The sequence below is a fragment of the Methylobacterium sp. GXS13 genome (assembly GCF_001455965.1).
Taxonomy (GTDB): Bacteria; Pseudomonadota; Alphaproteobacteria; order Rhizobiales; family Beijerinckiaceae; genus Methylobacterium.
This window is the reverse complement of the sequence record NZ_LKKO01000013.1, coordinates 55,686-112,110: the sequence shown is the minus strand read 5'-3', so window position 1 is coordinate 112,110 and position 56,425 is coordinate 55,686. Positions and strand designations below refer to the sequence as shown.

Below are 56,425 nucleotides of genomic sequence, written 5' to 3'. Positions count from 1 at the left end.
TTCGACCGGCCCGGCTACGGCTACAGCGATCGGCCCCGGGGCCTCTGGACGCCCCGCGCCCACGCCACCCTGTTCGCGAAGGCGCTGGAGCGGCTCGACGTGTCGCGGGCCGTCGTGCTCGGGCATTCCTGGGGCGCGCTGGTCGCGGTCGCCCTGGCGCTGCAGGCCCCGCAGCTGGTGCGCAGCCTCGTCCTGGCCTCGGGCTACTACTATCCCACGCTGCGCGCCGACGTGATCCTCACGTCCCCGGTGGCGATCCCCGGCCTGGGCGACCTGATGCGCTACACCGTGTCGCCGCTGGCCGGCCGCCTGATGCTGCCCGCCCTGATCAAGGGCATGTTCGCGCCGGCCGCCGTTCCGGAGCGCTTCGATCGCGCCTTCCCGAAGGCCATGATGCTGCGCCCGCTGCAGCTGCGCGCCTCGGCGGAGGATGCCGCCACGATGACGCCGGCGGCCGCGGAGCTCCAGCACCACTACCGGGACCTGACGCTCCCCGTCGTGATCATCACGGGCGGGGACGATCAGATCGCCGATGTCGGCCGGCAATCGCAGCGGCTCCACCGGGAACTCCCCGGCAGCACGTTCCTGGTCATTCCCGGCATGGGCCACATGATCCACCACCTCGCGCCCGATCAGGTCGTCGCCGCCGTGGCGCGCGCGTCGGAGCCGGCCATTCGGGCGGCCGCCTGACCGAGCCTGCCGTGCCGGGACGCATCCTGACGCGGATCGACGGCCTCACCCTGCGCTTGTCGAAGGGATAGCCGGGCCCGCCTCGCGCCGAAGGTGGCGCGGCGCATCGACCGCCTCGGCGTGATCGAGGCCCCGGCGGAGGCGATGGGCCTGCACGGCCTTCCGGAGACCGTCCGCTGCTCGGCGTGTCCCGATCAGTCATCGGCGAGAGGGTTTGTCCGGCCGGTCGGCCCCTGGGAGCGCAAGACCGCCAGGGCGTCCGACAAGGTTTGACGCCACCAGCCGTGTCCGGGATCGTGCTGGAAGCGCGGATGCCACCAGAGATAGGCGTCGCTCGGGGGCAGCAGGATCGGCGGCTCTCTGACTTCGACATCGTGACGCGACGCGCGATCGGTGATCGCCTTCGGCAGCGTCGCGATGAGGTCGGAAGCCGCGACCATCCAGATCGCGGCCGGGAAGCTCGGGACGGTCATGGCGACGCGTCGGCGCCGCCCGACGGCAGCCAGAGCGGTATCGACGATACCCGTGCGGTCTCCGCCGGTGCTGACGAGCACGTGCGGCAGGGTGGTGTAGACGTCGAGGTCGAGGGGCGATGCCAAGGCCGGGTGCCCCCGCCTCACCACACAGCGGAACGGCTCGGAGATGACGCGCACGCGCATCAACGCGCGGTCGAGCGCGAGCTGCTGCTCGACTTCGGCGCCCGCCAGGACGAGATCCAGGCTCCCGCTCGCAAGGTCTTCAGCGAGGCCCTGGCCGATCGGTCTCACCTGGAAATCGAGGCCGGGGGCTTCGCGCCTCATCCGGCCGAAGAGCTCGGGCAGAACCGTGAACTGGGGATAGTCGGGTGTCGCGAGGGTGAAGCACCGCGTCGAGTGCGCCGGATCGAACGTTGGCTCACGGCCCAGCACGCGTTCGAGTTCCGAGAGCCCGAGTGACAGGCTCGGGCGCAGGGCCAGTGCGCGCGGTGTCGGGCAGAGCGTATGGCCGACCCGGACCAGCAGCGGATCGCCGAACCGCATCCGCAGGGCCCGCAGGGAATGGCTGACGGCCGACTGGGTGAGGCCCAGGGCGGTCGCCGCCTGCGTCACGCTTCGATGATCGAGAAGCGCATCGAGCACCAGGAAGAGGCGGAGGTCGCGCTCGGATACATGACGTGAGCTCATACACCCATGAGAACGCTTAAGCTCGTCTCATGTCCAGCGCCGGCGTACATCCAGCATTCCGTTGGCCAGGAGCACGCCGATGCACCGGAACGAAACCATCACCTTTGCGGGAACGCGCGTCGACATCCTGGTGACGGGCGACGAGACCGGCCAGCAGTTCTCGCTGCTGCGCATCACCAATCCGCCCGGCGTGTGGACGCCGCTGCACCGGCACCTGCACGAGGAGGAAACCATCTACGTGCTGTCCGGACAGGTTCAGGTCGAGACCGGCGGCGAGATCCGCGCGTTGTCCAGGGGGGACGTCGTGATCCTCCCGCGAGGCCAGGCGCACCGGCTGGGGAACGTCGGTCCCGAGGCAGCCGAAGCCCTGGTGTTCTGCACGCCATCCGGCTTCGAGCAGTTCGTCCGAGAGGCGGGGCAGACCGGCACGACCGCGGCGCCCGCGCAGGCGCCTGACGCCGAGGCCCTGGCACGTCTCGGCAGCCTGTCGACGCGCTTCGGCATCGAGCTGCTGCCGCCGACCTAGAGGCAAGGTCCGCTTCCATGCCTCGTCGCCCGAAGGCGGGCCGGCCTAGATCCGCGCCTCTCGGACGGTTGGGGGGATCATCCGTTGGGGTGGCCACCCCGCGGTTGCTTCGCGGCGCGCGCGATGACGGGTGTGCCCTGCCACGTCCCCTCCGGTCGCCTCAATGCAGCGTGTCGTCCGTGCAAGCCTCGCCCCGCACGTCGCGGGCGAGTCGCAGCGCCGAATGCCCCTTGGCGCCGTTGGCGAAGATGGCGATGGCAAGAAGGTGATCTCGGATCGGGAGCTTGCGCGAAGCGAAGATGGTCCCGCTGGTGACGCTGTACTGGTGCCGGCAGCCGGCGCACTTGAACAGCTTGCGGGTGGCGATGAACGAGTGCTTGAGGCAGCCGCAACGCGGGCAGAACGGCTGACCTTCGGTCGCCTCCCAGCGGATTGCCTTGAACGTCTCCCACGCTGCGTCGTCGGATAGGCGGGCGACCTTGGCGGGGGAGAGAGTACGGGCCGCTTTGGCGAGGAGGAAGTGTTGAGCCATCGCGGCCACCCGAACGTTTTGCGTTGAGGTGGACGATATGGGTCGACCTAGATCAGGTCAGCGCTTTTCGGTGCCTTGCCGCAAAAAAGGGCGCGCTAGATCTAACGCACGATGACGCCAGAGCACTGCCGAGCCGCGAGAGGATGGTTGGACTGGTCGCAAACCGACCTGTCCAAGCGGGCCAACATCGGCCTCAGCACCATTCGCCAGTTTGAGAACGGCATCCGCACGCCGATCCCCAACAACATGCTGGCGATGCGGCGTGCGTTTGAGGAGGCCGGCATCACCCTTACGGATGAGCCGGCCGGGATCGCTTACGCTGGCACGGGCGCGTCACCGGATAAGAACGGGACCGGGGCCGCTCCGTGATGAGAGCGGCCGCGCACGATCTTGGAGACCGTGCCGCCGTTCACGCAGAAGTAGTGAGAAGTCCTGCCCTGACTCCAGCCGAGCATGAGAACGGCGTGGAGTATGTGGCAGGCAGTAAGGTGATCGCAGGGGAACTCAGCAGCCATAAAGCATCCTCCGCAGAAGCGGTTGTGAGGGATGCTACCGGCTTGAAAATCAGCCCCTAAAGTGCGACGTTAAGCGTGTGAGCTGCGCACAGGCGCTGCGCCTCCAAGCCGGAAGCGTTCGCGGTGGGTGGTCCTGGCCGGGCCGGCACTTCCTCTGCGAAAGGGAGTGACCGGCCCGACTGCTATCTGCCTTGCCGAAGTGAACCTCGTCGGAAGGCTCAATCACCTGTCAAAACGGAATATCATCGTCCAAGTCATACCCGCCCCGTTTAGGGACTGGTGGGTCAAAAGGAATATCGTCGTCTAGATCATACCCGGCTGGCTCTGGTTGCTTCGGAGCAGCGTCTTCCTTTTTTGCTGCAGTAGAAGCTGCCTCATCTTCGTCTGGCATATCATCGCCAGTATCACGCAAAGCAGCTCTGAATTTTTGTACAGTTGCTTCGGGTACGGTATAGAAGTCTTCGCGCTCTTCAACGTGCCCTTGCTCAACGTACTTTTCAAATATTCTCTTCACCTCGCTCGGTCGCATCAAGCGGCTCTCGCGTTCTGCGACAAGCTCTATCACGTCATCAAGGCTAAAGAGGGCCTTTGCTTCATCCAATGCAAGTAGATGGCGCTTCCATTTGTTGGAAATTGCGCCAGGCTGCCTTCCGCCGTTGGATCGAGCAACCGGCACCACACCTTGGGGATCGGCCGGAGCGGAAGATTTGGATGTGGACGCAAGCGGCGTCTGCGGAATGAGGGCCAAAATGGCCTCCATTCCGTTCAGCTCAGCCTCAAGTAGCTCGACGGCTCGCTTTTGAGCAGCGAGAACCGTTCGCTTCTCGGAGATCATTTTCATGATCGCGGGGGTTGACATGACTCAGACGTATCACGCGCCGTGGGGCGTGAAAAGGGAGTCGTTGTCGATATGCGCGACGGATAGGCCGCGCGCTTGACGGATAGCCCGCCCGCTGTCAGTCTCTCAGGTGACGCTTGTCGTCCTCACGTCCACTCGTGCGCGCACCGACGCGCGGGGTGCGCGCGAAGGCGCCCCCGGAGGCCAGGCTTAACCCTGGCACCCCGGAGGACGAATCACATGGCTGTGGTTTGTACGTATCCGAAGCCGGTGTCCGTTACGGACTACTACCGGTTCCGGTTTGGGCGGTGGGAGCACGTGTGCTCTCATTGCCGCTCGTATCCGTCGCGTTAGGTTAGCCGCCGCGCGATGATACGGGTAGGACGACAAGCGTCACCACTTACCTATTGAATCATGCCAGAGGCGCTCGTGGCAAGAGGCGTCTAGTCGCTTTACCGCTATGGACTGCCGACAGCGTAACCAAATCACCTCAACGCTTTTAGGTGAGGTAGCTGCATAATACCGCGAAGCCGCCGCCGCCCGGCCCCGTCAGGTGGTGGATCGGGATGCAGAACCCCTGCGACAGGCCGAATTCCGTGGCCTCGCCCATCACCCGGGCTGCCCCGGCCTCGTCGGAGCGATAGGGCGCCTCGCGCCACAGGAACGGCTCGGTGGTGCGCCTCACATGGTTCGCCACCGGATCGATCCGCAGATAATCCCGCGCGAAATAGCGTGTCCGCCAGCCTTCCGGCCAGGACGGCACCAATGCGCAGTTCTGCGTGGAGACTTCGTGCTCCGCCGGCAGGTTGGTGATGATGAAGACATCGTAGCCGAAAGACGCGCCGGCCGCCCGCATCTCGCGGAGGATGTCGGAGATCTTCGCCGCCTCCTTGAGGCGGCCGACGATCTCGAAAGCCGTCTGGCTGTCCTGAGTCACGGCAGGTCCGAAGGCTTATCGTTAAAAATTTTCACCTGTGGTTGCAGAAATTGCGGCATCCCACAGAGATATCTACATGAGGTTGTCGGTTCGGCCAAGCACCGGCGGATCGGTCCGGCCGTCCGTACGCTTGCGATGCGCGCTGCGATCGAACCGCGCAGGGTCGGCGTTCAGGACGCGACCCGCCGCACCGGTCGGCTGACGAACCGGGAGCCGGCGAGCAGGAAGCGCCAGGGCGTCTCGGCGCCGCGGGTGATCCCGATGCGCCGGTCCGCCGCCACCGGGACGGGCTGGCCCCGGGGGGCGAACCGGAACGGCGGTTCCGCTACCGGCAGGCCGTCCATCGCCCCGGTGACCCCGAGGGCCTGGCACAGGCGGCCCGGGCCGGCGCAGAGCCGCCGCGGATCGTCCAGGCTCCGGCGTGCCGCCCTGGCGGCCAGCCCCTCGGTCGGCTCGATCGCCCGGATCAGCACCGCACTGCCGGGCTCGCAGACCAGGTTCAGGCACCAGTGCAGCCCGTAGGACCTGTAGACGTAGACGTGCCCCGGCGGCCCGAACATGCTGGCGTTGCGCTGCGTCGGGCCGGCGAAACTGTGGGAGGCCGGGTCGGTCCGGTCGTAGGCCTCCGTCTCGACGATGATCCCGCCGGCCTCCCCGACCCGGAGACCGGCCCCAATGAGGTCCGCGGCCACCGCGGCGGCGCTGCGGGCGAAGAACGGGTCGGCCATCGGGCGTTTCCAGGTGTCATCCGGGAGGGGGCATCGGGGATGTGTCATCCCGCCCGGGCAACGCCCGGCGCGCAAGTCGGTCGACGGCGCTTGCCCGTCCGGGCACGGCGCCGAATTGGCGGACACGCCAGGCAATTCTTCGCCGGAAGCCGGCCGACGGCAACGCCGTTTCCGGCCGCTTCGAAGAGCGCGCGAAGGTTGTCCCGGCCGCCTTCGAATTAGTCCTGACCTGAAACTCGCCGGCAAGTAGAAATACAACGGAGGCCGAGGCCGCCATTTGCTGATACGAGGGGCCGGACAAACGGGCCCGCTGCCGATCTCGTCGGACCTCCCAGCATGATGCGCACCCCGTCGCTTGCGACGCTCCGATCCGCCGCCGGGAGTCCGCCCGCCGCCCCGATCCCGCTGCGCGCCCGGATCCGCCCCGTCCTCAGCCTGCGCCGCCTGCGCCTGGGCAGCGGTCTGGTGCTGTTCGCCTACATCCTCACCCACCTGACCAACCACGCGCTGGGCAACGTCTCCCTCGACGCCATGGAGGATGGCCTCAGCGTCGCCTCCGCCCTGTGGCTCAACCCGCCGGGCCTGGCGCTGCTCTACGGCGCGCTGCTGATCCACCTGCTGCTCGGCCTCCAGGCGCTCTATGCGGCGCGCTACTTCCGCTGGCGGCCCGGCGAGGCGGTGCAGATGGTCTCCGGGCTGCTGATCCCGCCGCTGCTCATCAGCCACGTCACCGCCACCCGGATCGCCTTCGCCACCGAGGGGCTCGACAAGGGCTACGCGCAGGAACTCTACGCCTTCTGGGTCGCCGCACCGCATCAGGGCGCGCTGCAGGCGGCGATGCTCGTCCTCGCCTGGATCCACGGCTGCTCCGGCCTGTATTTCTGGCTGCGGCTGAAGCCCGCCTTCGGGCGCGCCGCCCCCTGGCTCCTGGCGGTGGCGGTGCTGGTGCCGGTCCTGGCGCTGCTCGGCTTCGTCCCGGGCGGCCGGGCGTTCCTGGCCCTGGCGCAGGACCCGGCCTGGCGGGCCGTGGCGCTCCGGCCGGTCCATGTCGGGCTACCCGATCAGGTGGCCCGGCTCGCCGCCATCCGGGACGGGATGCTGACGACCTATGCCGGCCTCGTCGCCGCGGTGATCGCCGCCCGCGGGGTCCGGACCCTGGCGGAGATCCAGCGCGGCACGATCCGGCTCAGCTATCCCGACGGGCGGGTGGTCCGGGTGCCGCGCGGCACCAGCGTGCTGGAGGCGAGCCGGCGCAACCGGATCCCCCATGCCAGCGTCTGCGGCGGCCGCGGGCGGTGCTCGACCTGCCGGATCCGCGTGCTCGACGGCAGCGACCGGACGCCCCCCGCCGGCCGGGCCGAGCGCGCCGTTTTGGAGCGGATCGCCGCCGGGCCGGGGGTCCGCCTCGCCTGCCAGTTCCGGCCCGAATCCGACCTCGCCGTGGTGCCGATGTTCCCCCTGCCCCCGCGGGTGCGGCAGGCGGACCTGCTCGACCGGGCGCAGTCCGGCGAGGAGCGGTTCATCGTAGCGATGTTCGTGGATCTGCGCGGCTCGACCCGGCTCGCCGAGGAGCGCCTGCCCTACGACACGGTGTTCATCATCAACCGCTTCCTCGGGGCGGTCGGCGACGCGGTGCGGGAGGCCGGCGGCTCGACGAACCAGTTTTTGGGCGACGGCCTGCTGGCCCTGTTCGGCCTCGAGTCCGACCCCGAGCCGGCGGCCCGCGACGCGCTCCGGGCGGTGGATCTGATCGCCGAACACGTCGCCACCCTCAACGCGCTGCTGGCGACCGATCTGGAGCACACCCTCCGGTACGGGATCGGCGTTCATGCCGGCCTGGCGATCGTCGGCGAGATGGGCGACGCCACCGATGCCCGGTTCACGGCGCTCGGCGACACCGTGAACGTCGCCTCGCGCCTGCAGGGCCTGACCAAGGTTCTGGGCTGCATCGCGGTGGTCTCTGAGGCGGTCTTCCGCGCAGCCAAGACCGCGCCGACGGCGATCCGGGAGATCCCGGTCGAGGGCCGGTCCGAGCCGGTCCGGGTGAGCACGATGGGGGTGCTCTGACCCGCCGTATGGGTCACGGATCGGTCCCCTGTCAGGCGCGACCCGCCGCCCTCCCCCCGGCGAGATGCCGGGACAGGGCCAGCATGAGCGGCACCACGGCCAGCGCCGTGGCAGCAGCCGCCACCACCGCCCAGCGGGGGCCGGCCGCGTCCCCAAGCCGGCCGTAGAGCAGCGGCGCAGCCAGGGCGCTGCCCCCCAGGGTGCAGGTGTAGAACACCGCGAACGCTTGCTCGACCCGGCCGCCGGGAGCCAGCTCCGGCACCGTGCCGTAGAGGACCGACGAGGTGCCGTTCAGCATCACGCCGAGCAGCGGCAGCAGGATCAGCGTGGCGGCGAGCGGCAGGGCGATCACCGCCAGGATCGCCGCCGCGGTCCCGGTCTCGGTGAGCAGCACGGTCCGGGTCACGCCGAGGCGCTCTCCGAGCCGGCCGCAGACGGCCTTGCCGAGCGCGCCGCCGATGAACACCAGCGAGAGCGCCAGCCCCACGGTGGTCAGGGCCGCGCCCTTCTCCTGCAGCAGGAACGGCAGGTAGAGCAGGAAGGCCGGGCGGGCAGCGTTGTCCAGGGTGCCGATCGCGACGAGCAGGCCGAAGCCGGGCCGCGCGCCCGCGCCGTCGCCGGCCTGCGCGGCCCGCGCCGCGCCCTTGCGTTCCTCGCTCTGTGAGCTGGGATCACGCGGCAGCCATCGGCCGACGCCGAGGGCGACGGCGACGCCCAAACCGGCGATCACCCAGAGCGCCGTGCGCCAGCCCGACAGGGTCAGCAGGAAGCCGACCAGCGGCGGCACGGCCGCCTTCCCGAGATCGCCGGCGAAGTTGTAGGTACCGAGCGGGCCGCGGGCCGCAGCCCCGTAGGCCCGGGCGATCTCTGTCGAAGCCAATGGATGCTGGGTGCTGCCGCCGGCGCCCCCGAGCAGCAGGCCGGCGCAGAGGCCGATCAGCCCGCCCGACGCCCCGGCCAGCGCGTAGCCGCCGGCGCTGAGCAGCGTGCCGAGGACCAGGACGGTACGGGCGCCGAGCGACTGGGCGAGCTGGCTCGCCGGCATCTGCAGGGCGGCCAGAGCGCCGTTGTAGAGCGAGCGCAGCAGCGCCAGCGCGACGTAGTCCAGGCCGAACTCCGCCTGCCAGACCGGCAGCAGCACGTAGATCAGGTCGGTGTAGCCGTCGTGCAGGGCGTGGTTGACCCCGGCGACCACGAGGGTGCGCTTGTCCTCCATGCGCTTGGCCGCCCGGTCCGGGACGTCGTCGAGCGGGGCGGTGAACTCCGAGGCGCGGGCCATCCTGCTGTCCTTGATGATTCCACCACAGGATGCGGGTCTCGCGCCTGGCTGACAAACGTCTTATGCTGACGCTCGCGTGAGGAAACCTGACACCATGCATCGCCGCCTGCCGCCGCTCAACGCGCTCAAAGCCTTCGAGGCGGCGGCCCGGCACGCCAGCTTCACCCGGGCCGCGGAGGAGCTGCGCGTCACCCACGGGGCGGTGAGCCGGCACGTGCAGATGCTCGAAGGCTGGCTCGGCGTGCCGCTGTTCGAGCGCCACAACCGGCGGGTGGTGCTCACCGAGGCCGGGCGCAGCTACGCCGCCGAGATCGGCGCCGCCCTCGACCGGATCGCCCTGGCCACCGCCCGCCAGGTGGAGCGCGGCCGGCCGCGCCTGCTGCACGTCAACGCGCTCGCCACCTTCACCCTGCGCTGGCTGATCCCGCGCCTGTCGGGTTTCCAAGTCGCCCATCCGGCCATCGAAGTCCGGCTGACCACCTCGAACGTGCCGCTGGCGAGCCTTGCCGAGCCGTTCGACGTGGCGATCCGCGGCGGGCCGGATACGCGCCCCGGCCATGTCGCGCAGCCGTTCCTCACCGAGCGGCGCAGGCCGGTCTGCAGCCCGGCCCTGCTGCAGCGCCTGCCCCTGCAGGAGCCCGAGCAGCTGCGGCACCACACCCTGCTGCACGCGGCGACGCTCCCGCAGGTCTGGCCGCATTGGCTGCACGCCGCCGGGGTGCCGGATCTGGTCCCGCAGGCCTCCGTGACCCTGGAGCATTTCTACCTCACCCTTCAGGCCGCCCTCGACGGCCTCGGCGTGGCGATGGGCCCGGAGCGCCTGATCGCCGACGACCTGGCCGCAGGCCGCCTGACCTGCCCGTTCCCGGGCCCGTCCCTGCCGGCGCGGAGCTACTACACCTACGTGCCGGAGGCCCGGGCCGACGACCCGACGGTCCGTGCCTTCTGCACTTGGCTTACCGCGGCGGCGGGGGACTCCTGAAGCCCGGGGATGGTGTCCGGGATCGGACTGGCGCAAGGATGGTTCTCAGGAACGCGTTCGGCGGCGGCGTCAGCGCCGGCGGGCGGATGCTGCGGCCGAAGGTGAGTCCATGGCGCGCAAGCGTCTCCGCCCCACGATCGTCTACCTGTCCGAGGCCGTGGCGCGGCTCGGGCTCTCTCCCGATTCCCTCGACCTGGAAACCCTGCGCGCCGATCTCGAACTGCCCGAATTCGGCGCCGAGGTCGACGACGAGCGGATCGCCGAAGTCTTGCGCGCCCGGCAGAGGGCTCGGGCCTTTGCCGAGACCGGCGTCCCGGCGGTCCGGAAGGTCATCCCCGCCCTCAAGGCCGCCATCCTGCGGGACCGCCGGGTGCTCTGGAGCATCCGGACCGAGATCCCGCTCCTCGACAATGGCCGCCTGGACCTGCGGATCGACAGCGCTCCGGACCCGGTGGCGGCCGAGATCCTGGCCCGCATGGCGGCCCGGAACGACCCGGCGCATCGCGTCGAGGCGGGGCGGGCGGCCGTGGCGGAGCGCGCCGCCGAGGTCACCCGGACCCTGGCAAAGCCGGTCGAGCGCCTGCGGGCGCAAATCCTCCAGGACCTGCGCGAGGTCGGGGCCGACGCCCCCGCCTACATCGCCCATCTCGACCGCTCGCTGCGCTCCCGGGTGTTCACCTTCGGGCCGAAGCTGGCGCGCGCGCTCAACGACACGCTCACCCCCGTGCGCCGCCACGCCAAGGCGGTGGCGAGCGAGGGCTCGCGCCTGCGCCGCCTGCGCGATCAGGTCGGCTTCGGCGCCTATATCGAGCGCTTCAGTGCCGCCCGCCGGCTGAACCGGCGGATCCTGTTCCACATGGGGCCGACCAATTCCGGCAAGACCTATGCGGCCCTGCAGATGCTGACGGCGGCCCCCACCGGCACCTATCTGGCGCCCCTGCGGCTGCTGGCCCTGGAGAATTACGAGGCCCTGCGCGAGCGCGGCCTCCGGGCCGGCATGGTCACCGGCGAGGAGGTCCTGGGTGAGCCGCAGCCGACCCACACCGCTCGCACCATCGAGACCGCCGACCTGACCCGTCCGATCGACGTGGCGGTGATCGACGAGATCCAGATGCTGTCGGATCCCGATCGCGGCTGGGCCTGGACCAACGCCCTGTTCGGCGTAGCCGCCCGGACCGTCATCGTGTGCGGCTCCGACGACGCCCTGTCCTACGTCCGCCGCGCCGCCGAGGCCGCCGGTGAGTCGCTGGAGGTCATCCCGTTCACCCGCAAGTCGCCGCTGCTGCTGCTCGACGCGCCGGTCCCCCTGGAGAAGGTCGAGCCCGGGGACGCGGTCGTGGCGTTCTCGCGCCGGGCCGTGCACGAGAACCGCGAGATCCTGGTCGCCCGCGGGCACCGGGTGGCGACGATCTACGGCGCCCTGTCGCCCGAAGTGCGGCGGGCCGAGGCCACGCGCTTCCGCACCGGCGAGGCCAACGTGCTGGTCACCACGGACGCGATCGGCATGGGGCTCAATCTCGGGCCGCTCCGGCGGATCGTGTTCTCGACCGTGCGCAAGTGGGACGGCACGAAGGAGCGCGGCCTGACCAATTCCGAGATCCGCCAGATCGCCGGCCGGGCGGGTCGCTATGGCCACCAGGATGTCGGCTACGTGGCGGCGACGGAGGCGGTCGCCGTCGAGCCGATCCGGATCGCCCTCTCGGGGGCCCCCACGGCGCCGGCAGCGGATTCGCGCTTCTTCGTCCGGCCCGACCTCGGCGCGATCCGCTCCGTCGCCGAGGAGATGCAGACCCAGAGCCTCCACGAGGTGCTGACGCATTTCGCCCGGGCCACCTTCTACGCCGGCTCGCCGTTCCAGCCCTCGGCCCTGGAGGAGATCCTGGAGGTCGCGCGGGTCGTCGATCGGGCGCGGCTGCCGATCGAGGAAAAGTTCGCCTTCTCGGTCTGCCCCGTCAACCGCCGCGACGAGATCGCCATGGGCATGCTCGAGCGCTGGAGCCAGGCCCGGGCGGCCGGCACCACGGTCCCGGCCCTGCGGGCGAACCTGGCCGGGGAACTCGACTACCAGGAGCGGACGGTGCGCCTGGCCAGCGCCTATCTGTGGCTGTCGCGCCGCTTCCCCGACACGTTCGACGATGTCGAGGCGATCCGGCACATGCGCGGCCGCGCCAACGACGCCATCGAGCAACACCTGCGTGAGACCGCGACCCGCAAGGCGGAGCGCCGCACCCGGCGGGCGGGCAGCGCGGGGGGCCGATAGCGACTCACCAGCGGTAGCCGAGGCTGGCGATGACGGTCCGGCCGTTTCCGTAGAAGCAACCGCCCGCCGCGAAGCAGGAGGCGACGTAGGTCCGGTCGAGCAGGTTCGCGGCGTTGACCGAGACCTGCCAGCCCGCCAGTCCGGGATCGGCAGCGCCAAGATCGTAGCGGATCGCGGCGTCGATCAGGGTCACGGGCGGTACCGAGAAATTGTTGGCGGGATCGCCGGCGCTCCGGCCGATGGCGCGGATCCCGCCGGCGAGGCTGAGGCCCGCGAGCGGGCCGGCCGGGAACCGATAATTCGCCCAGAGCGACACCAACTGGTCAGGCACGGACACGAAGCGCTTGCCGACGAGCGCCGGGTTGCCGTCCCGGCGCACGGTGGTGTCGAGGTAGGTATAGGCGCCGATCAGATCGAGGCTGTCGGACAGGGTCGCGCGGGCCTCGATCTCGATGCCGCGCGAGCGCACCGCGCCGGTTTGGACTTTATAGAAGAGGTGCGCCGGGTCGGCGGTGGCGACGTTGTCCTGGGTGATGTCGAAGCCCGAGACGGCGACGAAGCTGTCCAGGCCGGCGGGCTGATACTTCACCCCGGCCTCGGTCTGCCGCGCATGGGTCGGCTTGAACGGGGTGCCCGAGAAGCCGGTGCCCAGCGTCGGCTCGAACGACGTCGCGTAGCTCGCATACGGTGCCAGACCGCCGTCGAACAGGTAGACGGCGCCGACCCGGCCAGTGAAGGCCTGGTCGTCCTGGCTGGAGGTAAGGGCCGTCAGGCGGTTGGCGGTATCGAGCAGGGACCAATCCTGCCTGCCCCCGACCGTGACGGCCCAGTGGTCCAGACGCATCTGGTCCTGGGCGTAGAGGCCGACGCGGTTCCAGTCCTGACGCGTGCTCGGCGCGGCGGGTGGACGCGCGAAGGGCCGGCCGTAGACCGGCGCCGCAAAGTCGATCGCCGGCACCGGGCCGAAGCCCGAGGCGTTCACATCCGCCTGGGAGCCCTGATAGCCGAGCCCGAGCAGGATCGTATGGCCGATCGGTCCGGTGGCGAAGTCGGCCTGCACCTGGTTGTCCAGGGACACGCCGTCGACCGCCTCCCGAGACCAGGAGGCCGAGCGCTCGAGCAGGCTCGCGGTCGCGCCGAACGGGGCGAAGAAGTTGATCGCCACGCCCTCAAAGCGTGTGTCGATATGGGCGTAGCGCAGGTTCTGGCGGACGCTCCAGGTCTCGTCGAAGCGGTGCTCGAAGGCGTAGCCGATCATCGCCTGCTGGCGGTCGTAAGCATCGAAGCCGGGCTCGCCCGGAAAGAAGCTGCGCCGGATCCGGCCGGCCGGGCTGGGGAACAGGGTTCCCTCGGCCGGAAACCAGCCTGCGAAATTGTTGTGCGGATCGTTCTGGTAGAAGCCGAGCCAGGTGAGGCGCGTGTCGTCGTCCGGCCGCCAGGCCAGCGCCGGCGCCAGCACGAGCCGCTGCTCCCGGGAGAAATCGGCCTGGGTATCGACTCGGCGGCCGAGGCCGTTGAGGCGATAGGCCCAGCTGCCGTCGGCGGCGACCGGACCGCCGAGATCGAAGACCGCCTCGGCGCGGTTGCGGTTTCCCGTGGTGAGCGTCACGGCGTGGAGCGGCTGCTCGGTCGGCTGCTTGCTGACCATGGCAACGATGCCGCCCGGGCTCGCCTGCCCGTAGAGCACCGAGGCCGGCCCGCGCAGCACCTCGACGCGCTCCAGCACCGAGGGGTCGATGACCTGGGCCGCCCAGTTGCCGCCCTTGACCAGCGGCAGGCCGTCGAGAACCTGCGGGTTGGTCGCGCCCGCCGCGAGGCCGCCGAAGCCGCGCAGGAACACGCTTTCCAGCACGCCGCCGATCCGCGTGTCGGCGAACACGCCCGGCGTGTAGCGCAAGCTGTCGCCGACGCTCCGGGCCGCCTGCTGGTCGATCTGTTCTCGGGGAATCACCGACACCGCCTGCGGCACTGCGATGACCGGCGTGTCGGTCTTCGTAGCCGTGGCCGAGACGCGCGCCACGAGACCGGGGACCGGATCGGTCCCGGTCATCCCGCGGCCGCTGACCGTGAGAGCCGGCAGCGCGATCTCGGTCGCGTTGCTGCCGCGCTGGCCGAGGGCGGCGCCCACGAATTCGGCTGGCATCCGGGCCGTCGCCGCGTGATGCCGAGGCGTCGAGGGCGGGCGTGGTTCGTCGCTCGCTGACCCGGCCCTGGCCGGCCGTGGTTCGGCGCGAAGGGCCGCCGGGGAGAGACACAGGATCACCGTCAGCAAGCCGCCGGCCGTCCGCAGGCGCAGGCCCGAAGGCCGCGGCCGATCGAACGTACCATTGGCAAGGCGAGATGGCGGGCGTGGCGGCATCGGCGGGCTCCGATCGAGGAAGCCCAGCGCTACGGCGATTGCCCGAGTCGGTCAATAAAGGTAGGATGATTGGATCAAACGATCTTTTAGCACGATTCCAGGGAGGTCTGTCGATGGATCGCGAGCCGTTCACCCTCCACGATGTCTCGACGTTTCCCATCGTGCGGCTGCGCGCTGAGGAAGCGCCCCCGCCGGGGGACGCCACCGCCTGGTGCCAGGAGATGGACCGGCTTCTGGCCAGCGAAAAACCTTTCGTGCTCGTCTATCCGGGCCGCCGCGATGACGAGTTGCATGACGACCGCGTCGCCCGGGGTCTCTGGCTGAAGCGGAACAAGGAGGTCCTGGCGGGGCGCTGCCGGGCCTTGATCATCGTGGAGCCCGATTCGGATCGGCGCCGCGCGTTGGAGGCGGCCTTTCCCGGCCTCGTCCGTGCGTTCGGCACGCCTCAGGTCGCCTGCGCCACCGATCAGGACGCCGTCTCGCTCGCCAGGCAAGCTCTGGGGGCGGAGGGCTGAACGGAGCCGGGGGGCCGATCAGACGCTGGAGGTAGCAGGCGTCTCGACATTCGCGAGCGCGTCGAGGATCGGGCCGACGATCGCCCGGGCGGCCTCTGCCGCGCCTGATTCGTCTCGGTCCCGGATCGCGTCGAACACCCGGCGATGGGCGGCGAGATCGGGCTCGGGCAGGGTGATGTCCGCGAGCGCCGTGCTCGTGCTGCCGTGCAACGACAGAGCGAAGTAGCGGTAGAGTTCCGCGAGGGCGGCGTTGTCGCCGCATTGTGCGACCGCGACATGGAACGCGATGTCGCGCGCGATGAAGTCGGCGAGATCGCCGCCCGGGGGGCGTTCCCCCCGCTCGTTCAGCAGGGCTTCGAGCCGCCGCACGTCATGCTCGTTCCGCCGGGCCGCAGCCTGGCGCGCGGCCTCGGTTTCGAGGAGCGCGCGCAGCTCGAAATGGTCTCGCAGGCTCGCATGCGTCACTCGGCGCATGACCTCAGCCGGGTCGATGTTCAGGCGCACATAGGTTCCGTCGCCCTGCCGGACCTCCAGAACCGCGGCATGGGACAGGACCCGCACGGCTTCCCGCACCGTGTTCCGCCCGACCTGCAGCATCTCGGCGAGTTCCGCCTCTTTCGGTATGCGTGCCCCGACCTTCCAGCGGCCGGTCTCGATCTCCGCGCGGATGAGGTCGATGGTCGAATCGACCAGGGAGCGGCGGGGGACCTGTGGAAGGGACGCGGCGAGCACCATAGCGTTCTTATAGCGAGCAAAGAGGGATCATCCCAGCTCTGGTCACACGGATTGACATGCCCCGCAGAAAGATAGGATGATCCTATGTAATTTAGCGACGGAACAGCTATGGGACCCTCACCTATTCAACCCGGGATCGCCGGCTCGAGCGTCGCGGCTGAAGCGCTGACCACACCCGCATGACCCGCCCAGCTCCCTCTCCATCGCTGCGTGCGTCCGCCACCTTGCGGAGTGCCCGGGATCGCTTTCTCGCGATCGACATCCTGACGCCCCGCACTGCCCATGTCGCGCGATCGACCAGCGCTGCGACGCTAGCCCTCGGTGTCGCCTTCTGCCTGCAGCTCGAGACGCCCTATTCTGCGGCCTCAACGGTCCTGCTGGTCGCCAACGCGAACCAGGGCGCTGTTCTCGCCAAGGGCGGATGGCGCCTTGTCGGCACGGTGATCGGCGCAGGCGCCGCCCTCGTCCTGATGGGCCTCTTCATCCAGGCTCCCATTCTGTTCATCTTCGGCTTCGCCCTCTGGCTCGGCCTCTGTACCGGTGGAGCGACGCTGCTCCGGCACTTCCGAGCGTCCGGCGCGGCCGTGGCCGGCTATACGGTCGGCCTCGCCACGTATGGCGCGTTGGAGATGCCCGAGCGGGCGCTGGATGCCGTGCTCGGCCGTACAGCCACCGTCGCGGTCGGGGTGGTCTGCCTCGGGGTGGTGACGGCCCTGTTCAGCAAACGTGCCACGCGCGTCGCGCTGGACAACGCTCTGATCGGGCAGTTCGGCACGATTGCGGGCGTCGCCTTGGAGCGGCTGCGAAGCCAAGAGCCGGCGCATAGCCTGCCAACCCCGACACAGATTGCCGGCCTCTTCGCGGTCGATGATCTGCTGGAGCTGAGCCGAGCCGAGTCCCCGGACCTGGCAAGGCACGAGGGCGCAATTCGCGACACCATCGCTGCCCTGTTCAGCGCGCTGCTGGGCAGCTCGGACCTGTGTGACGCCGCTCCGCAAGCAGGCCAGGATTGCGTCGCGGCGCACGAAGGCGTCGTCACCGAACTGCCGCGGATCCTGTGCGCTCTGGAGGCTCGGCGCTTCGAGGAGGCGCTCGAACGGATCACCGCGTTGAGCGGCGCGGTGCAGGCGCGCGCCAGGCGCGCCGAAGCCGCGGATACCGGAACACCCGCCCCGCTGATCGCCCTCGACCGCCTCGTCGCGTTCATCGAGGATTACAGGTCGGCGCTGTCCGGAATGGCACGGCTCCAGGGTGGCCGCCCGGCGCCTGCGCGGTCATTCCGGTTCCATCGGGACTGGGGGGCGGCGACGGAGAACGGGCTGCGCTCCGCGCTGGCGATCCTGCTCGCCGGCGCCTTCGGGATCGCGACCGGCTGGAGCGACTGGTCGCTCCTGCTGCTCATCCTCGCCCCCTATCTCGCCCTGCTCGCCATGACGGGCAATCCGGCCGCGGGCGCCGTCGCGTTCATCACCGGGACGCTCGCGGCCGTGCCGGCGGCTTTCGTCTGCGCTTTCGGCCTGATGCCGCAGGTACAAGGCTTCCCGCTGCTGATCGCGGTGATCGCGCCGTTCTGGATGGCGGGCCTCTACGCCACCACCCTGCCCCGGCACGGGCCGTCCGGGCTCGCCTACCTGGTTGCGTTCAACACGCTCGTCGGAGCCACCAACCCGATGGTGTTCAGCCTGCCGACCTTCCTGAACCAGGCCTTCGGCTGGATCGCAGCAGTCTTCGTCACGCTTCTGGCCTTTCGACTCCTCCTTCCGCACGATCCGCGCCGGCAAGCCCGCCGCATCCGGGCGGCTCTGCGCCGCGACGCCCTGGCGCTCCTGCATTCGGACCCACCGGAGCATCGGCACGTCTGGGAGCATCTTCAGCACCACCGGCTGGCCCGCCTCGCGCTGAGCCTGAGGGCCGATCCGGAGGCGGCCGCGATTATGGCGGAGGGGATCGCCGGGCTGCGCCTCGGCCGTGCCGCGATTCGGGCACGCGGCGCAGCCCGACATGCCACCACACCGGCGTTCCTCCACACGACGACCCTGCGGGCCCTGGCCGAAGCCGCCCGGACGCCGCGACAGGCCCGTGACATCCTCGCTGAGGCGGCAGCCGAGATCGCCGCGCGATCGATCGAGGATCCTGGCGCCTGGCCGGCGGCCCATCGGATCGCCGCCTGCCTGACCGACATGGCGGTGCTGCTCGAAGCCCATACGGACGGATCCTTCGACCGGCACCGGAGCGCCCCATGCTGAGCGAGGTCGCGATCGGGGGCGTCTACCTGCCGCCCATCCTCATCTACCTCGTGGCAGCCATTCCGGTCTTCGCGGGGCTTCGCGCCGTCCTGGACCGTGCCGGAGTGCTGCGCTGCGCCTGGCATCCCGCGCTCCTGGAAAGCGCGGTGCTGCTCGCGACGGTGGCACTCCTCATCCTGTTCGTCTGAGTGCCGCCATGACGGTCCTGAAGCGCCTGCTCCGCCCCTTGCTGACCTTGGCCACCGTCGCCGCGACGGCGGCGCTGCTCCCGGCCCTGTGGCAAGCCTACATGCTGGCGCCCTGGACACGCGACGGGCGGGTCAGCGTCGAGGTCGTGCGGGTCACCCCCGAGGTCTCGGGTACGGTCGTCGACATGCGGGTCGTCGACAACCAGTTCGTCCGGCGCGGCGATATTCTCTACGTCATCGATCCGCACCGTTTCCAGCTGGCCCTCGACGGCGCGCAGGCCGCGGTCCTCGCTAGGCGTGAGGATGCGGCCCTGAAAACCGCGGCGGCGCGCCGGCGCAATCAGTTGAGCCCGGGTGTCGTCGCCCCGGAAACGGTCGAGCGGGCCAACGGTACGGCGGCGATCGCGCGTGCGGATTACGACGCGGCCATCGCCGCCGCCCGTGTCGCCGAGATCAACCTCGACCGTGCCACGGTCAGGGCACCCTTGGACGGCTACGTCACCAACCTCCGGCTGCGTCCGGGCGACTATGCGACCGCCGGTGTGACCCGCATCTCGATCGTCGAGGCCGAGGGATTCTGGATCACCGCCTATTTCGAGGAGACCAAGCTGTCCCGGATCGCGGTCGGTGCCCACGCCGAGATCCGCCTGATGGGGTTCGAGCAGCTGGTCTCGGGGCATGTGGAAAGCCTCGGGCACGGCATTGCCGACGCCAACGAGAACCCGGACCATCTCGGCCTGCCGAGCGTCAATCCGGTCTTCACCTGGGTGCGGCTGGCGCAGCGCATTCCCGTCCGGATCCACATCGACGCGGTGCCGCCGGGCGTGATGCTCGCAGCGGGCATGACATGCAGCGTGGCCGTCGGCGAAGCGGCTGCCGGAGGCCGGCTGCTCTCCCGTCTGAGTTTCCTGCAGTGACGATCTCTGGGCTCCGCATCATGGGTCATTCAGCAGGGTAGACCTGCCGAGGATCGGCTGCGGCGGGATCATGCAAGTGTATGATCTGCCCTCCGCTTGCGGCCATCGTTCTCTTGAAAGTCTGTTCCGTTCTCCATAAAGAACGCGCTTGCAAGCCGGCCGGTCATGCGTGCCGGCCCGATTCCGGCGCAGGAAGGAACAGCCGATGCCCGAGGGACTCGATGCCCGCACCATCGCGGCGACCAACGGGGTGGCCCAGGATACCGCCTTCGGGGCCGTGATCGCGCCGATCCACCTGTCGACGACCTTCAAGTTTCCCGCCTTCGAGCAGCCCGGCGCGTACGATTACTCGCGGCTCGGCAATCCGACCCGCGACCAGCTCGCCGACACCATCGCGAAGCTCGAGGGTGGCGCCCGCGCCGTCATGGTGTCGAGCGGCATGGCGGCCCTCGATCTCGCCCTGTCGAGCCTGTGTCCCGGCGACCTGCTAGTGGCGCCGCACGACTGTTACGGCGGGACGCACCGGCTGCTGAGCCTGCGCGCCGCCCGCGGGCAGTACCGCGTGGTCTTCGTCGATCAGACCGACGCAGCGGCCCTGGCCTCGGCTCTCGCCCAAGAGCCCAAGGTCGTGCTGGTCGAGACCCCGAGCAATCCGCTGATGCGGGTGGTGGATGTCCGGCGCGTCACCGACCAAGCCAAGGCGGTCGGCGCGCTGGCTGTTGTCGACAACACCTTCCTGTCGCCGGCGTTGCAGCAGCCGATCGCCCTCGGGGCGGATCTCGTCGTCCACTCCACGACGAAGTTCCTCAACGGCCATTCGGACGTGATCGGCGGGGCGGTGATCGCCGCCGAAGCTTCGGTCGGTGACGAGCTCGCCGCCTGGGCGAACACGATCGGGGTCACCGGGTCACCGCTCGACGCCTATCTAACGCTGAGGGGCATCCGCACCCTGTTCGTCCGGGTGGAGCGCCAGCAGCAGAATGCCGCGCAGCTCGCGAGCTTCCTGGACGCACATCCGGCTGTCAGCCAGGTCCATTACCCGGGCCTGCCGTCCCATCCGGGCCATGCCATCGCCAAGGCGCAGCAGGCCGGGTTCGGGGCCATGCTGAGCTTCGAGCTCGCCGGCGGCCGCGCCGCCGTGAAGACCCTGGTGGAGACGCTACGGGTGTTCACGTTGGCCGAGTCGCTGGGCGGCGTGGAGAGCCTGATCGCGCACCCGCCGACCATGACGCATGCCGCGATGGATCCCGAAGCCCGCGCAATTGCGGGCATCACCGACGGGCTGCTGCGTCTGTCGATCGGGCTCGAAGCGGTGGACGATCTTCTGGCCGACCTGTCCCACGGCCTGGAGGCGGTCACGCGCGGCTGAGCCGGCGGCTCACTCCTCCTCGACGACGCTGAACCCGGACTCGTCCTCGACCACCCGATATCGGGAGAGGCGTAGAGTCTGTGAGCGCTCGGCCGCCTCGTCCCGGCATTTCAGGACGTGAGCGGTCCGGTTGACCACCTGCAGGTTCGGGGCCCCCCAATAGCCGAGCAGCTCCGGCCAGGGCGCGTCCCGGTGCTCGCGCCAGACCCGGTAGAGCGGCAGCGCGTGGTCGACCTCGGCGGTGCGCAGGAGCCGCTTGCCGGAGGCCTTGCAGCGATGCCCCTGGTGGCGCTTCAGCACTTTGACCTGCTCGTGTGGCGCGCTCCAGAACTTCCAGGCGATGACACAGGCGGCGTGCCAGACGGCCTTGCCGTTCGGTACGCCCTGCCCCCAGAGGTCCCGGTGCCAGCCGAACCGGTAGACCGGCTGGCCGCAGATGCAGCAGGCGCCGCGCCCGCGGGCGAAGGCCGTCTCGCGGAACGGAGCCGGCGGTACCCGGAAGCTCGCCGGCCGGCCACCCGCACCGCCCTCGCAGAGCTGCCAGGTCCAGCCCTCCGGCGTCCCCGAGCGCGCCGCGAGGGCACGGGCCAGCCGGTCGGCCCGAAGAATGTGGTTACGCCAGTAACTTTCCACCGCCAGCCGCGGGGTCGGCGGGATCAGCGGCCGCGACAGGGCATGGTGCAGGACCGGGGCCGGGAAGATCGTCGGCAGGGCCCGCTCCAGCCGGGCCTGGGCCTTGGCGTTCTTCAGGTCGCGCCAGCTGGATGTCGTGATCGAGACCGTCATGCCGGGCCGTGCTAGCGCGCGACGCGCGGGAAGGCGACGGCATTCGGGCCACAGGTTCGGGCTGTCGGGTTAAGACAATGTTTCCCGTGAAACATCGGTCTCGGCGGTCGCCTACAGATCGACCGTCATCGACAGCAGGTAGGTGCGGGGGGCACCCTGGAAGAAGGTGCCGAACGAGGCGACCCCGGTCCAGTAGCGGGTCCCCGTGACGTTCAGCACGTTGGCCCAGAACGTGGTCGGGTGCCCGTCGATCACGGTGGCGTAGCGCAGGCCGAGATCCAGGCGTGCCCAGTCCGGCAGGGCCTGGGTGTTGGCGAGGTCGATGAATTGCCGCCCGGTATAGATCACCGCCCCGTCGACGGTCAGGCCCGGCAGCCCGGGCAGGTCGCACTCAGCGCCGAGATTGAGCTGCACGTCCGGCACCCCGATCGGCACGTGACCGAGATTGGCGGCGACAGCGGTTCGGGTGAGAACGCCGTCGAGCAGGCTGAAGCCGCCCAACACCCGCAGCTCCGGGGTGATCTCGCCGTAGACGCTGAACTCCAGCCCGCTGATGCGCTGCTCGCCGGTCTGGGCGAAGCTCCGGGTGACGGGGTTCGCCTCGCCATTCGGCTTGGTGATCCGGAAGGCGCTGAACGTGCCACCGATCCGGCCGAGATCGAGCTTCACCCCCGCCTCGACCTGATGCGCGACATAGGGGGCCAGGATCGTGCCGGCATTGCTCGCCGCCAGCGGGGCGACGTCGCCGCGGCTCAGGCCCTCGATGGAATTGGCATAGAACGAGACGGCGTCCCACGGCCGCACCACGAGGCCGACCACCGGGGTGGTCGCGCTCTTGTCGTAGGCGGAGCTCAGCGTTCCGACATTGGCCAGGTAATTGTGCGCCTCGACCCGCTGCCGACGGACGCCCAGCGTCAGCAGAATATGCTCGTCGAGGGCCGAGAGCGTGTCGGCCACCGAGACCCCGGACAGCGTGCTGTCGGAGAGGCGGGGTCGCCCGGCGGTGATCGGCGGGGGGATGTAGGCGGCCAGACGCGGCGCGTAGATGTTCGACAGATAGGCGCCGCGGCCGGCGGGGAATTGGCGTGCCGTGTCCTCGTTGTAGGCCGAGGCCTGCACCACGAGGGCGTGGTGGAGGAAGCCGGTGTCGAACCGCGCCCGGGCGCCGCCATCGACGGTCGAGCGGTCGATGCCCATCGCGTAGAATTGCGGCGTGCTGGTCGTGTCCCCGCGGGCATTGAGGATCGTCGGGGCGGACTGGAAGTAGCGCTGGACCTCCGTCTGCGCGCCGCCGGCATCGGCGAACAGCGTGACCGCGTCGGTGAGGTCGTATTCCAGGCGCATCAGGGCGCCGCGGTCGTCGATGTCGGAATATTCCCAGCGTTGGGTCAGGTTCAGGCGGCCATCCGGCGCCCGCGGGACCGGCACGCCGGCCTTGAGCAGAAACGGGCGCAGAGGCGCGTCGAAGCGATCGGTCTGCGCCAGCAGGTAGAGCCAGCCGCGGAAACGCTCGCCCTGATAGTCGAGGGCGAGCGCCCCGACGCCGGTCGTCTCGGATTGGCGCGCGAACGGCGTGTCGCCCTCATGCAGGCTGCCGACGACACGCGCGCCCCATTCCCGGCTGGGACCGAAGCGGCGCGCGACGTCGAGTTGGCCGCCGCCCCGGGCGACCGAGCCGTAATCCAGGGTGACGCGGGTCAGGTCTCCGCCGGCGCGCTTGGGAACGACGTTGACGACACCGCCGACCGCGCCGTTCGGCGAGACGCCGGACAGGGCCGCCGAGGGCCCCTTCAGCACCTCGATCCGCTCGGCATAGTCGGTGAAGACGCGAAAGCTCGGCGCGACGCCGTAGACGCCGTCGAACGCAATCTCGCCGCTTGTGCCCTCGCCCGCCGGGAAGCCACGGATCGAGAACGAGTCGAACGGCGCTCCGGTCGTCTGGGTGGCGCGCACCGATGGGTCACGGCTGAGCGCCTCGGACACGGTTCGGGCCTGCTGGTCGCGCACGAACGTGTCGGTGTAGCTGGTGATGCTGAACGGCGACTTTTTCGCCTCAGTGTTGCCGAGCAGGCCGAGACGTCCGCCCTGCGCGACCTGCCCGCCGGCATAGGCCGGCACGACCCCGCGCGGGGCGCCGGTGCTCTCCACCGAGAGTTCCTCAAGCTGCACCGTCGATCCAGGACGGACATCGTCTGCCCATGCCGGATCGGGATGGGCAACGAGCAGGACACCAATGCCCAGAACTGCGGTGGAGCCCAAAAACAGCGGCGGGCAACGGCCTGAACGCATCATGGACATCTGGGACGGCTCGGTATCCCGGTGGGGAAAAGGTCAAAGCCGCCGTTTCATGATGAGACTATGTTGTCAACGATATATTTGATGACACCATTCAGTTTTTATATAGAATAGCTTCATTTAACGGCCGCATCATTTGCCATGCCAGCGCGATCTATTTTCAAAATTAAGAGAAGATCTTATTTTATGCACTCGTGACATGTAATACGACGCTCCTTCAGCTGAATGCGCCCGCGCAATTGTTGGAACGGACCTGCTCTTGATGAGCGCGGTGAACGGGGATCACCCGGCATGCCGGAGAAGTGTTCATGCCTTTTAAGCCAACGTATCCTCGTCCCGCCGCTCACCCGAGCCGGGCCGATTCGTCCCCGGGGAGCCCATGATGCGTCCAAATCTCTTCCTGGTGTCCCGCTCGGCCGGCATCCTCGCACTCGCTGGCCTCTGGGTCTGCGCAATCCCCTCGACGGAAGCACGGGCGGACCAACCCTCGGCCAAGCTGTGCCAGGCCGTGACCTCGACGCCCGAGACCCAGGCCTGCCTGCAAAAGGCCCTCGATGCGGCCGACGCGAAGCTCAATGCGGCCTACAAGAAGGCGCTGTCGGTCATCGATCAGGACGACCGCCCACCGGACGCCAAGGCGGTCTGGAAGACTCAGTTCACGGCGGCCCAGCGTGCCTGGATCGCCTTTCGGGACGCCGATTGCGGCGACCTCACCTTCAGCGAGTGGAACAACGGCAGCGGCACCACCGGCGCGCTGTATGCCTGCCGATACGACAAGACCGTCCAGCGGACCGACGATATTCTGAGCCGGTACCCACTTCCGTAGAGGACCGTTTCCATCTCCGGCGCCGATGGGCGGTACGGCTGGTCCAACCCTTGAATGCGCAGGGATGCCGCGCTTTCGAAGGACCCCGATGATCGTCGATCTGAACTGCGACATGGGCGAGGGGTTCGGCGTCTACCGCCTGGGGGACGATGCCGGCATGCTGGCGATCGCTACCTCGGCCAACATCGCCTGCGGGTTCCACGCCGGCGACCCGCTGGTGATGCACGAGACCCTGACCCTTGCCGCCCGCGCCGGCGTGCAGGCTGGGGCGCATCCGGGCTTCCTCGATCTCTGGGGTTTCGGGCGGCGCCCGATCCACGGCGAGCGCCCGGCCGATGTCGAGAAGGCGGTGCTCTATCAGGTCGGCGCCCTGCTGGCGCTCGCCCAGGATGCCGGCTGCCCCGTGCGGCACGTGAAGACCCACGGGGCGCTGGGCAACATCGCCAACGAGGACGCCGATCTCGCCCTGGCGGTGGCCCGCGCGATCCGGGCCCTCGACCGCGACCTGATCTTCGTGGTCATGCCGGGCCTCGAGACCGAGCGTGCAGGCGAGCGGCTCGGCCTGCCCCTGGCCCGGGAGATCTACGCCGATCGGGCCTACGCCGATAACGGCAACCTGGTCTCGCGCAAGCTGCCGGGGGCCGTGCTGCACGATCCGGTGGAGGCGGCCGGGCGCGTGGCGCGGATGCTGGAGGATCGCGCGATCCTCTGCCTGTCCGGGCGGCGCATCCCGGCCCGGATCGACAGTATCTGCGTCCACGGCGATACGCCGGGGTCCGTCGCGATGGCTGCGCAGGTGCGCGCCGACCTCGCCGAAAGAGGGATCACGATGAGGCCAATGGCTGAGGTGATCGGCACCTGAAGCGCCGGATTTGGCCGCCATCTGCGGCTCCGTCATGCAAACGTCGCAGATGGGCCAGAAAGCCACTCGCTGCTTGCAAGGCTGAGAGGGGCTCCATGGATTTCCACCGTCGCTTCACGGTTCTGATGTGCACCCCCGCCTTCGATCCGGACGACCTGGAGGGTGCGCGGGTCGCCCAGATCGTGGCCGCGGTGGAGAATCGCGGCTTCGAGGTGGTGCGGGCCCGGCGCGTCGAGGACGCGGCCATCGCCGTGCAGACCGATGCTGCCATCGGCTGCATGGTGGTCGACTGGGGCAAGCGCGGCCTCGACGGCAAGGCCGCCGCGCTCATCGACATGATGCGCAAGCGCGGCCTGGAGATGCCGATCGTCATCATGGTCCGCCGCAAGCGGCTGGAGGACATCCCGGTCGAGTTGCTCGACTTCATCGACGGCTACATCTTCCTGGCGGAAGAGACTCCCGAATTCATCGCCCGCGGCCTGGTCAGCCGGGTGACGCAATATGCCCAGACGCTGAAGACGCCGTTCTTCGGCGCACTGGTCGACTATGCCGAGAAGGGCAACCAGCTCTGGACCTGCCCGGGCCATAACGGCGGCATCTTCTACAACCGCTCGCCGATCGGCCGAATTTTCGTGGAGCATCTGGGCGAGGCGATCTTCCGCGACGACCTCGACAATTCGGTCCTCGACCTCGGCGACCTGCTGACCCACGAGGGTCCCGCGCTCAAGGCGCAGAAGGAGGCCGCCAAGATCTTCGGAGCGGAGAAGACCTACTTCGTGCTCAACGGCACCTCGGCCTCCAACAAGATCGTGCTGTCCTCGCTGGTGGCCGAGGACGACCTCGTGCTGTTCGACCGCAACAATCACAAGGCGGCCCATCACGGCGCTCTGTTCCTGGGCGGCGGCATCCCGATCTTTTTGGAAACGAACCGCAATGCTTTCGGGCTGATCGGCCCGATCTATCACGAGGCGCTGGACGAGACCCGGATCCGGGAAAAAATCCGCGCCAACCCGCTGGTGACCGACCCCGAGGCCTGGCGCCGGGAGCGGCCGTTCCGGGTCGCGGTGATCGAGCAATGCACCTACGACGGCACGATCTACGACGCCCAGGAGATCCTGGAGAAGATCGGCCACCTCTGCGACTACATCCTGTTCGACGAGGCCTGGGCGGGCTTCATGAAGTTCCACCCGCTCTTCGCCCGCCGCTTCGCCATGGGGCTCACCGGGCTCGACGAGACCTCGCCGGGCATCGTCGCCACGCAATCGACCCACAAGCAGCTCGCGAGCTTCTCCCAGGCCTCGCAGATCCACACCCGCGACGGCCATATCCGCGGCCAGACCCGGCGGGTCGAGCACAAGCGCCTGAACGAGAGCTTCCTGGTCCACGCCTCGACCTCGCCGTTCTACCCGCTCTTCGCCTCCCTCGATGTCGGCGCCCAGATGATGAAGGGCCGCTCGGGCATGATCCTGTGGGACGACACGATCCGGCTCGGGATCGAGTGGCGCAAGAAGGTCCGGGCGATCCGGCGGGAATTCGAGGAGAACGAGGCCGACCCGCTGCGGCGCTGGTTCTTCGACCCCTTCGTGCCGGACGTGACCAGCAATGCCGACGGGGCCGAGGTGCCCTGGGAGAAGGTGCCCACCGACGAGCTCGCCGCCGACCCGCGGCACTGGGAGCTGAAACCCGGCGCCCGCTGGCATGGGTTCACCCATGTCGCGCCGGGCTACGCCATCACCGATCCCAACAAGCTCACGGTGCTCACTCCGGGCTTCGACCGGCAGACGGGTGCCTATGCCGATCACGGCGTGCCGGCCCCGATCGTCGCGCAGTACCTGCGCGAGAACCGGATCGTGGCGGAGAAGAACGATCTGAACTCGCTGCTCTTCCTGCTGACGCCCGGCGTCGAATCCTCCAAGGCCGGCACCCTGATCTCGGGCCTCGTCGCGTTCAAACGGTTCCACGACGACAACGTGCCGCTGGAGGAGGCCATGCCGGAATTCGTCGGCCGCCGGCCCAACCGCTACCGCGGGGTGCGGCTGCGCGACCTCTGCGCCGAGTTCCACGCCTTCCACCGGGAGGCCGGCACCTCTGCGCTCCAGCGCCGGCAATTCGCCCCCGAGCATCTGCCCGAAATGGTGATGCCGCCCAAGAAGGCCGCCCAGATGCTGACCCGCAACAAGGTCGACTATGTGCCGATCGCCGAGGCCGAGGGGCGCATCGCCACCACGCTGATGCTGGTCTACCCGCCGGGCATCGGCACCGTCCTGCCGGGCGAGCGCCTGGACGATCGCGCCAGGCCGATGCTCGACTATTTCAAGATGTTCGAGGCCTCCGCCAACCTGTTCCCCGGCTTCGAGGCCGAGATCCAGGGGGTCTATCGCGAGGTCGAGCCGGACGGGCGGATCCGCTTCCACACATACGTCGTGCGGGACGGCGCCTGATGGAGATCGAGCCCGAGGAAGGCGCCCCGATCCCGGCGCGGCCGAGCCCGGACATCATCATCCGGCCGTCCTCGGACGCGGATGTCGAGGCCATGGTGGCGATCTACGAGCACCATATCGGCAAGGGCGTCGGCAACGTCGCCGATTTCGACGACGAGGCGCGCCTGCTCCCCGACGACCTGAAGCGGCGGCGCAAGACCATGCGCAAGAAGCGCCTGCCCCACCTCGTCGCCGAGATCGGCGGCCAGGTGGCGGGCTACGCCTACGCGGTGCCGTTCCGGAAGCGCCCGGCCTATCGCTACACCCTCAAGCACTCGATCTACGTGCATCCCGACCATCTCCATGCGGGGATCGGGCGCCGCCTCCTGCCGGCGCTGATCGAGGCCTGCGCGGCGGGGGGCTACCGGCAGATGATCGGCTACATCGACGCGCAGAACGAGGCGTCCTTGCGCCTGCACGAGACCTGCGGCTTCGTCCGTGTCGGCTACCTGAAGGCGGTGGGCTTCAAGTACGGCCGCTGGTCGGACAGCGTGATGGTGCAGCGGGCTCTGGGCACCGGGTCCGACGACCAGCCGGCGACGTAGGGCGAAGCCCTCCGATCAGGGCTTGCCCGATCGAACGGCTCCGCTCAGTCTCGGGACACTGTCCCGAACCCCGCCGAAGGGCATCAGGCCCGTCGGAAACCCGGTTTTGCGCGGGGGCGGATCGAGTGATCCGCTTCCGCCCAATCCGTTCAGTCCTGGCGCTCGAAGGCGCCCGCGATGGTCAGGTGCAGGTCGTCGCCGATCAGCGGCACGTAGGTCTTCACCCCGAACTCGGAGCGCTTGAGCGTACCGGTGGCGTCGAAGCCGACCGTGACCTTCTTGCTCAGGGGGTTCACGCCGGCCCCGACCAGGGTGACGTCCAGCGTCACCGGCTTGGTCACGCCGTGGAGCGTGAGGTTGCCGGTGACCTTCGCCTTGTCCTTGCCCTCGGGGGTGACCTTGGTGGACACGAAGGTCATCTCGGGGAACTTGGCCGCGTCGAGCCACTGGTCGCCCTTCAGCTCGTCGGTGAGCTTGGCGCTGGTCGTGGTGACCGAGGCGACCGGGATCTTGATCGTGAGCTTCGCAGCCGAAGGGTTTTTCGGCTGCAGATCGAGGGTCCCGGACACGTCCGAGAAGCCGCCGGCATAGTTCGAGAAGCCCATATGGGAGACCCGCCAGCCGACCTGGGTGTGGTTGGGATCGACCACGTAGGTGCCGGCTTGGATCTGGGCCGGGTCGCGGGTCGGCGGGGTCTGGGCCAGGACGGGGGTGGCGACCAGGAGGGCCAGAAGGCTCGAGGCGAGAATCGACTTCAAGGGTGTCTCCTACACTGCAGACGATCGTGCGCGATTCGGTGCGCCGCAGCAGCCCTGTAGCCCTGTTCACGACTGCTTATGAGCCTGCTATCCGGAACCCCATGGTTGCGAGAACGGAAACCTTCCAGGGCGGTCTCGATGACGTGCGGGCCTTCTGCACGGTCGTCGATCTTGGTACCGTCACGGCCGCGGCCGCGAACCTGCGGGAAACCAAGGGCAGCGTCAGCCGGCGCCTCTCCCGGCTGGAGCGGGCGCTCGGAACCCGGCTGATGGCGCGCACCTCGCGGGCGGTCTCGCCCACCGCGGAGGGACTGGCCTTCTACGCCAAGGCTCAGGAGAGCCTGGCGCTCCTCGATAAGGCCGCCGAGACCGCCCGCGACGCGCGGACGGTGCCGGCTGGGCACCTGCGCCTCACCACCTCGATCGATTTCGGAATCGAGGTGATGCCGGAGATCGTTGCGAGCTTCCGGGAGGCCTATCCGCAGATCACGGTTGAAATGCTCAACACCGATGCCCGCCTCGACCTTGCGGCCAACCGGATCGATCTTGCCCTGCGGCTCGGCGGCGCGGAGGAGACCGGCTACCGGGCCGTCATCCTGGCGACGCTGTCGGTGGGCCTCTACGCCGCGCCCGCCTATCTGTTGCGCCGCCCGGCTCCCGCCGATCTGGCGGGGCTGCACGATCACGACCTGATCCTGTCCCGGGAGCGGCTCGGCTCGGGTGCCCTGCCGCTGACCGACGGACTCGGCCGGTCCGAGCAGATCGTGCTGAGCCCAGCCATCCGGGTCAGCGACTTCGCGACCGTCCATCGCTTGACCCTGGCGGGGGCCGGGATCGGCCATATCCCGAGCCTCGTGGCTGCCAGGGCGGTCTCAGGGGGCCAGCTCGTGCGCGTGCTGGCCCCCTGGGCGAGCCGCGGGGCGGTGCTGCGCGCCGTGACGCTGGCCGGGCGCGACTTGCCGGCACGGGTTCAGGTCTTCCGGGACCATGTGCGGAGCGCTCTGACACTGTGCGCCCCGCGTGACGGGGACACGCATTCCAGCGACGAATACAATCAAGACTTGTAGAGTCTAAATATCGAAGTCTTATTGACTGCGCGGTCAAGACAATCTTACGGGTTGACGTAGCGGTGTGTTCAGGAACTCGGCGCACCATGGCGCTGAGCGGCATCCCGGGCCGCTCGGTGATTGATCCCCTCTCACGCCCTTGCCCGGGCGACTCCAATTCCCAGCGGACATCCAGACATGCCCTCTCGCAACCGGCGCCTGCGCCCCCTGCTTCTCGTCGGGACGATGGCCCTGGCGGGTCTGTGCGCGGCGGCGGACTCAGCGCGGGCGACGCTGGCAAGCACGACCCGCGTCGTCCTGCAGAAGGGGCGCCACTACGTGCCGACCGACCTGTTCCTAAGGCTCGGCGACACGATCACCCTGCGCAACGAGGATTCCAGCCAAACCCACCACGCCTTCATCGAGGCTGACCGCTTCTCGTTCGATGCCGGCGATCAGGAGCCCGGCACGGAGACGCGGCTGGTTCTGAATGAGCCCGGGGATTTCGTCATCCAGTGCGGCATCCATCCGAAGATGAAGCTGACCATCCACGTGCAGTAGCGTGTGGGCCGGTCAGCCCTCGCTGTCGTGACCGAGGCCGAGGCCGCGAATAAGGTCGCCGATCGGATCGATTTTCTTGGAGTCTTGTGCGGGCGCGGGCTCGGACGGCGTGATCGCCGGGTCCACGGCCGCCGTGCGGGCTAGGCTGGCGTGGCGCAGGCGTGCCGTCCGGCGCAGACCGCGGTCGGACACCTTGGACCGATGCGCCGCCAGCGTCTTGCGCGCCTTCTCGGCCGGGGCGATCATCTCGCTCGGCAGCGCCGGCGCCGTGACGGCGCCCGGCGGGAACAGGCCAGCCATCTGCGGTGCCAGCAGGTCGGACGCGGACGCGCGGACGCTCTCGGAGACGGCAGCATCCGTCTTGCTCGTGACGGCGATCCGGGCTGGCGGATCCATCCAGCTCGACGGCGCGGCCTGCGCTGCGACGCCCCGGGCAGCGCGCGGCTGCACCTCGTAGTTGCCCGGATGCAGAGTATGGGCAGCCACTACCAAGCCGAATACGGCTATCGCGGTCGTCGCGAGGGTGGATTTGTAGTGTTCCATGACGGCAGAACGAACAGCCAAGGTCATGGTTCCGCTTGGCCGAAGCCTCGGGCCACGGATGCGGATTTCAGGCCGCCGGCAGCGGCGGATACAGAACAGAAAAAAGGCCACTCCCGAAGGAGCGGCCCGAAGTCTAGGGAGGAAACGCCCAAGAAGGGCAGCGGGATCGCGACGCCATCGCCATCCCGCAGTGCAGAGATAAGCTACCGCAGTGCGGCATGCAACCGATCGGGGGTTGTTTCTGCATGCATACGTGACACGCTGTGGTCGTCTAGATGCGCGTCCAGACCATGGCTCGGGTCCCGTACGACCCGATCAGACGCCGTTTTGCGGCTCGTCATGCCCGATCAGCCGCTCGACCTCGGCCAGCGCGACGGCCCGGGCGACGCCCTCGGAGGCGTGCGGACGGTACGATCCCCGGACCAGCTTGCCGCGGTCGCGGATCGCCCACGTGAAACGCCCCGGATCATGCCGGCTCGGCCTGACCTCGACCGTGTAGAGATGCCCGCCATTCGCACCCATGCCCCGCATGTGCGGAGTCCCGGCCGCCGGCCCAGGGGGTGCGACCGTGGGCGGCAGGCCGGCGCCTATCGGGTCGCTTTGGAGCGGCCGGCCTCGGGCCGATCCGGCGCGACGGGCCCCTCGGTCCGGGTGCCGAGCCAGACCACGTGCTTGGGGCCGCTGCCGCGCCCGCTCGCGTGGACCCGGGCCTCCTCGACCGCGAAGCCGGACCGCTGCAGGCGGGACTTGAACTTCCGGTCCGGGGCGCCCGACCAGACCGCCAGGATGCCGCCCGGCCGCAGGGCCCAGCGGGCGCGCTTGAGGCCCCAATTGTCGTAGAGCCGGTCGTTGGAGCGGCGCATCAGGCCTTCCGGGCCGTTGTCCACGTCGAGCAGGATGGCGTCGTACTGGCCCGGCCCCGCCTGGATCAGGCGGTTCACGTCGGATTCCCGCACCTCGACCCGGGGGTCGTCCAGGCAATCGCCGAAGACATGGGCGAGCGGGCCGCGGGCCCAGGCGATCACGGCCGGGACCAGCTCGGCCACGACGACCCGCGCCTCCGGGCCGAGGCCTTCGAGCGCCGCCCGCAGGGTGAAGCCCATGCCGAGGCCGCCGATCAGCATCCGGGCCCGGGGCCGGTCCTTGAGCCGCTCGCAGGTCACCGCGTCGAGCGCCGCCTCGGAGCCGCTGCGGCGGTTGTTCATCAGCTCGATCGTGTCGGCCAGGATCGAGAATTCGTCGCCGCGTTGCATCAGGCGCAGGTCGGTGCCGCCCCCCGGGACGGATCCGGTGTCGAGATGAACCCAGGGTATCACAGACGTTTCCTCGATTGGCGGTGCAGCTGGTCCTGGACCGGCGGCACGAAAGATCACGGCGATAGAGGGGCCGCGAGCTGGTTCGGCGCTGCGCGCGGTGCAACCCCCTGCGCGACAGTGCCCCCTGCCGCGCGGGATCGCGGTGGCGTATCAGCACCTATGGCTAAGCGCATCAAGTCCAGACCCCAGGAACGGGGCTTCATTCTGTTCGACGTCGTCTTCGAGGACGGCTCCCGGGCCTCGAACCGCCGCGTGCCCGCCGAGATCCTCGGCGGCCTCGACGGCGATGAGCCGGCCCGGCAGGTCATCGCCGAGCAGGAGGAGGAGATCGCCCTCAAGGCCGGGCGGCCGGGCCGCGAGATCCAGAGCCTGACGCGCTCGCCGATCATCAAACCGAAGCCGGTCGTCTGACAGGTCCATTGGGCGGGCAGCCGGGTCAGACCGCGCCTTCGATCACCTCCAGCGCCCTCAGGATCGCGAAGCCGATCCGCTCCGCCTCCCCCTCGGTGTCTGCACCGGCTGGTAGCAGCGCCACGGTCTCCACCGCCTGCTCGTCCTCCGGACCGACCACGATCCGGAACACGTCGCCTTCCTGGGCCGCCGTGTCGCGGATCAGTCCGACCCGGTGGCCGGCGGCCGCGCCGAACAGGCGCAGCGGCGGAAGCTCGGCATCGGCATCAGGATCGGTTCGCTCGGGCGGCGCGGCATTGCGGGGCGTGCCGAAGGTCGGACGGATGACGTTGTCGTCTGACATGCCGAACCAGCCTCCTCAGGACCGCACGATTCCGGCGGTGGCCAGGACCGCGTCGGCCAGCACCTCCATGCCGGCCCGGGCCCAGTCCGGCGTGATGCTCTCGGCCTCGTTGTGGCTGATGCCGCCGTGGCACGGGCAGAACACCAGGGCCGCCGGAACCCGACGGGCGCAATAGACGGCATCGTGATAGATCGCGGTGGGCATCCGGGTCCAGGCATGGCCCCGGGCCTCGGCGGCGGCCTGAACGCGGTCGACCAGATCCGGGTCGAACGGGGTGAGCGGCGCGCGCCAGAACTCCTCCACCCGGATCGTGACGCCGCGCTCGGCCGCGAGCGCGTCCGCCCGGGCCAGGATCCGCCCGCGCATCGCCTCCAGCTGCGTGGGATCGCCGTGGCGGGTGTCGAGGCTGAACCAGACCCGGCCCGGCGTGATGTTGCGGCTCGCCGGCTCGGCCTTCAGCACGCCCACGGTGGCGCGGCCGCGCTCGCCCTCGGGGCCGGCCGCTTCCCGGGCGATGTCCTCCAGGGACCCGATCAGCGCCGCAGCGGCCATCATGGCGTCGCGCCGGCCGGCCATGGGGCTGCCGGCATGGGCCTCCTCGCCCAGCACGGTGATCTCGTACCAGATCTGGGCGAGCGCCCGGTCGACCACCCCGATGGTCAGTCCGGCATCCTCCAGGCGCTTGCCCTGCTCGATGTGCAATTCGAAATAGGCGCCGATCCCGCGAAGAGCCGCCGGATCCGCCTCCCCCTGCCAGCCGATCCGTCGAAGCTCTTCGCCGAAGACGTGGCCGGCAAGGTCGCGGGTTTCCATCACGTCGGCCTCCGGGACGATCCCCATGGCGACGCCGCTGCCGCTCATCGGCGGTGCGAAGCGCGAGCCCTCCTCGTTGCACCAGTTGATCAGCAGGAGCGGCGCCTCGGTCTCGATCCCGGCCTCGTGCAGGGCGCGCAGGATTTCCAGGCCGGCGAGCACGCCGAGCGGACCGTCGAACTTGCCGCCGGTGGGCTGGGTGTCGAGGTGGCTGCCGATCGCGACGGGCTTCCGGTCCGGATCCCGTCCCGGCCGGTGGAAGACCATGTTGCCGATCCGGTCCACGGTGAGCGTCAGCCCGATCGCCTCGCCCCAGCGCTGGAACAGGGCACGCCCCTCGGCGTCCCGGTCGGTCAGGGTCTGCCGGTCGTTGCCGCCGTTGGGGAGCGCGCCGATCCGGGCGAGTTCCATCAGGCTGTCCCAGAGGCGATTCGACGAGAGCGGGAGGTTGGTGCGATCCATGCTGATGTGATCCCGCGCCTCGGCCGACCGTATACCGAAGGCGGCGACGTTAGGCCGTGATCCCATCCGGCACCAGGGCGGGGGCGGATTCAGAGGCTCGGGTCGGGAAAATCCTGCGCGTGCAGGCTCCAGATCGCCCGCCCGTCCTCCGCCGAGACGTAGACCGCATTGGCGCCGAGCTGCGTCAGATCGAGATCGATCCGCTTGGCCGCCGCCACCGCGTCCGAGTCATCCTTCGCCGCGAAGGCGTGCCGATACAGGTCGGGGCCGAGCATCCCGTTCGGTTCCCGGCGGATCGCCCGGAAGATGTATGTACGCATCAAGAGACCTGAAACGGTACCGTATCCGAGCCTGTAAAGCATTCACCGCTGAAGTGGATATGAGTTCAGCGGCGCAAGGAGCGGAGCATGAAAAGCTTTACGCTGCGTTTGCTCGGCACGAATGAGTCCACCAAACCGGCGAAAAGCAGTACCCGGCCCGGCCTGGGCGGCGGAGACCCGTGACGACATGTCCGGGTGCAGAACTGTCATTGATCCGGACAATCTCTGGACACGGCGCGTCACCGCAACATGTGTCGCTGCGGGCTATCGGGCTGCCCGACGATGAAGAGGCTGCAGCCGGGGTTGGGGGATTGAATGGCGTTGGCGTCTACGGCGGCCTCCGCCCTGCAGGATGCCGGATTCGTCGGGACTTGGGACACCGATGTCCTGGCCGGCCGATCCGTGCTCGACGCGGGTGCGGCCACCTTGTTGTCCGGGGATTCGAGCTTTGCCGGCAAGCCATTACCGCTGGATGTTGCCCTCGGGCGCATCCATCCCGAAGATCGCGGCTGGGTGTTCGACCGGATCCGCACGGTGCGCCGGACGGGCGGCCTGGTCTCGATGGAGTTCCGCGTCCTGAGCGAGGCCGGCCACGTTCGCTGGATCCTCAATCGCGGCCGCTTGGCGCCCGACTCCGTAGGCGCATTGCGAGGGCGCGGCGCCTATATCGACGTCACCGATCTCTATGCCGGCGCATCACCGGCCGCGAACGGGGACGATGCGGCCCAGGGCAAGCACCTGGAAGCCGCGGCCGACCAGTGCATCCGCGTCCATTCCGCGCTTGAGCGCTACGGCAACGCGAACCTCCAACTGATCTCGAGCATGCTGCTGCTCGGGATCGGCCGGGCGCTGGCGGGGCGGGATCCTTAGAGCCGTCCCCCTCTGGTGACGGCTCCAGGGATTGTGGTGTGACGCGCTGGCCGTCCGTCTTCGCTCAGGTCCGCCAGGGATGAGCCGGGAGTTCGGTCTGGCCAATGGCCCTGGCCCCGGCCTCCGCCACGATGTGATCGTTCTCGACTGTGGAGCCACTGACGCCGATCGCGCCCGACATGACCCCGTCGGCGTCGACGATCGGGATTCCGCCCGGGAATGTGATCAGCCCATCGTTGGAATGCTCGATGCCATAGAGCGGGCCGCCGGGCTGGGACAGCTGACCGATCTGGCCGGTCATCATCCCGAAGAACACCGAGGTCTTGGCCTTCTTCTGAGCGATGTCGATCGAGCCGACCCAGGCATCGTCCATGCGGTGGAACGCCTTCAGGTTGCCGCCGGAATCGACGACCGCGATGCACATCTGGGTGTCGAGCTCCTTGGCCTTCGCCCGTGCCGCGGCGATCGCGCGCTCGGCCTGCTCAATCGTGACGTGCATGATGCCTCCCTTGGTTGGCCCCGGAAATGCACAGGGTTGCGGGACGGTTCCAGCAGACCCGGGCATGACCCCGTTCCCATCGAGAAGGCCCGAGCGGACGACTCCGGTCAACTCCGGGCGCAGGCCCGTCATGGGTTCGACGTGGACGAACGACAGGCCGGGTACCCGCCTTGCACGGGGTCATGGGCACCCGGCCATGCGGTCGTACCGAAGCCGAAAGGGCAAGAGACCCCGGTACAACGGCGGGACCCGACTGCCCCCCACACCACGGCGGGGTGCGGGGAGACTCGATCGGGGTATGGCCCGCCGCAGATGGGCTGCGACGGCTGCGCTGTCACTGATACGATTGTACCGGTGCAGCCTGGGCGAACCTCACAAGCGCGTGAGGATGGTTCGCCTGGAGTCGGATCCGCCTCACGCCGTGCGCTCCCGGGCAGCCCGGATGCGGTCAAGGAGATCGGCCGCCAAGCTGGCCCGGGCCTCCGCGTTGGCGCACGCGTTCCGCCAAACCACGCGGCCCTGGCGCAGGATGATCCCATCCTCGGCCGGCATCGGCGGCAGGGGCCGGTCGGCTCGGATATCGGCCGCGACACCCTGGGGACCGCCGCTGAGCCGGGCCACACCCAGTCCACAGCAGGCGGCACGCAGCCGCGCCAGGGTGAACAGGGCCAGGACCGGTGCCGGGGCTGCGCCGAAGCGGTCCTCGACCTCGCCGGCCAGGGCCTCGATCGCCTCCCCGTCGCGCAGGCGCAGCAGACGCGTGTAGAGGCTCAAGCGGATCTCCGGCTCCGGGACGTAATCCTCCGGGATCCGGCTCGGCAGGCCGATCTCGATCTCCGGGCTCCAATCCTCCGCCGGCTCGCCCTTGGCGGCGGGGAGGGACAGCGGCAGCAGGTGCTGGTAGAGGCCGAGCCCGACCAGCTTGGCGTGACCGGCCTGATCCTCGCCGACGAGGTCGCCGGCGCCACGCAGGTCGAGGTCGCGGGCGCTGACCGCGAAGCCGGCGCCGAGCCGGTCCAGCGCCTCCAGCGCACGTAGGCGCTGCAGGGAAGCGGGCGGTGGCGGCGCGGCCGGATCGCTGAGCAGATGGACGACACCACGCCGCTGGCCACGGCCGACCCGACCGCGCAGCTGGTGGAGCTGCGCCAGCCCGAACCGGGCGGCCTCCCAGACCAGCATGGTGTTGGCCCGTGGCACGTCGAGCCCGCTCTCCACGATGGCGGTGGCGAGCAGCACGTCGCCGTCCCCGTCGGCGAAGCGGACCATGACCTCGTCCATGGCCGACGGCTTCAGGTCGCCATGCGCCACCAGCACGTCGAGGCCGGGCACGAGGCCACGCAGGCGCTCGGCCATGGGGGCGATGTCTTCGATGCGCGGGCAGACGACGAAGCTCTGGCCGCCGCGGCGATGCTCGCGGATCAGGGCCTCGCGCACCGCGTCGGCGTCGAGCGGCGCCACCACGGTCCGGACCGGCTGGCGCATCACCGGCGGCGTGGCGATCACGCTGAGGCTCTGGAGACCGACGAGCGCGGCCTGGAGCGTGCGCGGGATCGGGGTGGCGGTGAGCGTCAGCACGTGCCCGCCCTCGGCCAGGCGGCGCAGGTCCGCCTTCATCTTGGCGCCGAAGCGCTGCTCCTCGTCGATCACCGTCAGGCCGAGGTCGGAAAAGCGCACGCCGCGGGCGGCCAGCGCCTGGGTGCCGACCACGAGCCGGATCGTACCATCGGCGAGACCAGCCTTCACGCGCTTGGCCTCGGCCGGGGAGACCAGGCGCGAGAGTTGCGCGACCTCGATGCCGAAGCGACCGAACCGGCGGCGCAGGGTCTCGACGTGCTGGCGGGCCAGGACCGTGGTCGGGGCGATCAGCGCGGCCTGCTTGCCGGCAAAGACCGTCGCCGCGAGTGCCCGCAGCGCCACCGCGGGGTTGCCGAACCCGACATCGCCGCAGACGAGCCGATCCATCGGCCGGCCGGAGGCGAGATCGGCCATCAGCGCATCGACCGCGGCGGCCTGATCGGGGGTTGGGGCGAAGCCGAAACCGGCGGCGAACCGCTCCATCTCGCGGGCTGGCGGGGCCAGGATCGGGGCGTCGGTGTCTCGGCGGGCGCGGGCGGCGTCCAGCATCACGCGGGCGGTCCGCGCCATGGTGGCCTCGGCCTGCAGGCGGCGGCGGGCCCAGGTGCCGCCGTCGAGCTTGTCGAGGGTGACGGCATCCGGCTCCGGCCCGTAGCGCCAGATCCGATCGGCCTGGGTTACCGGCACCATCAGGATCGCGTCGCCGGCAAAGCGCAACCGCAGGGCCTCGGAGGGTTCGTCGTCCGTGCCGACGCCCTGGGGGCTCGCCACGGGCTCCAGCCCTTCGAACACGCACAGGCCGTGGTCGCGGTCGACCGCGACGTCGCCGGGACGCAGGTCGACCTCGCCCATTGGCAGGATCGCCCGGGCGGTGCCGGCCACCGCGGCGTCCGGCCCGAACAGGTCGGCCGCCGCGAACACGGTCGCGCCTCCGGCCGGGACCCGGAAGCCGGCTCCGATCGGCGCCTCCAGGGCGACGATGTCGCCCTGTAACGCCTCGGCCACGTCGGACCAGGCGTCGATCAGCCGGACGGGGCGCTCGGCGATCTTGCCGGCCTGGCGTACCAGGCGCCGGAGCGGCTGGCGCGAGCCGGCCAGCACGATCACGTCGCCGGCCTTCAGCCGCTCCCGCATCGACTTGGCGAAGGCGGTTTCCGGCCGGCGCTCTCGGGCGAACACCGGAATCTCGACCGGCTCGGCCGCGGCGTCCGTGGCCATGGCCCGGGTGCGCGCCGTCACGAGGTCCCGCCACGCCTTGGGCGCGAGGTAGAGGCCGGCGCCGCCATCCGGCCGGCCGCCGCGGGGCGCACGCCGGGCTCCGGCCTCGTCCATCTGCTCGTAGAAGGCATCGACCCGGGCCTGGGTGCCGTCCTCGACCACGAGACGGGCCTCAGGCACGTAATCCAGCAGGGTGACGAGGCGGGGATAATAGCGGTCCAGCCGATGCTCCTGCCCGGTGAAGGGCTCGAAGCTCTGGCCGGAATCCGGCGCCAGGATAACCTCCGTGGCCGGATCGATTACCAGATCCTCGACCTCGGCGACGGAGCGCTGCGAGATCGGGTCGTAGGAGCGGATGGCGGTGACCCGGCCCTCGGCGTGCTCGATCCGGCAAGGGCGCGGGGCTGCAGCGGGAAACACCTCGATGGTGCGGCCCCGGACGGCGATTTCGCCGGGCTCGTCGACCCGCTCGTCGAGGATGTAGCCGAGGCGCTGGCGGTCGGCGGTCACGGCGGCCACGTCGAGGGGGGCGCCGACCCGCAGGGTCACCCGGGCCGAGGCCCAGGTCTCGGGCGGGGGCACCCGCTGAATCAGCGCCGGGGCCGTCGTCAGGAGGAAGCCCGGCAGGGCGTCCCGGTCGGTCAGCCAGCGCATCGTGGCGGCCCGGGCACCCATCATGGCCCGCGACGGCGAGGCATGGTCCAGGGGCAGGCAATCCCATTCCGGGTAGACGGCGACGCGGGCCTCGGGGTCGAGGGCCTTGAGCGTCGCGGCCAGTTCCTCCAGCCGCCTGGCATCCCGGGCGACGTGGACCAGCGGCGCCGCATCCTCCGCCAGGCCCAGCAGCGCCACCGCCAGCGCGCCGGTCGGCATCAGCGGCGCGTCCTCGGTCTCCTGGTGGGCGACCGTCTTCGTCCTGCGCTTGGCCATGCTGATCCGAACCTGTCCCGGATGCTGCAAACGCCGGTCGACGGTCAGGGCTCCCGCCCGCCACCCTCCGATTCACAGACGCGATGCCGCATTCGAAAAGGCTTGCGTTCCGAATCCCATCCCTTCGGCTCAGGCCTCGTCCAGCCAGAGATCGCCGCTCGCCTGCGGGGCACGCAACACGTGGCGGGCGCCCTCGGTCAGCGCCCGGTCGGGACCGGGCTGGCGCAGGTAGGTAGCGAGATCCCGGGTCAGGCGCTCCAGCGGGTGGTCGCGCAGGAATCCCTGCAGGCCGACCGAGCGCTGGGCTAATTCCAAAAGGTCCAGCCCGGCGCGCTCGACCGCGAGGCGCGCGAGATTCACGTAGGCAATGATCCCGTCCGGATCGCCCTCCTCGCCCACGATCGCGGCTGCCCGCGCCACCCAGAGGCGCGCGGTCTCGGCGGCGATCACGCCCTCGCCGAGGCGTGCGAGCTGATGCGGGTCCTCGCCGCGACCGGTGGCGACGAGATGGCTGCGCCAGGCGTCGAGCACAGCCTGCAGGCCGCCCAGCTGGACTGCGAGGAAGCGCCAAGCGCCGCCCGAGAAATGCGGCTGCACCTGATAATCGTCGGGGGCACCGACCGGCGTGAAGCTTTCGGGGCCCAGCCCGGTGAAATCCACAGTTCCGGTGGCCGAAGCCCGCATCCCCTGCGCCCGCCAGGCGGAGAGGTCCGCCCGCTCGCCGGGTTCGAGGGCGACGACGATCATCTGCGAGCCGCCGGTCTCGGGTTGCGCGGTCACGAGGGCGCGGGTCACGAACCCGGCCCCCGACGCGAAGGTTTTCACGCCGTGCAGGACCCGGGTGCCTTCGGTGCCGGCGATCTTGAGGCCGTTGCCCGGCGGCTCGGTGTTCCAGACCCCGAACAGGTGGCCTTGCGCGGCATCGGCAAGCAGGTTGTTGCGCGCCTCGCCGCTGGCATACCGGGCGACGAGCTGAACGGCGTTGATATGCCCCTCGTAGACGCGCCCCAGCGCGAGACTGCCGGCGCCGATCTGCGTCAGCACGGCGCGCAGGATGGCTCCGTCCGGCTCCTCACCGAGGCCCGCGCCACCGGCGCGCCTCGGGACCGGCGCGGCCAGCAGGCCGACCCGGGCCAGCTCCGCCACATCCTCGGCCGGAAATCCGCCGTCGTGATCGTGGTGGCCGGCTCGACGCGCCGCGCCGGCCGCGACCTCGCGAGCCGCCGCAACCGGATCGCCACGGGTATGCCGGACGAGGTCGTCGAGTCTGAGGTCCACGCCCACTCCGGTCAAATTGCGTCTCAACGAGGAACCCGCGGCCACTCTGTTCGATACGCCGTGCGACCATACTGCACATCGTGACGGATTGGCGGTTGTGCCCAACACCCTGCGGCGCGTCGATCTGCACCGGATGAGCCGGCGCAAAGCGATGCTCGCGCGTTGTAGGAAGAACCGGCTTAACAAGCCGTCAGACCGCCGTTGATCGACTCGCCTGAGGGGTCGATTGACTTGGCGGGTCGGTGCCGTGGGATTTGACGCAGCCGTGTCGCGGAACGAGACCATGTCCTGCCCGTCGGGCTTCGAACGCCACCATCCCCAGCGCCTAGCGGCTCTGCGCAGCTACGCCATCCTCGACACCGCACCCGAACGCACCTTCGACGAGATCGCCCAGATGGCGGCCGCATCCTGCGGTACCGCGATGGCGCGGATCAGCTTTGCCGACGGCGACCGGCAATGGACCAAGGCCGCCTTCGGCCATGCGGCGCCGGACCGGCCCCTCGAGACCGGCTTCTGCACCCAGACCCTGGGCCAGGCGAGCACCCTGGTGCTGCCGGATTGCCTGGACGGCGCGGGCGAGCCGGACCTGCGCTTCTATGCCGGCGTGCGGCTCGCCACCCCGGAGGGCTGGTCCATTGGCACGCTCAGCGTCCTCGACCGGGAACCGCGCATCCTGACCGAGCAGCAGGTCTTCATTCTGGAGGCGCTTGGCCGGACCCTCATGAGCCTGCTGGAGAGCCGGCGTGCCGCGGCGGCCCGGCACCGGGACGAGGCGCTGCTCCAGTCTCGGGCGGACCACCTGGAGGCGCAGGTCGCCGCCCAGACCCGCGACCGCGACCGGGTCTGGAACCTGTCGCCGGTGCTGAAGCTCGTCACAGCCCGGGACGGGCAGATCCAGTCCGTGAACCCCTCCTGGAGCCGGGCGCTCGGCTGGTCCGAGGAGGAGACTCTGGGCCGGACCGCCATCGACTTCGTCGTCGCTTCGGAGCGCGAGGCGGCGCGGGCCGCTCTCAATCCCCTCTGCGAGGGCCGCCAGGCCGAGGATGTCGAGCTGTCGTGCACGACCCGGGACGGCGACCGCCGGCGGGTGCTCTGGACCGTCGTGCCGGAGGATGGGTTGTTCTACGGCTTCGGGCGCGACATCACCGAGCAGCGCCACGCCGAGGAGGCGCTGCGGCAATCGCAGAAGCTGGAAGCGATCGGCCAGCTCACGGGTGGCGTGGCCCACGATTTCAACAACCTGCTGACCATCATCCGCTCGTCGGTCGAGTTCCTGCGCCGGCCGGAGCTGGCCGAGGAGCGCAGGCGCCGCTACCTCGACGCGGTCTCCGACACGGTGGACCGCGCCGCCAAGCTCACTGGCCAGCTCCTCGCCTTCGCCCGGCGCCAAGCGCTCAAGCCCCAGGTCTTCGACATCTGCGAGCGCCTGCGCGGCATCGCCGACATGATCGATTCGGTCACCGGCGCCCGCATCCACGTCGAGACCGACCTGCCCGGCCGAGCCTGCTTCGTGCGAGCCGACGAGAGCCAGTTCGAGACGGCGCTGATCAACATGGCGGTGAACGCCCGCGACGCGATGGACGGGGAAGGCAGCCTGACCCTGCATCTCGAGAGCGGCCGCCCGATGCCACCGATTCGCGGGCATGCCGGCGCCCCGGGGCCGTTCGTGGCGGTGATGGTGGTCGATACCGGCGCCGGCATCCCCGCCCCGGATCTCGGGCGGATCTTCGAGCCGTTCTTCACGACCAAGGAGATCGGCAAGGGCACCGGGCTCGGGCTCAGCCAGGTCATCGGCTTCGCCAAGCAATCGGGCGGCGATATCGACGTGGCGAGCGAGCCCGGCCGGGGCACCCGCTTCACCCTCTACCTGCCGCAGGTCGAGGCCCCCACGACGGCCGCCGATCCCGGTCGCGACGACCGTCGGGAGGCGGAGCCGCAGCGGAGCCTGTGCATCCTGGTCGTGGAAGACAATCTCGGGGTCGGGCGCTTCTGCACCCAGATCCTGGAGGATCTTGGCCATGCGCCGATCTGGGCGAAATCCGCCGAAGAGGCGCTTGCCGAGTTGCAGCGGACCCCGGATCGCTTCGACGCGGTCTTTTCGGACGTGGTCATGCCGGGGATGGGCGGCGTCGCCCTCGCCCGGCAGCTCCAGCGCAGCCGTCCCGACCTGCCGGTGGTCCTGACCTCGGGCTACAGCCACGTCCTGGCGACCGACGACGCACATGGTTTCGCGCTGGTGCGCAAGCCGTATTCGGCCGAGCAGCTCGCCCAGGTGCTCTACGAGGCGACGCAGCGCCGGATCGGGCTGGGAACAAGGTCTCCCCTCTCCGGTTGACGCGATGCAGCACGGCGACGGCGTTGCCGTGCTGCTGCCCCTCGTGGGCGTTTCCTCCCAAGACTTCGGGCCGCTCTTTCGGGGGCGGTCCTTTTTTTGTTCCAGGCCTTTCGTAGCCCTGACGGAAAACAACGCAGGCTGCGGCGAAAGGTTCTCAAGAATCTCTCATAGTGGTCGGCCTCACGGGCCGGAATCCGATCCGGCCTCCAGCGCCAGCAGGGCGAAGGTCGCGAGCCAATGCTCGCCCATGTAATCGCCGGTCACATGCGGGAGAGCGGCCTCCAGATGCGCCTCGGCCGCGGTCGCGAGCGACTGGCGACGGGGATCGTCCGGATCCAGGGCGGCGGCGAGGGCCCGGAAGCACCAGGCCCGGCTGAGGTTCAGCCCGTCGAGATGGGCGATCTTGCCGTCGCTGCGGTCGGTCACGGTGGCGGGCCGGAACAGGGTCGTGGGCCGCCCCACCGTGAGATCCGGCAGGAACCGGTCGAACCAGGGCCGGAACCGGTCCGCCGGCAGGAGCCGGCGGAGGCATTCGGCCTCGATCAGCGCGGAGGACAGGAAATCGTCGCCCCCGGGCTCGCCCCAGGCGGGGCAATCCGTATCCGCCCCGTACCAGCGCTCGGCGGTGCCCAGCAGCAGGTCGGACAGCGCCGCGTCCGGCGCCCCCTCGGCGTAATCGGCCGCCAGCCGAAGCGCGAAGGCGGTGTTGAAATGCGTGCCGACCCGCACCGGATACGGTGCGACCGGGAGGAAATCCCGGACCCGCTGCACGATCATCCCGGTGAGCGGCGCGAGGGCCTCGGCCCAGCGACGCTCGGGCAGGCGCGACAGTTCATCGGCGAGCTTCAAGAGCCAGGCCCAGCCATAGGGCCGCTCGTAACCCCGGGCGGTCGGAGCGGCGAAATAGGCGCATTCCCCCGCCACCTTGTCGGGCACCAACTGCGCATCGAGATGCGCGCGGATCGCCCCGGCCTGTGGGCCACCGGGGAAGCGCCGCAGCACCCGCGCCAGCAGCCAGTATCCGTGGACGCAGGAATGCCAATCGTAGCTGCCGTGGAAGACCGGGTGCAGGGCCGCGGGGGTCCGCGCATCCTCGGGTCCGGCCAGGACGTGGCCGGGCTTGTTGGGATATTCCCGGGTGACGTGGCTGAGGGCGACCGCCGCGAACTGGGCGCCGATGTCGGGGGTGAGCACGTTCGGCATCGAGGTCTCCAGATTACGGGCCGCTCCCAACGCGGCACCGGACGCTTTGCCGGCGCAGTCCGAGACGGTTATCGCAAGCCCGGCCGGCCGGGCAGTCCGCCGGCCCGGCCTCATCGGGACTTTCCATGCGCCGTGCGCTGATCGCCGCCCTTGTCGTTACGCTCGCGATGCCGGCCGCGGCGGCGCCGGACCCCAGCCGGGACGTGCTGTGGGCCGCGCTGAAGACCTGCGTGCTCGCCAAGCGGATCGCCGACCGGACGTTTCCGTGCCTGTCGGTCGATCTCGGCGACAAGGACCATCCCGGCTCGGCGGTTCTGCGCGCGCCCGGCGAGCCGACCCACATCGTGGTGATGCCCACCGACACTGTGGCCGGGCTCGAAGCTCCGGTTCTGCGCGGGCCGCGCGGGGCCGCCTATTGGCGGGCGGCGCTGGCGGCACGCCCGTTCGTGTCGGACGCCTTGAAGGGCAAGCTGCCGCCCGAGGCGGTGGGGCTCGCAGTCAACTCCGCCCGGGGGCGGAGCCAGGACCAGCTCCACATCCATCTCGACTGCCTGAAGCCGAGCGTGCTGGCCGCCGTGAAGGCGCATGGCCGCCAGATCCGCGGGACCTGGACCCGCTTCCCGGTGCCGCTCGCCGGGGATCGCTACCACGCGATGCGGGTGCCGGCCGCCGAGGCCGAACGCTTCAACCCGTTCGCGGCTCTGCGCACCCTCCCGGGTCCCCGGCCGGACCTGCACCGGACGAGCTTTGCGGCTCTCGCCACGCCGCCGGGCGATCCAGAGCCGGGTTTCCTGCTGCTGGCCTACCGGGCGCCGAGCGCCAGCGCCGAGGACGTGATGGACCATGGCTGCGCCATCGCCTCGGTCCGCGGCGGCGCCTGAGGCAAGGCCCTAACCGGCCCCCTTCGGCGGCGGCAGCGCGTCGGTGAGCTGGCGCAAGAAGCCCCGCACCGCCCGGGGCAGCCGCCGGTCGCGCATGGCCTGGACCTGGATACCCCGGGCCAGGCTCGCCCGGGCGCGGATCGGCAGGCTGACCAGCGCGTTCAGGTCCACCGGCGTCCGCACCGACAAAGCCGACATCAGCGCGAGACCGCGGGAATTGCGCACGAACGGCAGCAGGGAGGCCAGGTTGTTGGCGGTCAGCACCGGCTCGACCACGATCCCCTCGTGCAGGCAGGCCGCGTCGAACACCTGCCGCAGGGTCGTATCCCGGGTCGACAGGGCGACCGGATAGTTCGGCAGATCGGAGAGCTGCACGAGCTTCGCCCGTGCCAGGGGATGGTCGGGCGCCGCCAGCGCCCGCATGTCGACCTCCCCGTCATACAGCACCTCGACCTGGGTGGTCGGTGCGAGCGCGAAGGTGATGCCGAGATCGGCCTCGCCCGCCGCCACCATCTGCGTCACCTGGGCGGGGGGCAGCACCGTCACCTCGAAGCGAAGTCCGGGATGGGCCGCGTGGAAGGACGCCACGGCGTTCGGCACGATGTCGAGGGCGAACCCCTCGGAACTCGCCACCCGGATCAGGCCCCGGGCCAAGCCCTGCAACTCGCCGATCTCCGCAACGACCTGCTCGGACCGAATCAGCATCTGATGCGCGTGCTGAGCCAGGAGCTCACCGGCCGGGCTCGGCACCATGCCGCGCGGGCGCCGCTCGAACAGAACGCAATCGAGCTCGGCCTCCAGGTTGGCGACCTGCCGGCTGATCGCTGAGGCGGCGACGTTGAGCTGGGCCGAGGCCGCCGCGATCGAGCCGGTTCGGGCGACCGTCAGGAAGTAGCGCAGCCCCGTAATCTGCATTATTCCGCCTCAAGACGACTTATCGCGCATCTCCGTTGCCGAAACGGCAAGGCATCGCTCGCTAAATTCTACTTGTTGCGATCCCAGATGCACAACATCATGGCAGGGTGAAAAAGGCGGCAGTCGCGGAATTACTCCGGGCACCCTGCCGCTCCGCCGTCGGAGACGGAGTCGACATGCCGATACGGACGATCACCTGTGCCGCTTCCCTGGCAGCGTGCCTGACCGCCCTGGTCGCAGCGAGCCCGGCCCTCGCCAGCAAGGCCGACGACACCCTGGTCTACGCGTCCGACAGTGAACCCGAGAACGTCAGCCCCTATCACAACAGCGCCCGCGAGGGCGTCGTGCTGGCCCGCAACTGCTGGGATACGCTGCTGTGGCGGGATCCGGCGGACGGCACCTACAAGCCGATGCTGGCCACTGCCTGGACTTGGACCGACGACACCACCCTCGACCTGACGATCCGCGAGGGCGTGACCTTCCACAACGGCGACCCGCTCGGGCCGGAGGACGTCGCCTTCACGTTCAACTACGTGCTGACGCCCGAGGCCCGCACCGTCACCCGCCAGAACATCGACTGGATGAAGTCGGTGGAGGTCACCGGCCCGCACAGCGTGCGGATCCATCTCAAGGCGCCATTCCCGGCGGCGCTCGAATACCTCGCCGGCCCGACCCCGATCTTCCCGGCTTCCTATTTTAAGAAAGTCGGCCTCGACGGCTTCGCTAAGGCGCCGGTGGGCAGCGGCCCGTACAAGATCACCAAGGTCGATAGCGGCCGCGGCGTCACCATGGAGCGCTTCGCCCAGTACTGGGCCGGCAGCCCGCTCGGGAAGCCGAAGATCGGCAAGCTGCAGTTCCGGGTCATCCCGGACGGCGAGAGCCGGATGGCCGAGCTGATGACCGGCGGCGTCGACTGGATCTGGCGGGTGCCGAGCGATCAGGCCGAGCAGTTGCGCGCGGCGCCCAACATCACCGTGCTGAATTCCGAGACGATGCGGGTCGGCTTCCTGCAGTTCGACACGCTTGGCCGCGCCAAGGAGAACTCGCCGCTCAAGGACGTGCGGGTCCGGCAGGCGATCTCCTACGCCATCGATCGCAAGGCGATGGTCGACAACCTCGTGCGCGGCGCCTCGCGGGTGATGAACGCGCTCTGCTTCGTCGACCAGTTCGGCTGCACCGACCAGGGGGTGATGCGCTATCCCTACGATCCGGCCAAGGCGAAGGCGCTGCTGAAAGAAGCCGGCTACGCGAACGGGTTCGAGATCGATCTCGGCGCCTATCGCGAGCGGGACTATGCCGAGGCGGTAATCGGCTATCTCGGGGCGGTCGGCATCAAGGTGCGGCTCAACTACCTGCGCTATGCGGCGTTCCGGGATTCCCTGCGGGCCGGCAAGATCTCGATCGGCTACCAGACCTGGGGCTCGTTCTCGGTCAACGACGTCTCGGCCTTCGACGGGGTCTATTTCCGCGGCGGCGAGGAAGACCTGACCAAGGATCCCCAGGTGATCGCCGACCTGCAGGCAGGCGACGGCTCCACCGACCCGGAGAAGCGCAAGGCTGCCTACGCCAAGGCGCTCCAGCGGATCGCCGGAGAGGCCTACGCCCTGCCGATGTTCTCCTATGCGACCAACTACGCCTTCACGTCGGACCTGAGCTTCACCGCCCAGCCGGACGAGGTGCCGCGCTTCTACGCGGCGTCCTGGAAGTAAGGGGGCGGCACCGTGCTGGCCTTCACGCTCCGGCGCATCCTGGTCGCCCTTGCGGTGGCGTTCACGGTCTCGGTGGCGAGCTTCATGCTGCTCCACCTCTCGGGGGACCTCGCCACGGCCATCGCCGGGCCGGAGGCCACGGGGCCCCAGATCGTGCAGATCCGCAAGGATTACGGCCTGGACCAGCCGCTGCTGGCCCAGTTCCTCGCCTGGGCCTGGAAGGCGCTGCACCTCGATTTCGGCAATTCTTTCTACTTCCGCGAGCGGGTGATCGACCTACTGGCGGCCCGCTTGCCGATCACCCTCTATCTCGGTGTGATCGCCCTTGCGGTGGCTCTGTTCGTGGCGGTGCCGCTTGGGGTGATCGCCGCGGTCAAGCGCGATACCTGGATCGACCGGCTCGCCCTGTCGATCTCGGTACTCGGCCAGGCGATGCCGAGCTTCTGGTTCGGGCTGACCCTGATCCTGATTTTCTCCGTCAACCTCCGCTGGCTGCCGGTCTCCGGCAACGCGAGCTGGAAGAACTTCGTCCTGCCCGCGGTGGCGCTCGGCTACTACGCCATGCCGGCGGTGATGCGGCTCACCCGCAACGGCATGCTCGAGGTGCTGGCCTCCGATTACGTCCGCACCGCCCGGGCCAAGGGACTGCCGCCGCGAAAAATCCTGGTGCGACATGCGCTCCGCAACGCCGTGATCCCGGTGATTGCCCTGGCGGCGGTGCAGTTCGGCTTCATGCTCGGCGGCTCGATCGTGATCGAGGCGGTGTTCTCGCTCCAGGGGCTCGGCCAGCTCGCCTGGGAGTCCATCGCCCGCAATGACTTCCCGGTGGTCCAGGCGATCGTGCTGGTTCTGGCGATGATCTACATCGCCCTGACGCTCGCGGCCGACCTGCTGAACGCCTTCCTCGATCCGCGCCTGCGCCAATCGTGAGGACGCTCGCCCCATGAGCCCGCCCCCCGACACGGCGGCCCTCGCCGCGCCCGTCCTCCCTCCGGACATCGCGGTCTCGGCCGCCCTGGCGGGGGTGCGCTCGCCTACCAGCCTTATGCTCCGGCGCGGTCTGCGCCATGGCGGCTTCCTGATCGGGGCCGGCATCCTCGGGCTGATCGTGCTGGCTGCGCTCGCCGCCCCGTTCATCGCCCCGCACGACCCCTACGCGCAGGACGTCTCGCGCCGCCTGATCCCACCGATCTGGCAGGCCAAAGGCACCTGGGACCACGTGCTCGGCACCGACAAGCTCGGGCGCGACTATCTCAGCCGCCTGCTCTACGGCGGCCAGATCTCCCTGTTGATCGGGATCTCGGCGGCTTTGATCTCCGGGCTGATCGGAACGGTACTCGGCCTCTGCGCCGGCTATTTCGGCGGCTGGGTCGATTCGGTGGTGAGCTACATCGTGACCACCCGGCTGGCGATGCCGGTGGTGCTGGTGGCGTTGGCCATGGCGTCGCTGGTCGGCGGCTCGCTCAAGGTCGTGGTGCTGGTGCTGGGCTTCCTGCTCTGGGACCGCTTCGCCGTGGTGACCCGGGCCGCCACGCAGCAGATCCGCAACCAGGATTTCGTCTCGGCCGCCCGCGCCTCGGGTCTCACCGACCTGCGCATCGTCCTCCAGGAGATCCTGCCCAACATCCTCAACGCGTTGATCGTCGTGGCGACGCTGGAGATGGCACACGCGATCCTGCTGGAGGCCGCCCTGTCGTTCCTGGGCCTCGGGGTGCAGCCGCCGCTGCCGTCCTGGGGCCTGATGATCGCCGAGGGCAAGCAGTACATGTTCTTCCAGCCCTGGGTGATCACCATCCCGGGCGTGGCACTCCTCTTCCTCGTGCTGGCGATCAACCTTCTGGGCGATGGCCTGCGGGACATCACAGCCCCCGAGGGTCGGCATTGATGAAGCGCCCGGGAGCGCCCCCACCGGCTGACGTGCACCAGGCAGCGCCTGAACTTTTCCGGTGCAGAACCGCAATGTTTCACGGGAAACACACCATGACGCGAGACGACGCTATCGCGCGCGCAACCGAGACGTTCGACTCCGGCGCCTTCCTCGCGCTCCTGCGGGACGCCGTCGCCTACCCAACCGAGAGCCAGGCCCCCGGGCAGGAGGCGGCCCTGCACGCCTATCTCGACGCCTTCATCACGCCCCTGGTCGCCCGCCACCGCTTCGCGGCGCCCCAGATTTTCCCCAACCCCGACGGGGTGCACGGTCCGTTCCTGATCGCCGAGCGGCACGAGGGGCCGAATTTGCCCACCGTGCTGATCTACGGCCATGGCGACACGGTGCGGGGCTATCCCGAGCAGTGGCGCGAGGGGCTCGGCCCCTGGGAAATCGTGGTCGAAGGCGACCGCTGGTACGGGCGCGGCACCGCCGACAACAAAGGCCAGCACGTCCTCAACCTCGCGGCCCTGGAGCAGGTGATCGCTGCCCGAGATGGCCGTCTCGGCTTCAACGTGAAGCTGCTGATCGAGATGGGCGAGGAATCGGGTTCGCCGGGCCTGCGCCCGTTCTGCCGGGCGCAGCGCGAGACTCTGCGCGCCGACGTGCTGATCGCCTCGGACGGGCCACGGCTCAGCGCCGAACGCCCGACGATGTTCCTGGGCTCTCGCGGTGCCTACAATTTCGAGCTGAGCCTCACCCTACGCGAGGGGCCACACCATTCGGGCAATTGGGGCGGTCTGCTGCGCAACCCCGGCACCGTGCTGGCCTCGGCGATCGCCTCGATGGTCGATGCCCGCGGCAGCATCCTGGTCGAGGCCCTGCGGCCGCCGCCCATCCCCGAGGGCGTGCGCGCGGCGCTCCGTGACATCCGGGTCGGCGAGGACCCGACCGCGCCCACGATCGACGCGGATTGGGGCGAGCCCGGGCTGACCCCGGCCGAGCGGGTGTTTGCCTGGAACACCCTGGAGGTCCTGGCCTTCAAGACCGGCGATCCGGACGGGCCGCTCAATGCCGTGCCGCCCCACGCCAAGGCGACCCTGCAGCTGCGCTTCGTGGTCGGTACCGATTGGGAGAATCTGATCCAGAACGTGCGCGCCCATCTGGACGCGAACGGCTTTCCGATGATCGAGGTCCGGCCGGCGCGGGCCGCGGAGGTGTTCCAGGCGACCCGCCTGCCGGTGGAAGATCCCTGGGTGGAATGGGCGCTTCTGTCGATCGAGGCGAGCGCCGGAAAAAAACCGGCCCTGCTGCCCAATCTCGGCGGTTCGCTGCCGAACGATGCCTTCTCGGAGATCCTGGGCCTGCCGACCCTCTGGGTGCCGCATTCCTACCCGGCCTGCCGCCAGCACGGCCCGGACGAGCACATGCTCGCCTCCAGCACCCGCGAAGGCATGGCGATCATGGCGGGGCTGTTCTGGGATCTCGGCGAGTCCGGCCCAGACATCCTGCGCCGCCGTGCAGCGAGGGTTTGAATCATGAGCGCGCCGGTCGTCCGCATCCGTGACCTGACGATCGCGCTCCCGAAGGGCGCCGACCGTCCGCATGCCGTCGAAGGCCTGAACCTCGACTTGGAGCCCGGCAAGATCCTCTGCGTGGTCGGCGAATCAGGCTCGGGCAAGTCGATGAGCGCCTACGCGCTCACCGGCCTGCTGCCCCGAGCGCTCAAGCCCGAGAGCGGTTCGATCCTGTTCGAAGGACGGAACCTGCTGAGCCTGGACGAGCCGGCCTGGCGCACCCTGCGTGGCCGGCGCATCGCCATGGTGTTCCAAGAGCCGATGACCGCGCTCAATCCCGTGATGCGCATCGGTGACCAGATCGCCGAGATGTTCGAGGCGCATAACCTGCTCACACGGGCCGAGCGACGCACCCGGGCAGTGGCTCTGGCCACCGAGGTCGGGCTGCCCAATCCCGAGGAGGCGGTGCGGGCCTATCCACACCAGCTCTCCGGTGGCCAGCGCCAGCGGGCAATGATCGCCATGGCGCTGGCCCTGGAGCCTTCGGTCCTGGTCGCCGATGAGCCGACGACGGCGCTGGACGTCACGACCCAGGCCCAGATCCTGAAGCTCATCCGCGACCTGCAGCGCAAGCGCGGGATGAGCGTCCTGTTCATCACCCACGATTTCGGCGTGGTCGCCGAGATCGCCGACCATGTGGCGGTGCTCCAGCGCGGCCGGCTTGTGGAATCGGGCAGCGCCGAAGCGGTGCTGGGCAACCCGCAGGCGCCCTACACGCGGGCGCTGCTCGCCGCGGTGCCGAGCCTGACTCCGCCGCCGCGGGCTCCCGTGCAGGCGGCCCCGGTGGCCCTGTCGGTGATCGGGCTGTCCAAGACCTACACCACGAAGGCGGGCCTGTTCGGCAAGCCGCGGGTGGTCGCGGCGGTGAAGGAGGTCGCCTTCGACGTGCGGCGCGGCGAGACCCTGGGGCTCGTCGGCGAATCGGGCTCCGGCAAATCGACCACGGCACGGCTGGCGATCCGGCTGATCGAGCCCGACGGCGGCACCGTCCGCCTCGGCAGCCTGGACTACACCGCCCTCCGAAGTGCCGAGCTGCGGCAGCAGCGCAGCCGCATCCAGATGATCTTCCAGGATCCGTTCGCGTCCCTGAATCCACGGCGCACCGTGGAGCAGATCATCATCGCCGGCCCGATCGCCCACGGCGTGCCGCCCGCGGAGGCGCGAGAGCGTGCCCGGAGCCTGCTCGATCTGGTCGGCCTCGACCCGAAAGCGGCTGCCCGCTACCCGAACGCCTTCTCGGGTGGCCAGCGCCAGCGCATCGGCATCGCCCGGGCGCTCGCCATGGAGCCGGACGTGCTGGTGGCCGATGAGGCGGTCTCGGCGCTCGACGTCTCGGTGCAGCGTCAGGTGCTGGACCTGCTCGAGGACCTGAAGCAGCGGCTGTCCCTGGCGATGCTGTTCATCACGCATGACCTGCGGGTGGCGGCCACGATCTGCGACCGGATCGCCGTGATGCATCGCGGCGCCATCGTGGAGATGCGCGACACGGCGAACCTGTTCGCCGCCCCGGAGCACGCCTACACGCGCAGCCTGCTGGCCGCGGTGCCCGGTGCGCGAGCCTCGTAGTGGGCGGGCTGGAACGTCTTGTCCCCTCTCTGGGACACCAGGGAACGCCGTGGGACACAGAGACAAGTTTTTTGGACGAACTCGATCTGTTCCGCTTCGGGCCACCCGTTAGAATGTCCGCCATGTCGAGGGCCGAGCGCCCCGGCGGATCTACGGCCGAGCGAAACGTCCGTCCCCGCTCGCGCCTCGAATGCGAACGGGGACTCTTGACGTGTCGTTCTCAGCCAAGCCCGATGATCCCCAGTCTCCGGGCAAGCGGTCTCTGCCGGCCGGGCAGCCGTCCCAGCGCCAAGGATCGGCGCACCGGGCTACGCGTAGGCCGAGCGCCGACACCCGCCCCTTACCGAAACCGCGGGTCGTCACTGAGGTTGTCGGGGCTCAGATCATCTATCTGAGCTGGGCCGACACCTTCGGCCGCCCGCCCCGTGCTGGGTGGCCCGGAATGACCGCGAGCGTGCTGCCATTCCGCCCGCGCCCAGCGTCTGCCGGCTGATCAGCCGTTCGTGCCGGTCCTGCGCTCTTCGGCGCGAGCCCCGGGCACGCCCAGGCCAATCGCCTTGGCGAGAGCCGAACGCTGTGCGGCATAGCCGGGGGCCGTCATCGGATAGTCGGCCGGCAGGCTGTAGCGCTCGCGGTACCGCTCCGGCGTCAGGCCGTGGGCGGTCAGGTGGCGCTTCAGCGTCTTGTACGACCGGCCATCGATGAAGCTGATGATGCCGTCCTGCTGGACCGACTTGCGGATCTGCGCCGCGGTCGGCGGCTCGATCACGGGCTCGGCCTCGACGGGCATCTTCCGGTCGAGATTGACCAGCGCACCATGCACGCTGGCGATCAGTGCTGGCAGGGCGGCCGGCGGAACGGGATTGTTCGAGACATAGGCCGCGACGACGTCGCCGACCAGCACGGCCAATTCGGTGCTGCTCTCAGGAATCGTTTCGGACACGACGCAAGATCCAGTCTAAGCTTTCGTTGAAGACACTACGTTTCCAAAGCAAAAATCATCCCAGTGTCAAGATGTTTTCTAGATCCTCCTAGTCCGATGGTCAGCACTTTAATGCATCTCCGAGGAAACCAGTTTTCTATCGGTCTGTCTTGGCCCAGCGTATCGATCGTTCTGCTCGGCCAGATGAGGTGAAATTTACAGAAAATTCTAAATACGAAACTCAGAACGCAGTCCGCGCCGAACGAGATCCTCACCCGATCCCGAGGAAGCGGATGAGACTGAGGCTGACGGCCACTAGGACAGCCAGCGACGCGGTCACCGCCAGGGTAACGCGCCCCCCGACCCGGGCGAGCACGCGTACGTCGACACCGAGACCCAGGGCTGCCATGGACAGCACCGTGAGCACGCCCGCCAGTTGCGTCAGAGGCTTCACCGCTGCGTCCGGGATCAGCCCGAGGGAGCGGGATGTGGCGAGCGCCAGGAAGCCCAGGATGAACCATGGCACCAGCTTGGTCAGGCCGGGACGGCTCTTCGTGCCCGTCAATTCCATTCCGGCTTCCTGCGGCAGGCGCGGGGCGATCAGCGAGAAGGCCACGACCACGGGTCCGAGCATCAGCACGCGCACGAGCTTGACCAGGGTGCCGACCTGGGTCGCGAGCAGGCTCACCGGTACGGTCGCGGCCAGCACCTGCGGCACCGCGTAGACGGTGAGACCGGCCAGCACGCCGTACTGATTGTCGCTCAAGCCCGCGATCGGCACGAACAACGGCAGCCCGAGCACCATCAGCACGCCGAGCACCGCGGTGAACGCGATGGCGGCCGCAATGTCCTTCGGCTGAGCCCCGATCACCGGCGCCACCGCGGCGATGGCCGAGTTGCCGCAGATCGCGTTGCCGCAGGCCACCAGGATCGCCATCCGGGGCGGCAGGCCGAGCGCTCGGCAGATGCCGACGCTGGCACCGATGCCGATCACCACGGTGCCGACGGCGGCCTCGCGCAGGGCCGGGCCGGAAGCCAGGATCGCCCCCAGACTCAGCGAGGCGCCAAGCAGGACCACCGCGACCTCCAGAAGTTGCTTGGCCGAGAATGCGATGCCGGTGCGGAAGCGGGCATCCGGCGTCCAGGCGGTGCGCACCGCGATGCCGATCAGGATCGCCAGCACCAGGGACTCGACATAGGGGTGGCCGGCGACGCGCTCCTCGAACGCCTGCGCCGCCATGGATACGGCGGTGATCGCCGCACACAGACCGATGCCCGGCAGCACGGAGGCGGAAGCCCCGGCCCGCACGGCCGCGCCGGTTTCGCCCGTCCGGGACGGTGTTCTGGGGTTCACAGGGGTCGCTCCGCGATCGACATCCGAGCAAAGGGAAGAAAACGTTTGCCGCAGGTGCGCAAGAGAGAAGGACACTCTACGACGCGAGAAAACTTCGGAAGACCTGTCCATTGCAGCGCGGGGTTCGGAGCGCGACATTCACGATTATGCGCACCACCCCTGACAGCCGGTCGACGACGATGGCGTTCGACCCCTTTGGCGAGCCCGTCGCCCAGGGCGTCGTCGAGGCATGCCCGACTGCTTCTGGCGATCGGACGGCCCGTCGGGTCGGGGGTGCCGTGTTCTGGACGCTGACTCTGGTGATCCTGGCCGGTCGGATCTACGCCTACGACATGCCGGCGGTGCAGAGCGTCGCCAGCTACGCAGCGCAGGTCGTGGCCCTGCGCTGAGGCGCGGGCACCGTTCAATAGGTATCTGCCAAATAGGCTGCGATCGCGTGGCCATCCGCCTCATCGATCGGGGCGTGGTAGACTTTGATCATCTTGGTCACCTCCGCGTCCCAGAACGCCTTGC

General features: G+C 69.5%; 51 protein-coding genes and 1 pseudogene (2 of these 52 only partly in view). 27 read left to right on the top strand and 25 right to left on the bottom strand.

What is annotated here, in order from left to right; genetic code table 11:
• Window positions 1–690, top strand: partial view of an alpha/beta hydrolase gene (locus AO398_RS04500; protein WP_058190827.1) — the 3' portion only. 285 nt of this gene lie to the left of the window's left edge; only the last 690 of its 975 coding nucleotides appear in the window; its start codon lies beyond the left edge, outside the window; its stop codon occupies window positions 688–690.
• A gap of 194 nt (window positions 691–884) precedes the next feature.
• Here the strand turns inward: AO398_RS04500 and AO398_RS04495 are convergent, their stop codons facing one another.
• Window positions 885–1,853: a LysR family transcriptional regulator gene (locus tag AO398_RS04495; RefSeq protein ID WP_058190826.1), complete on the bottom strand. Its 969-nt coding sequence runs from the start codon at window positions 1,851–1,853 to the stop codon at window positions 885–887.
• Window positions 1,854–1,932: 79 nt separating this feature from the next.
• On the opposite strand from AO398_RS04495, the gene AO398_RS04490 reads away from it, so the two are divergent.
• Complete coding sequence (locus AO398_RS04490; protein WP_058190825.1) at window positions 1,933–2,379, top strand: cupin domain-containing protein; 447 nt, start codon at window positions 1,933–1,935, stop codon at window positions 2,377–2,379.
• A gap of 196 nt (window positions 2,380–2,575) precedes the next feature.
• Here the strand turns inward: AO398_RS04490 and AO398_RS04485 are convergent.
• Window positions 2,576–2,911 (bottom strand): annotated as a pseudogene (locus tag AO398_RS04485) (transposase); the annotation flags it as partial.
• Between the two features lie 111 nt (window positions 2,912–3,022).
• Between AO398_RS04485 and AO398_RS04480 the strand changes: the two are divergent.
• On the top strand, window positions 3,023–3,280 hold the full coding sequence (locus tag AO398_RS04480; protein ID WP_082643121.1) for a helix-turn-helix transcriptional regulator: 258 nt from the start codon (window positions 3,023–3,025) through the stop codon (window positions 3,278–3,280).
• A gap of 375 nt (window positions 3,281–3,655) precedes the next feature.
• On the opposite strand, the gene AO398_RS28095 is transcribed toward AO398_RS04480, so the two are convergent.
• The 3 genes from AO398_RS28095 to AO398_RS04465 all read right to left on the bottom strand — a co-directional run bounded on the left by AO398_RS28095 (window position 3,656) and on the right by AO398_RS04465 (window position 5,929).
• Entirely contained in the window at window positions 3,656–4,261 is a 606-nt protein-coding gene (locus AO398_RS28095) for a hypothetical protein (RefSeq protein WP_152997408.1), read from the bottom strand.
• 502 nt (window positions 4,262–4,763) lie between these two features.
• A complete protein-coding gene (locus AO398_RS04470; protein ID WP_244498660.1) occupies window positions 4,764–5,201 on the bottom strand; it encodes an autoinducer binding domain-containing protein in 438 nt (145 codons plus the stop codon).
• Between the two features lie 170 nt (window positions 5,202–5,371).
• Complete coding sequence (locus AO398_RS04465; RefSeq protein WP_058190822.1) at window positions 5,372–5,929, bottom strand: DNA-3-methyladenine glycosylase; 558 nt, start codon at window positions 5,927–5,929, stop codon at window positions 5,372–5,374.
• A 336-nt stretch (window positions 5,930–6,265) separates the two neighbouring features.
• Here AO398_RS04465 and AO398_RS04460 point away from each other — a divergent pair, with 336 nt between their 5' ends.
• Complete coding sequence (locus tag AO398_RS04460) at window positions 6,266–7,996, top strand: adenylate/guanylate cyclase domain-containing protein (protein WP_201025707.1); 1,731 nt, start codon at window positions 6,266–6,268, stop codon at window positions 7,994–7,996.
• A 31-nt stretch (window positions 7,997–8,027) separates the two neighbouring features.
• Here the strand turns inward: AO398_RS04460 and AO398_RS04455 are convergent, their stop codons facing one another.
• On the bottom strand, window positions 8,028–9,275 hold the full coding sequence (locus AO398_RS04455) for an MFS transporter (RefSeq protein WP_058190821.1): 1,248 nt from the start codon (window positions 9,273–9,275) through the stop codon (window positions 8,028–8,030).
• Between the two features lie 94 nt (window positions 9,276–9,369).
• Here AO398_RS04455 and gcvA point away from each other — a divergent pair, with 94 nt between their 5' ends.
• Window positions 9,370–10,257, top strand: coding sequence for a transcriptional regulator GcvA (gene gcvA, locus AO398_RS04450; protein WP_058190820.1), 888 nt, complete (start codon window positions 9,370–9,372; stop codon window positions 10,255–10,257).
• 109 nt (window positions 10,258–10,366) lie between these two features.
• Window positions 10,367–12,517 carry a helicase-related protein gene (locus AO398_RS04445; RefSeq protein WP_058190819.1) on the top strand — a complete coding sequence of 717 codons (2,151 nt, stop codon included), beginning with the start codon at window positions 10,367–10,369 and terminating at the stop codon, window positions 12,515–12,517.
• Window positions 12,518–12,521: 4 nt separating this feature from the next.
• Here the strand turns inward: AO398_RS04445 and AO398_RS04440 are convergent, their stop codons facing one another.
• Window positions 12,522–14,660: a TonB-dependent siderophore receptor gene (locus tag AO398_RS04440; RefSeq protein ID WP_152997407.1), complete on the bottom strand. Its 2,139-nt coding sequence runs from the start codon at window positions 14,658–14,660 to the stop codon at window positions 12,522–12,524.
• Window positions 14,661–14,989: 329 nt separating this feature from the next.
• Between AO398_RS04440 and AO398_RS04435 the strand changes: the two genes are divergently transcribed.
• A complete protein-coding gene (locus tag AO398_RS04435) occupies window positions 14,990–15,391 on the top strand; it encodes a hypothetical protein (RefSeq protein WP_058190818.1) in 402 nt (133 codons plus the stop codon).
• Between the two features lie 18 nt (window positions 15,392–15,409).
• On the opposite strand, the gene AO398_RS04430 is transcribed toward AO398_RS04435, so the two are convergent.
• On the bottom strand, window positions 15,410–16,126 hold the full coding sequence (locus AO398_RS04430) for an FCD domain-containing protein (protein WP_058190817.1): 717 nt from the start codon (window positions 16,124–16,126) through the stop codon (window positions 15,410–15,412).
• A gap of 179 nt (window positions 16,127–16,305) precedes the next feature.
• Between AO398_RS04430 and AO398_RS04425 the strand changes: the two genes are divergently transcribed.
• The 4 genes from AO398_RS04425 to metB all read left to right on the top strand — a co-directional run bounded on the left by AO398_RS04425 (window position 16,306) and on the right by metB (window position 20,846).
• Complete coding sequence (locus AO398_RS04425) at window positions 16,306–18,372, top strand: FUSC family protein (RefSeq protein ID WP_082643119.1); 2,067 nt, start codon at window positions 16,306–16,308, stop codon at window positions 18,370–18,372.
• Complete coding sequence (locus AO398_RS04420) at window positions 18,366–18,560, top strand: DUF1656 domain-containing protein (protein WP_058190815.1); 195 nt, start codon at window positions 18,366–18,368, stop codon at window positions 18,558–18,560. The genes AO398_RS04425 and AO398_RS04420 overlap by 7 nt, the downstream gene beginning before the upstream one ends.
• An 8-nt stretch (window positions 18,561–18,568) precedes the next feature.
• Window positions 18,569–19,477, top strand: coding sequence for an HlyD family secretion protein (locus AO398_RS04415; protein ID WP_058190814.1), 909 nt, complete (start codon window positions 18,569–18,571; stop codon window positions 19,475–19,477).
• Between the two features lie 205 nt (window positions 19,478–19,682).
• Window positions 19,683–20,846: a cystathionine gamma-synthase gene (gene metB / locus AO398_RS04410; RefSeq protein ID WP_058190813.1), complete on the top strand. Its 1,164-nt coding sequence runs from the start codon at window positions 19,683–19,685 to the stop codon at window positions 20,844–20,846.
• 9 nt (window positions 20,847–20,855) lie between these two features.
• Here metB and AO398_RS04405 read toward each other — a convergent pair whose 3' ends face one another.
• Both AO398_RS04405 and AO398_RS04400 read right to left on the bottom strand, forming a co-directional pair.
• Window positions 20,856–21,632, bottom strand: a complete 777-nt coding sequence (locus AO398_RS04405) for a hypothetical protein (RefSeq protein WP_244498659.1) — start codon at window positions 21,630–21,632, stop codon at window positions 20,856–20,858.
• A 111-nt stretch (window positions 21,633–21,743) separates the two neighbouring features.
• Complete coding sequence (locus AO398_RS04400) at window positions 21,744–23,930, bottom strand: TonB-dependent siderophore receptor (protein WP_152997406.1); 2,187 nt, start codon at window positions 23,928–23,930, stop codon at window positions 21,744–21,746.
• A 379-nt stretch (window positions 23,931–24,309) separates the two neighbouring features.
• Here AO398_RS04400 and AO398_RS04395 point away from each other — a divergent pair, with 379 nt between their 5' ends.
• The 4 genes from AO398_RS04395 (at window position 24,310) to AO398_RS04380 (ending at window position 28,640) form a co-directional block, all read left to right on the top strand.
• Window positions 24,310–24,753: a lysozyme inhibitor LprI family protein gene (locus AO398_RS04395; RefSeq protein WP_058190849.1), complete on the top strand. Its 444-nt coding sequence runs from the start codon at window positions 24,310–24,312 to the stop codon at window positions 24,751–24,753.
• A gap of 88 nt (window positions 24,754–24,841) precedes the next feature.
• Window positions 24,842–25,615 carry a 5-oxoprolinase subunit PxpA gene (locus AO398_RS04390; protein WP_058190812.1) on the top strand — a complete coding sequence of 258 codons (774 nt, stop codon included), beginning with the start codon at window positions 24,842–24,844 and terminating at the stop codon, window positions 25,613–25,615.
• 95 nt (window positions 25,616–25,710) lie between these two features.
• Window positions 25,711–28,056 (top strand): Orn/Lys/Arg decarboxylase N-terminal domain-containing protein, encoded by a 2,346-nt coding sequence (locus AO398_RS04385; protein ID WP_058190811.1) that lies wholly within the window; start codon window positions 25,711–25,713, stop codon window positions 28,054–28,056.
• Window positions 28,056–28,640 (top strand): GNAT family N-acetyltransferase, encoded by a 585-nt coding sequence (locus tag AO398_RS04380; protein WP_058190810.1) that lies wholly within the window; start codon window positions 28,056–28,058, stop codon window positions 28,638–28,640. The genes AO398_RS04385 and AO398_RS04380 overlap by 1 nt, the downstream gene beginning before the upstream one ends.
• A gap of 149 nt (window positions 28,641–28,789) precedes the next feature.
• On the opposite strand, the gene AO398_RS04375 is transcribed toward AO398_RS04380, so the two are convergent.
• Window positions 28,790–29,398 (bottom strand): YceI family protein, encoded by a 609-nt coding sequence (locus tag AO398_RS04375; protein WP_058190809.1) that lies wholly within the window; start codon window positions 29,396–29,398, stop codon window positions 28,790–28,792.
• 101 nt (window positions 29,399–29,499) lie between these two features.
• On the opposite strand from AO398_RS04375, the gene AO398_RS04370 reads away from it, so the two are divergent.
• Together AO398_RS04370 and AO398_RS04365 are read left to right on the top strand one after the other, a co-directional pair.
• Complete coding sequence (locus AO398_RS04370; RefSeq protein ID WP_058190808.1) at window positions 29,500–30,465, top strand: LysR family transcriptional regulator; 966 nt, start codon at window positions 29,500–29,502, stop codon at window positions 30,463–30,465.
• Window positions 30,466–30,642: 177 nt separating this feature from the next.
• On the top strand, window positions 30,643–31,005 hold the full coding sequence (locus tag AO398_RS04365) for a hypothetical protein (RefSeq protein ID WP_058190807.1): 363 nt from the start codon (window positions 30,643–30,645) through the stop codon (window positions 31,003–31,005).
• Between the two features lie 12 nt (window positions 31,006–31,017).
• On the opposite strand, the gene AO398_RS04360 is transcribed toward AO398_RS04365, so the two are convergent.
• The 3 genes from AO398_RS04360 to AO398_RS04350 form a co-directional block, all read right to left on the bottom strand.
• Window positions 31,018–31,575 (bottom strand): hypothetical protein, encoded by a 558-nt coding sequence (locus tag AO398_RS04360; protein WP_244498658.1) that lies wholly within the window; start codon window positions 31,573–31,575, stop codon window positions 31,018–31,020.
• 288 nt (window positions 31,576–31,863) lie between these two features.
• A complete protein-coding gene (locus AO398_RS04355) occupies window positions 31,864–32,070 on the bottom strand; it encodes a hypothetical protein (protein ID WP_058190848.1) in 207 nt (68 codons plus the stop codon).
• 65 nt (window positions 32,071–32,135) lie between these two features.
• Entirely contained in the window at window positions 32,136–32,864 is a 729-nt protein-coding gene (locus tag AO398_RS04350) for a hypothetical protein (protein WP_058190805.1), read from the bottom strand.
• A gap of 159 nt (window positions 32,865–33,023) precedes the next feature.
• On the opposite strand from AO398_RS04350, the gene AO398_RS04345 reads away from it, so the two are divergent.
• Window positions 33,024–33,275: a hypothetical protein gene (locus tag AO398_RS04345; protein ID WP_058190804.1), complete on the top strand. Its 252-nt coding sequence runs from the start codon at window positions 33,024–33,026 to the stop codon at window positions 33,273–33,275.
• Between the two features lie 25 nt (window positions 33,276–33,300).
• On the opposite strand, the gene AO398_RS04340 is transcribed toward AO398_RS04345, so the two are convergent.
• The 3 genes from AO398_RS04340 to AO398_RS04330 all read right to left on the bottom strand — a co-directional run bounded on the left by AO398_RS04340 (window position 33,301) and on the right by AO398_RS04330 (window position 35,213).
• Window positions 33,301–33,618, bottom strand: a complete 318-nt coding sequence (locus AO398_RS04340) for a hypothetical protein (RefSeq protein ID WP_058190803.1) — start codon at window positions 33,616–33,618, stop codon at window positions 33,301–33,303.
• 15 nt (window positions 33,619–33,633) lie between these two features.
• On the bottom strand, window positions 33,634–34,893 hold the full coding sequence (locus tag AO398_RS04335; protein ID WP_058190802.1) for a Zn-dependent hydrolase: 1,260 nt from the start codon (window positions 34,891–34,893) through the stop codon (window positions 33,634–33,636).
• An 89-nt stretch (window positions 34,894–34,982) separates the two neighbouring features.
• Window positions 34,983–35,213, bottom strand: a complete 231-nt coding sequence (locus AO398_RS04330; protein ID WP_058190801.1) for a hypothetical protein — start codon at window positions 35,211–35,213, stop codon at window positions 34,983–34,985.
• Between the two features lie 315 nt (window positions 35,214–35,528).
• Between AO398_RS04330 and AO398_RS04325 the strand changes: the two genes are divergently transcribed.
• Window positions 35,529–36,083: a PAS domain-containing protein gene (locus AO398_RS04325; protein WP_058190800.1), complete on the top strand. Its 555-nt coding sequence runs from the start codon at window positions 35,529–35,531 to the stop codon at window positions 36,081–36,083.
• 64 nt (window positions 36,084–36,147) lie between these two features.
• Here the strand turns inward: AO398_RS04325 and AO398_RS04320 are convergent, their stop codons facing one another.
• From AO398_RS04320 to AO398_RS04310, 3 genes are all read right to left on the bottom strand, one after another.
• Complete coding sequence (locus AO398_RS04320; RefSeq protein ID WP_058190799.1) at window positions 36,148–36,582, bottom strand: heme-binding protein; 435 nt, start codon at window positions 36,580–36,582, stop codon at window positions 36,148–36,150.
• A gap of 414 nt (window positions 36,583–36,996) precedes the next feature.
• Window positions 36,997–40,305 carry a helicase-related protein gene (locus AO398_RS04315; RefSeq protein ID WP_201025706.1) on the bottom strand — a complete coding sequence of 1,103 codons (3,309 nt, stop codon included), beginning with the start codon at window positions 40,303–40,305 and terminating at the stop codon, window positions 36,997–36,999.
• 129 nt (window positions 40,306–40,434) lie between these two features.
• Window positions 40,435–41,583, bottom strand: coding sequence for an acyl-CoA dehydrogenase family protein (locus tag AO398_RS04310; RefSeq protein WP_058190798.1), 1,149 nt, complete (start codon window positions 41,581–41,583; stop codon window positions 40,435–40,437).
• Between the two features lie 283 nt (window positions 41,584–41,866).
• Between AO398_RS04310 and AO398_RS04305 the strand changes: the two genes are divergently transcribed.
• A complete protein-coding gene (locus AO398_RS04305) occupies window positions 41,867–43,918 on the top strand; it encodes an ATP-binding protein (RefSeq protein ID WP_058190797.1) in 2,052 nt (683 codons plus the stop codon).
• A gap of 180 nt (window positions 43,919–44,098) precedes the next feature.
• Here the strand turns inward: AO398_RS04305 and AO398_RS04300 are convergent, their stop codons facing one another.
• A complete protein-coding gene (locus tag AO398_RS04300) occupies window positions 44,099–45,121 on the bottom strand; it encodes a DUF2891 domain-containing protein (protein ID WP_058190796.1) in 1,023 nt (340 codons plus the stop codon).
• A 125-nt stretch (window positions 45,122–45,246) separates the two neighbouring features.
• On the opposite strand from AO398_RS04300, the gene AO398_RS04295 reads away from it, so the two are divergent.
• Window positions 45,247–46,002, top strand: a complete 756-nt coding sequence (locus tag AO398_RS04295; protein WP_058190795.1) for a CDP-diacylglycerol diphosphatase — start codon at window positions 45,247–45,249, stop codon at window positions 46,000–46,002.
• A 9-nt stretch (window positions 46,003–46,011) separates the two neighbouring features.
• Here the strand turns inward: AO398_RS04295 and AO398_RS04290 are convergent, their stop codons facing one another.
• Window positions 46,012–46,917, bottom strand: coding sequence for a LysR family transcriptional regulator (locus tag AO398_RS04290; RefSeq protein ID WP_058190794.1), 906 nt, complete (start codon window positions 46,915–46,917; stop codon window positions 46,012–46,014).
• 176 nt (window positions 46,918–47,093) lie between these two features.
• Between AO398_RS04290 and AO398_RS04285 the strand changes: the two genes are divergently transcribed.
• From AO398_RS04285 to AO398_RS04265, 5 genes are all read left to right on the top strand, one after another.
• Window positions 47,094–48,626, top strand: a complete 1,533-nt coding sequence (locus AO398_RS04285) for an ABC transporter substrate-binding protein (protein WP_058190793.1) — start codon at window positions 47,094–47,096, stop codon at window positions 48,624–48,626.
• A 12-nt stretch (window positions 48,627–48,638) separates the two neighbouring features.
• Entirely contained in the window at window positions 48,639–49,556 is a 918-nt protein-coding gene (locus AO398_RS04280; protein ID WP_058190792.1) for an ABC transporter permease, read from the top strand.
• Between the two features lie 13 nt (window positions 49,557–49,569).
• Window positions 49,570–50,511 carry an ABC transporter permease gene (locus AO398_RS04275; protein WP_058190791.1) on the top strand — a complete coding sequence of 314 codons (942 nt, stop codon included), beginning with the start codon at window positions 49,570–49,572 and terminating at the stop codon, window positions 50,509–50,511.
• A gap of 95 nt (window positions 50,512–50,606) precedes the next feature.
• A complete protein-coding gene (locus AO398_RS04270; protein WP_058190790.1) occupies window positions 50,607–52,028 on the top strand; it encodes a M20 family metallopeptidase in 1,422 nt (473 codons plus the stop codon).
• A 3-nt stretch (window positions 52,029–52,031) separates the two neighbouring features.
• Window positions 52,032–53,636, top strand: a complete 1,605-nt coding sequence (locus AO398_RS04265) for an ABC transporter ATP-binding protein (RefSeq protein WP_058190789.1) — start codon at window positions 52,032–52,034, stop codon at window positions 53,634–53,636.
• A gap of 493 nt (window positions 53,637–54,129) precedes the next feature.
• On the opposite strand, the gene AO398_RS04260 is transcribed toward AO398_RS04265, so the two are convergent.
• Together AO398_RS04260 and AO398_RS04255 are read right to left on the bottom strand one after the other, a co-directional pair.
• Complete coding sequence (locus AO398_RS04260; protein ID WP_058190788.1) at window positions 54,130–54,579, bottom strand: MucR family transcriptional regulator; 450 nt, start codon at window positions 54,577–54,579, stop codon at window positions 54,130–54,132.
• 250 nt (window positions 54,580–54,829) lie between these two features.
• Window positions 54,830–55,867: a YeiH family protein gene (locus AO398_RS04255; RefSeq protein WP_058190787.1), complete on the bottom strand. Its 1,038-nt coding sequence runs from the start codon at window positions 55,865–55,867 to the stop codon at window positions 54,830–54,832.
• Window positions 55,868–56,058: 191 nt separating this feature from the next.
• Here AO398_RS04255 and AO398_RS04250 point away from each other — a divergent pair, with 191 nt between their 5' ends.
• Window positions 56,059–56,301, top strand: a complete 243-nt coding sequence (locus tag AO398_RS04250) for a hypothetical protein (RefSeq protein WP_058190786.1) — start codon at window positions 56,059–56,061, stop codon at window positions 56,299–56,301.
• A gap of 14 nt (window positions 56,302–56,315) precedes the next feature.
• On the opposite strand, the gene AO398_RS04245 is transcribed toward AO398_RS04250, so the two are convergent.
• On the bottom strand, window positions 56,316–56,425 hold the end of the coding sequence (locus AO398_RS04245; RefSeq protein WP_058190785.1) for a hypothetical protein. The gene runs 217 nt beyond the window's last position; only the last 110 of its 327 coding nucleotides appear in the window; the start codon falls outside the window, past its right edge; the stop codon is at window positions 56,316–56,318.

Coding starts and splice junctions, on each gene's coding strand:
- AO398_RS04495 (WP_058190826.1), bottom strand. CDS start 1,853: ATGAGCTCACGTCATGTATCCGAGCGCGACCTCCGCCTCTTCCTGGTG.
- AO398_RS04490 (WP_058190825.1), top strand. CDS start 1,933: ATGCACCGGAACGAAACCATCACCTTTGCGGGAACGCGCGTCGACATC.
- AO398_RS04480 (WP_082643121.1), top strand. CDS start 3,023: ATGACGCCAGAGCACTGCCGAGCCGCGAGAGGATGGTTGGACTGGTCG.
- AO398_RS28095 (WP_152997408.1), bottom strand. CDS start 4,261: ATGATCTCCGAGAAGCGAACGGTTCTCGCTGCTCAAAAGCGAGCCGTC.
- AO398_RS04465 (WP_058190822.1), bottom strand. CDS start 5,929: ATGGCCGACCCGTTCTTCGCCCGCAGCGCCGCCGCGGTGGCCGCGGAC.
- AO398_RS04460 (WP_201025707.1), top strand. CDS start 6,266: ATGATGCGCACCCCGTCGCTTGCGACGCTCCGATCCGCCGCCGGGAGT.
- AO398_RS04455 (WP_058190821.1), bottom strand. CDS start 9,275: ATGGCCCGCGCCTCGGAGTTCACCGCCCCGCTCGACGACGTCCCGGAC.
- gcvA (WP_058190820.1), top strand. CDS start 9,370: ATGCATCGCCGCCTGCCGCCGCTCAACGCGCTCAAAGCCTTCGAGGCG.
- AO398_RS04445 (WP_058190819.1), top strand. CDS start 10,367: ATGGCGCGCAAGCGTCTCCGCCCCACGATCGTCTACCTGTCCGAGGCC.
- AO398_RS04440 (WP_152997407.1), bottom strand. CDS start 14,660: ATGCCAGCCGAATTCGTGGGCGCCGCCCTCGGCCAGCGCGGCAGCAAC.
- AO398_RS04435 (WP_058190818.1), top strand. CDS start 14,990: ATGGATCGCGAGCCGTTCACCCTCCACGATGTCTCGACGTTTCCCATC.
- AO398_RS04430 (WP_058190817.1), bottom strand. CDS start 16,126: ATGGTGCTCGCCGCGTCCCTTCCACAGGTCCCCCGCCGCTCCCTGGTC.
- AO398_RS04425 (WP_082643119.1), top strand. CDS start 16,306: ATGACCCGCCCAGCTCCCTCTCCATCGCTGCGTGCGTCCGCCACCTTG.
- AO398_RS04420 (WP_058190815.1), top strand. CDS start 18,366: ATGCTGAGCGAGGTCGCGATCGGGGGCGTCTACCTGCCGCCCATCCTC.
- AO398_RS04415 (WP_058190814.1), top strand. CDS start 18,569: ATGACGGTCCTGAAGCGCCTGCTCCGCCCCTTGCTGACCTTGGCCACC.
- metB (WP_058190813.1), top strand. CDS start 19,683: ATGCCCGAGGGACTCGATGCCCGCACCATCGCGGCGACCAACGGGGTG.
- AO398_RS04405 (WP_244498659.1), bottom strand. CDS start 21,632: ATGACGGTCTCGATCACGACATCCAGCTGGCGCGACCTGAAGAACGCC.
- AO398_RS04400 (WP_152997406.1), bottom strand. CDS start 23,930: ATGTCCATGATGCGTTCAGGCCGTTGCCCGCCGCTGTTTTTGGGCTCC.
- AO398_RS04395 (WP_058190849.1), top strand. CDS start 24,310: ATGCGTCCAAATCTCTTCCTGGTGTCCCGCTCGGCCGGCATCCTCGCA.
- AO398_RS04390 (WP_058190812.1), top strand. CDS start 24,842: ATGATCGTCGATCTGAACTGCGACATGGGCGAGGGGTTCGGCGTCTAC.
- AO398_RS04385 (WP_058190811.1), top strand. CDS start 25,711: ATGGATTTCCACCGTCGCTTCACGGTTCTGATGTGCACCCCCGCCTTC.
- AO398_RS04380 (WP_058190810.1), top strand. CDS start 28,056: ATGGAGATCGAGCCCGAGGAAGGCGCCCCGATCCCGGCGCGGCCGAGC.
- AO398_RS04370 (WP_058190808.1), top strand. CDS start 29,500: ATGGTTGCGAGAACGGAAACCTTCCAGGGCGGTCTCGATGACGTGCGG.
- AO398_RS04365 (WP_058190807.1), top strand. CDS start 30,643: ATGCCCTCTCGCAACCGGCGCCTGCGCCCCCTGCTTCTCGTCGGGACG.
- AO398_RS04360 (WP_244498658.1), bottom strand. CDS start 31,575: ATGACCTTGGCTGTTCGTTCTGCCGTCATGGAACACTACAAATCCACC.
- AO398_RS04355 (WP_058190848.1), bottom strand. CDS start 32,070: ATGGGTGCGAATGGCGGGCATCTCTACACGGTCGAGGTCAGGCCGAGC.
- AO398_RS04345 (WP_058190804.1), top strand. CDS start 33,024: ATGGCTAAGCGCATCAAGTCCAGACCCCAGGAACGGGGCTTCATTCTG.
- AO398_RS04340 (WP_058190803.1), bottom strand. CDS start 33,618: ATGTCAGACGACAACGTCATCCGTCCGACCTTCGGCACGCCCCGCAAT.
- AO398_RS04335 (WP_058190802.1), bottom strand. CDS start 34,893: ATGGATCGCACCAACCTCCCGCTCTCGTCGAATCGCCTCTGGGACAGC.
- AO398_RS04330 (WP_058190801.1), bottom strand. CDS start 35,213: ATGCGTACATACATCTTCCGGGCGATCCGCCGGGAACCGAACGGGATG.
- AO398_RS04325 (WP_058190800.1), top strand. CDS start 35,529: ATGGCGTTGGCGTCTACGGCGGCCTCCGCCCTGCAGGATGCCGGATTC.
- AO398_RS04320 (WP_058190799.1), bottom strand. CDS start 36,582: ATGCACGTCACGATTGAGCAGGCCGAGCGCGCGATCGCCGCGGCACGG.
- AO398_RS04315 (WP_201025706.1), bottom strand. CDS start 40,305: ATGGCCAAGCGCAGGACGAAGACGGTCGCCCACCAGGAGACCGAGGAC.
- AO398_RS04305 (WP_058190797.1), top strand. CDS start 41,867: ATGTCCTGCCCGTCGGGCTTCGAACGCCACCATCCCCAGCGCCTAGCG.
- AO398_RS04300 (WP_058190796.1), bottom strand. CDS start 45,121: ATGCCGAACGTGCTCACCCCCGACATCGGCGCCCAGTTCGCGGCGGTC.
- AO398_RS04295 (WP_058190795.1), top strand. CDS start 45,247: ATGCGCCGTGCGCTGATCGCCGCCCTTGTCGTTACGCTCGCGATGCCG.
- AO398_RS04290 (WP_058190794.1), bottom strand. CDS start 46,917: ATGCAGATTACGGGGCTGCGCTACTTCCTGACGGTCGCCCGAACCGGC.
- AO398_RS04285 (WP_058190793.1), top strand. CDS start 47,094: ATGCCGATACGGACGATCACCTGTGCCGCTTCCCTGGCAGCGTGCCTG.
- AO398_RS04275 (WP_058190791.1), top strand. CDS start 49,570: ATGAGCCCGCCCCCCGACACGGCGGCCCTCGCCGCGCCCGTCCTCCCT.
- AO398_RS04270 (WP_058190790.1), top strand. CDS start 50,607: ATGACGCGAGACGACGCTATCGCGCGCGCAACCGAGACGTTCGACTCC.
- AO398_RS04265 (WP_058190789.1), top strand. CDS start 52,032: ATGAGCGCGCCGGTCGTCCGCATCCGTGACCTGACGATCGCGCTCCCG.
- AO398_RS04250 (WP_058190786.1), top strand. CDS start 56,059: ATGCGCACCACCCCTGACAGCCGGTCGACGACGATGGCGTTCGACCCC.